This is a genomic window from Mesonia aquimarina (assembly GCF_003667275.1).
GTDB classification, from domain to species: domain Bacteria; phylum Bacteroidota; class Bacteroidia; order Flavobacteriales; family Flavobacteriaceae; genus Mesonia; species Mesonia aquimarina.
Map to the genome: position 1 here is coordinate 56,282 of NZ_RCNV01000012.1, position 51,975 is coordinate 108,256.

Here is a 51,975-nt window from a genome sequence, read left to right on the forward strand (position 1 = left end):
TATCAGCTAAGAGAACACGCCAAAAGTCTAACGAATCTCCTGTATTAATTTTATTGGCATGTGTTCTTCCTCTTCGTAAACCAACGCCTCCAAATAATTTGTCAAGAAAACCTCTGAATCTCCATAACGAATTTCCATAGTACCATCCATTTTCACCACCTATACTCCAAATTTTTTCAAGTGATTTTTCGGGATTTTCAGCCTTTTGCTGTTGATTATCTTTTATGCAACCATGGGAAGGTACTTTTACGTATTTATTGAGATCTTTTCTAAAACGTCCGCTTACTTTAGAATCTTTCCAGCTGGAAATAACCTGATTTTGTTCAATTTTATCAAAAGCTAGTTTAATGGCTTCTGTATATGAAATAGGCTGAATGTTCAGCATTTTTTGAAGTCGATTATCTTTAGAAACTACTTCTACCTTCATACTGTCAACCAAATTTGAAGCTAATTTATAAGAAGTAGAGGTTACAAAATATAGCCAATACGAAGATAATTTTGGGGATAAAAAAGGAACTCCTACAATGTGCAATTGTAAACCACGAATGTTAGAATACGAAAGCATCATTTTTTTGTAAGTTAAAATTTCGGGGCCGGCAATATCAAAATTTTCATCGTAACATTTTTCGTTGTCTAGAACTCCCATTAAAAACTGAAGTACATCTCTAATAGCAATGGGTTGTGTTTTGGTGTTTACCCAGCGAGGTGTAATCATAAAGGGAAGTTTTTCACAGAGATCCCGAATAATTTCAAAAGAAGAACTCCCTGAACCAACTATAATTCCGGCTTGTAAACAAGTAAGATGAAAGCTTCCTTTAGAAAGAATTTGACCAACTTTTTCTCGTGAACTTAGATGTTTAGAGCTTACTTTATCATTTGTCATTCCAGTTAAAAAGATGACTTGTTTTATTGATGTTTCAGCAACATATGTATTAAAATTTTTAGCTGCCTGTGCTTCTTTTTCATCAAAATCTGATGTAGATGAGGTCATAGAATGGATGAGGTAGTAGGCAGCATCAATATCTTTAGGTAAAATATCTTGCTCAACTTTTTTTAAAAAGTCAATTTCTACAATTTCTATCTTTTCTAAGGTTTCTTTATCAACAGAAAGTCTGTCGGCGCTTCTTACTGCGCAAACTACTTGATGATTCATCTCTAAAAGAAGAGGAAGTAAACGCATACCGATATAACCGTTTGCTCCCGTCAATAAAATTTTCATAGCATTATTTTACTTGAATTTACAGTAAAATATTTATATTTCCATAGAATAAAATTTATTGTTGCTTAGAAAATGAAAAACACATTAAAAGTTGTTTTGTTACTGGTGGGGAGCGGACTTATTTTGTATGGTTTGTACACGCTTTTTTTTCCACATATTTCTTTACAAAACGGAACCGATAAAGTTGCTGCAGATCAAGATAATATGCAATCTTTTGCTATGATTTGCCTTGGCGTTTTATCATTTATTGGTGGTGTTGCTTTTAAGAAAAGGTAATTTAAGCAAACGCAATTCCTAAAACCGTCATTATAGAAGAGCTGATATATTCTATCCCGATAGCGATAACAATAAAACCGATTATTCTAGATATGGCGTTAATCCCCGAGGCTCCCAAATATTTTACAATAAAATGAGCACTTTTTAGCATCAAAAAAGTAGCGGTACAAGTAAGTGCAATTGCTAATACAATAACAAGTCGGTCTAAAATTAAATGATGGTCTTCTTGTAAACCTATTAATAATGAAATTGCTCCCGGACCGGCAAGCATAGGGATGGCAAGAGGAGTGAGCGAAACACCGTCGCGTTCTTTTACATCGTTCTTTACTTTTTCACGATCCATTCCTTTGTGTTTATTGAACGATCCTGTTAATAAAGCAAATCCGGATGAAACAATAATTAATCCACCGGCAATTCGTAGAGATTCAATACTAATTCCGAAGAAATTTAAGATGTACTTTCCGGTAAAAAAAGCGATTGATAAAATTACAAAGGTATTAATTGCTGCTAATAATGAGGTTTTAGAACGTTCTGCTGAAGAGTCTTCTTTTGTTAATCCTACAAATACAGGAACCGTTCCTAAAGGGTTAATTACCGAGAATAAAGCGGCAAAAACATAAATAAATAAATCCATTAGTTTTTGCGGCAAATATGATCTGAAATCTATAGCTAAACGTAAGTTTTAATTTAAATGAATGTTACTCAATTATTAAAAAGAAACTATAAAAAAGCCCGAATGTTTATAAATTGTTTTTGGAAGATGTCCAATGATCTGCTTTGTAGTTGGTAAGCTTTTTCATAAAATTATGTATGCGTTTAGAATCGGCTTTAATTTTAATAAAATAATGGTCACGATAAATAGAATATTCTTCTGCTTTTCCTTTATAGAGTTTTAATTTATAAAAAGGAATTACAAGAGCATACGTTTCTAAAAGCGATCTAAACGTAACAATAATGCCGTCGGGGCGCATTTCTATTCCGCAAGTATTAATGTATTTGTCAAGAATAAGTAAGTTGTGAATTTCTATACTTGTAGTAGTAATAAATAATTTGCCACTACCAATTCCGCCTAATTTTATACGTTCCATTAGAGTAAAAGGCTTACCGACTTCAGCATTTATTTTTTCTTTTATTTCAGGCTTATTATAAGAAACGTTGAGTAGCATCGTAAATTTAAATTATTCTTGGGTAAAAATTTTACCTAAGTTAATAAACTCAATTGGACTTTTGAACCCAGAAATGCGGTTTAATATTCTCCCATTTCCACCATCCAAATAAAGTAAAGTTGGATAACTTTGGAGACCAATACTTTTTGCAATCTCAGCGCCTTCACCTTTTTCTCCATTAAGAGCTAAACTGATATATTCTTTATTATAGAAGTTGCCAACATTTTCGTTACGCAAGGTTTTTTTCTTTAATGATTTACAGACGCCACACCAATTGGCGTACAGGTAAATAAATACCAGTTTTTTCTCTTTTTTGGCTTTTTCTAAAGCTTCTTGATAAGTGCCATTATAAAAATCAATTCCTCTTTTTGTAGTTGAAGCGGAATTAGTAAAGCTGTAAAAAGTAAGCGATAAAACTAAGGTTGAAATAATTGTTTTTAGCGATAAATTCATTGTTCTATATTAGAAACTTTTTCAGTAATATATTGCATCAAAAAGCTAACCAAAAAAAGGTATATAAATTTACAAGTTAATTGGCTGATTAACAATTAAACAGTATTCTGTTAGGAATCAATTTTTTAAAGTTGATTTTTCCCTGATAAAAGATGGTAGTTTTTTAAAAAGGAAAGCCAAGCTAGAAGCTAGTCAACTCTAATTTTTAAATTATCTTTGTGCTTCAAATTTTTCATCCATGAATATTCAGGAAACACTTACACAGAAAGTAAACGAAGCAGTAGAGAAACTTCATTCAGCAAGTATAGACCACGTAGAGTTTCAAGCCACGCGCAAAGAATTTGCGGGCGATATTACGGTGGTTATTTTCCCGATGTTACGGCAAGTAAAAACGAATCCTGTAGTTTTAGGTGAAGCCATCGGAAACTATTTGAAAGAAAATGTAACGGAGGTTGCTGATTTTAATGTCGTAAAAGGTTTTCTAAATATTGTTTTAAGTGATAATTATTTTCTGAAAAGTTTTAACAACATTAAAGACGATACAAATTACGGAAGCATAAAAACCGATGAAAATTCACCAAAAATCATGGTAGAATATTCATCGCCAAATACTAATAAGCCGCTTCATTTAGGCCATATCAGAAATAATTTATTAGGCTATTCTGTAGCTGAAATTTTAAAAGCTGCCGGTAATACCGTTTACAAAACCCAAATTATTAATGACCGTGGAATACATATTTGCAAAAGTATGGTCGCATGGAGAGATTTATCTCCAAGAGATAAAAATGGAGAAAGAGAAACACCACAGTCTAGAAATATAAAAGGGGATAAATTTGTAGGTGAATATTATGTGAAATTTGATAAAGAATTTAAATATCAACTGAATGAAATTATTGGGGATGTAGTAAATAAAATTAATTCAGCTTTGAATAAAAGTATAGAGAATCAGGAATTTAATATTTATAAAGCAATTAAAAATTCTGAAATATCTGAAGAGTATTTTGATGCTATTGGTAAGTCTGTCAAAGAGTTTTATGGATTTGATAATTTAATCTCTGAAAAAGAAATAGAATCGTTGCCGTATTCAAATTTAGATTATATTTTCATTGAACAAGGTGAAAAAATTGAAAAGATAAAATCTTCAAGAGATAAATTTGTGGAAATATTTGGTGATTTATATCTAAATAAATCTGCAAAAGAAAAGTTTTCAGAAAAAGATATCAGAAAAGTAAAAGCCCTATTAGATAAAAACTTCACTAATGTTGTTCCAATTCTTTTAGAAGCCCAAAAAATGTTACAACTGTGGGAAGCCGGCGATGAAGACGTAGTGGCACTTTGGAAAAAAATGAACCAGTGGGTTTATGATGGTTTTAAAGAAACCTATCGAGAATTGGGCGTAGATTTCGATAAAAATTATTACGAAAGCGATACTTATTTATTAGGAAAAGAAGTGGTTAACGATGGACTTGAAAAAGGAGTTTTTTACCGAAAAGAAGATGGCAGCGTTTGGATAGATTTAACTGATGAAGGCTTAGATGAAAAAATTGTATTACGAGCCGACGGAACCGCGGTTTATATGACGCAAGATATCGGAACCGCAATTCAGCGGGTTAAAGATTTCGATATTAACGGAATGGTCTACACTGTTGGTAATGAACAAGATTATCATTTTAAAGTTTTATTCTTGATTCTGAAAAAATTAGGTTTTGAATGGGCAAATCATTTGTATCATTTAAGTTACGGAATGGTAGATTTACCAAGCGGAAAAATGAAGAGTAGAGAAGGAACTGTTGTAGATGCAGATGATTTGATAAAAGAAATGACTAAAACCGCTCAAGAAATTTCTGAAGAATTAGGAAAACTAGATGGTTATACCGAAGAAGAAAAAGAAAAGTTGTATAAAACCATCGGTCTCGGAGCATTAAAATATTATATTTTAAAAGTCGATCCCAAAAAACGAATTTTATTTAACCCGGAAGAGTCGGTAGATTTTCAAGGAAATACAGGTCCGTTTATTCAGTATACGTATGCTAGAATTCAATCCATTTTAAGAAAAGCAACTTTCAATTATCAAGAAGACATTCAATCATATAATTTACACGAGAAAGAGCGAGAATTAATTAAACAATTACAACTTTTTCCAGAACAAGTTCAGCAAGCTGCGGCACAACACAGTCCGGCTTTAATTGCAAATTACACCTATGATTTGGTAAAAGAATTTAATTCCTTCTATCAAAATGTAAGTATTCTGGGTGTAGATAATCAAGAAGAAAAAATTTTTAGAGTTCAATTAGCAAAAACTGTAGCTAATACCATAAAAAGTGCTTTTGAATTATTAGGAATAGATGTACCTGAACAGATGTAAGATAAAAGGTTTAATGTAAAGGGCGGCGTTTAATCATTCCGCCTTTTGTATCTTTTACCGGTGTCATTACCACAAACGCATTAGAATCTATTTTTAAGATTTCAGTATTTAATCGGTTAAGTTCTAGGCGAGTGATAACGGTATAAATAATATCTAATCGGTCGTCGCCTTGTGCGTGTTTTACACCGCGTTCACCTTTATAAACTGTTACGCCACGACGCATTTTATTGATGATCATTTCTCGAATTTCATCACTATGGACTGAAACTATATTTACAGCTATGTATTCTTCAATTCCTTCAACAACAAAATCGAGTGTTTTAGAGGCAGCGAAATAAGTAATCATAGAATATAAAGCGGCTTCAATAGAAAGTAACCACGCTGCAGTAGAGAAAATTATAACGTTTATAGCAATAATAATATCACCAATGGTAACGCCAAATTTTCTACTCAAATAAATTGCTAAAACCTCTGTACCATCAATTACAGCACCGCCTCTTACTGAAAAACCAATTCCTGCGCCTAAAAAAAATCCGCCAAAAACAGCTACCAATAATTTATCATCGGTAACTTCAGGAAAATGAACATTTGCAATAACTAAGGCCAATATACCAATAGCAATAGCGGTTTTTACGGCAAATTGTTTTCCTACAATATTAAAACCAAGTAAAACAAAAGGAATGTTGACAATTAAAATTAGCCAGTATAAAGGTAAATCTGTTAGTCCGGAAGAAAGTAAAGCAATTCCTGTAGCACCACCATCAATAAAATTATTGGGTAATAAAAAACTTTCTAAGCCAAAGGCAGCAGAAAAAATTCCGCAAAGAATAAATAAAATCTCTTTTACTAATTGTAATATAGATATTTTGAATTTTCTAAACGCTTTCGCAAACCTAAACTCAGAAACTGTTGCGCCAGGTTTAATATCATCTTCGGTTAAAATAAACCGATTTACAATTTTTCGCCAAAAGTTATTCATTACAGAGAAAATATTTCTTGCACCGAAGATAGATATTTAAAATGAAAGATAACACTTACAAAACTATTGTAAACTTAGAATTTTAATCGGAACACAAAATTTGGTGTTAAGCCTAATGCTTCTTGCTCTATAAGTTCAATGTCATTGTTATTTGGGCGCTCATAATAGGCATTTATAATATTTTTTCTGTCTAATAAATTCCAAATAGAAATACCTACGTAAGCATCCAGATTTTTGTTGAGGTTAAACTCTTTACTTGCAGAAACATCTACTCGTAAATAGTTTTTTAGGTTGCTACTGTTAGCTTCTTCATATTGAAAAATATTATTTTCAAGTCCATCTGCTGTTAGTGGTGTAAAGGGTTTTCCGGAACGCCAATTTATTCCTCCTGAAAATTTAAACTGATCTAAATTATAAGACGCTGCAACAGATAAGGAATTGATAATTTCTACATTATTCGGAAAACTAGTGTTTCCTAAATTATCGAAAATATAGTTATTGTTGGTAAGCGAATAGCTAATCCAGGCGCTCAGATTTTCAAAGCGTTTGTTAACTAAAAAATCAATTCCGTTAATCGTATAATCACCAATAATTTGTGCATACTGATACTGATTTTGAAATCCTTGACTTTGCGAGCTGATATTGTCTACTTTTTTGGTGTATGCTTCAGCGCTAAAAAGCCATTGATTTCTATAATATCGAAGTCCTAAAGAAAGCTGCTTACTCTTTAATATGGGAATGTCTTGTTGATTAGCTAATTGCCATCTTCTTTTTTCAATTCCTAAAAAATCAGTTTCAAAATCTATTATTTGTGTGGTGGTTTGGCTTTTTAACTCTCCTAAAACTTCTAGGGTGAAAAAATCTAAAAAACGCTGATTAAAAGTAATACGAGGTTCTGCTAATAATAAATTAAACTTGTTGAAGTAATTAAACCTTCCGCCAATTTCAGCTCGTGTTTGCTTATTGTCAGATCTGTATTTTATGGATGAAAATAGCGCGTGAGTGGTTAATGATTCTTCATCTTCTTGCATAAAAGAAGGGTTGCTAATTTTTTCGGTATCACGAATATTCGTTCCTATAAATTCATATCCATTTTGAAATTGGAAATACTTATTGAAATTTAGAAGCGTATTAATTTTTAGCCCAAATTCATTTACATTATTTTCTTGGTAAACCCGTTGATCTTCAAAAACGTCGGCATTAGTTCCGTTAACATTGTAATTTGAATAATAAAATTGAGTAGAGCTTTCAAAATTATTGCTCCATGTTCTGTTATGATGAATACCAAAACCTAAACTTTTTTGAGACAAACTACTTTCTCTCGAAACTAGATTGCCGCCGATTAGTGCATTTTCTGTAAAAGCTAAATCATTTCCGGTGTAAATGAAATTTACACGTAATTTATCTTGGTCAGAAAAATCATATAGCCAACGTACACTTGCATCAAAAAAATTAAAATCTTGGTCGCTATTGATACTTTGTGGAGTGCTGGAAGTTATTTCGGTATCTTGAAAAGCTCGATCGTAGTATTGATAATAAGTAGGGGTAATAAAAAAACCGTTTATTGAATTTCTTGCAGAAACTTGAATAGAAGATTTTTCACCTAGAGGGGTATCAACAAATCCATGAGTGCTTATAAAATTTACACCGACTTCTCCATAAAAATTTTTGTTGAGGTCTTTTTCGGTTTCCATGGAAATAACACTGGAAACGCTATTGCCAAAAGCCGGGTTTGTACCATTTTTTATAAGACTTACTTTTTTTGTTTGATATGGATTGAAGGAAGAAATTAAGCCAAAAAAGTGTCCATATTGATACATTCTAATGCCATCCCACAAAATTAAATTCTGATCGTTGGTGCCACCGCGGACATTAATATTAGAAACTGTTTCATTTACACTTTCTACACCGGGAAGTGCTTGTAATGTTTGTAAAGCATCGGGCTCTATTAGACCGGGAAGGATTCCGAAATTTTTATAGTTAATTTCAAAAACACCATTATTTTTTTTGTTGATTCCTTTTGCTAAGAAGTTAGTAAGCATAACTTCTTCTAGCTTTTCTACAGGTTTAAAATTTTCGTGATCTTTTTTTTTTTGAATCGCAATAATATTATTGCTTATAGCTTGAAATAAAAAGTTGGTTTGCTTATTTAGATAAGTCATCGTTTCGTTGAACGATAAGTTAGTATCAGGAGGAATAAGCTCAATTTTTTTTACATCACGATTTGCATAAGAAAATTTGATGTTAAAACGCTTTTCAATTTGAGTTAATATTTGTGTAAGTGGGAGTTTTTTTTCTTGGGTTTGTGCAGTGATACTTCCCAAAGAAAATAATATAATAAAAAATAAACAGTATATTTTTTTACTCACGTTCACTTAAGATTACAGTACTGTTGTTTTGCTCGTACGTTAGATTAAAAGGAACGGTAATAGATTGTAAGGCCGTTTTTAAATCGTTATGTACAAAGCTTCCGGTAAACAACTCGTCTGTATCAAAAGTAAGTTTTTTTAACGTAATCTCTATATTATATTGGCGTTCTAATTCTGAGATAACTTGTTCTAGCGGTACGCTGTTAAAGCTACTTACGCCATCTAGCCAACTTGGTTTACGCGCAGAGATACCTTTTTGATGGGTGATGTTTCCAATTAACTGAAAATTTTCTCCGGCAGCTAATTTAATTTCTTTTTGTGGTGTAGTTACTTTCACTAAACCTTCGTAGCAAGTTACTTCTAAATAATCTCCACGTTGCTTTACATTAAATTTAGTGCCTAAAACACTAATATTTCCAGCTGTGGTTTCTACCGTGAATTTTTTTCCTTTGGCAACTTCAAAATAAGCCTCTCCGTTAAGTTTTAACAGACGGTTTTTATTCCATTTAGATTTATAATAAGTCAATGAAGAACCATCATTTAGTTCTACAGAAGATTCATCGGGAAGAATTACATGTTCTGTTGTTCCAGCTAGTGCTTGTATTTCTGTAGCAGAATTGTAAGAAATAGCAAAATATACTGAAAACGCAATTGCTGCAACTGCTGCAACTTTAAGAAGCTGTTTAGTCCAAGAAGATTTTTGTTTAGATTCTTCTATAGCCGCATTTATTTTTTGAAAGCTTTTTGCTTTATTATATGCGGGAACTGTAAACTGCTCTGCGGTTTCAGCTATTTTTTTATAATCCTGATACTCTTCTAATTGGCGTAACTCGTTCAGCTCTTCTTGTGAGAGCTGATTGTCTAGCCATTTTTGTATGAGTTTTTCTTGCTTCATCTTTTTCATTTCTCTGCTTATAAAACAATTAGATAGCTTTTTTTCCTACCCCGTCATTAAATTTCTTTAATATCTTTTCTTAATTTTTTAAGCGCACTGTAAATTCTTTTTTCAACTGCTTTTCTAGAAATACCTAATTCTTCTGCAATTTGTTTATGTCTTTTTCCTTCTACACGATTCATTAAAAAAGCGGTTCGTTGCGCATCGGTTAAATTGGCAAGTGCTTTTTGATATTTTTTTAGGTATTCTTCTTCCTCTAGTAAAAATTGAGGATCTTGATTGTCTATATTGGCTCTTTTGCTTTTCTGATATTTTAAAACAACCTTTTTGTGCTTAGCTTCATTAAGCATTAAATTATTTGCGACAGTAAAAAGAAAACTTTTTGCTTTATCAGGAGGAACGGTTTTGCAATTTTTCCAAAGCTTTATAAAAGCTTCTTGCATTTTATCTTCGGGATTTAAATCTTCACCAAACTTAAAATAGAGAAAATTAAAAATATGGTCTGCATAAGTGTCATAAATCTTAGCGAAAATGGACTCTTTGCATACGTTATCATTTAACTTTTTTGTCATTTTTAATTTAATTTTCGCAGTAAATTTAGAAAAAAATTAATGTATTGGTAGGAATTTTTTATTTTGTGTTGTTCTATTTTTGTAAATTGACGGGTAAAATGAGAAAAATATGAAAACCAATTTATTAAACTCTCTTTTGCTTTATTGGTCTTTTGAAAACGCTGAGATTGTAAATGAGGGCCTTTCTAGTTTAAGCTCTGTTAATTTATCTGGTTTTGCTAAACAAGATAATACTAATATTGAAGAAGTTACATGTTTGGCGGTTTTATATCCTCTTTTTTTAGAGGTTTATAGTGAAAAAGAGATGATTGTTGTAAAGTTGAAAGAAGAACAAGATTTTGCAGCTTTTTTAGCTGAAATAGATGAAGATTTAATTGTTAGATTGAATTTTCCTTTAAAAATAATTATTAATGATAAAGAGGAGGTAATCGCTTCTGAAGAAAAGTTTTTAGCCACAATTAGTAATCAGCTAAATAATATGAATAAATCTTCACAAGCAGCTTTTTATAAAGAAAAAAATAGAGCCGTAAATTGTGTCTCTTCACCATATATTTTCAGATGAAACCATTTGGAAATTGTTAGTTGTTTTTAGTTAAACATTTTTTATTATTTGGGGTGAAAAAGTCGTTGTAATGACGGCTTTTTCTTTTTTTATAAAAAAAAACGCCCGTTAAAAAACAGGCGTTCTCATTTATAAAATTAAGATTTTACTCTCTAATATGTCCGTCTCCAAAAACATAATATTTATTAGTCACCAATTGTTTTAATCCTAACGGACCACGGTGGTGTAATTTATCTGTGCTTATTGCTAATTCTGCCCCAACACCCATTTGTCCGCCATCTGTAAATCTGGTAGAAGCATTGTGGTAAACAGCAGCACTATCAATTTGTTCCATAAATTTAGCCGCTTTCTCTTTATCTTCAGTTAATATGGAAGCAGAGTGACCACCTGAATATTTGTTGATCATTTCTATAGCTTGGTCAAGACCATCAACTTCAGCTAATAGAATTTTAAGCGCTAAAAACTCTTCATACCAAATATCTTCGTTTGGTATTTTATCTTCGTTGCTGAGTGTTTTTCCTACCTTGTTATCAACTAAAATATCAACATTCACTTTCTTCATTACTTCTTGAAGCTCTTTAAGTTTCGTTTCGTAATTAGGAATATTTTTGTCGATTAATACTTTATCTAGAGCATTGCAACCAGAAATTTTATCTGTTTTTGCATTTACAATGACTTTTACTGTTTTCTCCCAATCAGCATCTTCGGCAACATATAAAAAGTTGTTTCCTCTACCACTAATAAGTACAGCGCAAGTGGCGTGATCTTTAACAAATTTAATTAAACGTTCACTTCCGCGAGGAACGATAAGATCTAATTTTTCGGTAGGGTTTCTTAAGAACTCTTGGGTTTCTTCACGTTTTAAGTGAAGTAGTTTGATCCAATCTTTAGAGAGGTCGTTTTCTTCTAAAGCCTCATGCCAGCATTTTTCTAAAATTAAATTACTGTTGATAGCCTCTTTTCCACCTTTTAGTAAAATTTTATTATTGGCTTTAAAAGCGAGAACTGCAGCTTCAATTGTTACATCCGGACGAGATTCGTAAATAATCATAATTGTTCCGAAGGGAGCAGTTCTATTAGTTATTTTTAAACCGCTATCTAAAGTAATGTCAGAAATTTCTTTTCCGACAGGATCTTCTTGTTCTTTTACTTCTTTAATAGCTTGAATCATGCCGTCAACTTTAGCTTCGTTTACAACCAATCGGTCGTATAAAGCTTGATCGTCACGATTAAAAGCCTCAAGATCTTTTTGATTTTCTTTTATAATATTTGCTCGTTCTCGATCAATAATTTTCATCATTGATTCTAGAACTTTATCTTTTATTTTTGAACTTAAAAGTTTCATGTGTTGTTTTTAAAAATTAAACTTACTTTTTATGAAATAAATTTAGTACCTACTTCTTTATCGTCTATAATATCTACAATAACATTTTGACGTTTTCCGTTCGCGATGTAAGTAGGGATGTCTTTTCCAGCAGCACCTTTGGCAATTTTCAGTTTAGACTCCATTCCGCCACGGCCTTCTCCTTCTTTTTTACCGGAAGCTTTTACATACTTTTCAACATTTTGATTAACTTTTACTTCGGCTAATTTTGTTGAATTTTCATCATCTGGATGTCCGGTATAAAGTCCATCTGTATCCGTTAAAATTATTAGTCTATCCGCATCAATTAACTCGGCTACTAGACTTGCTAATTCATCATTGTCAGAAAACATAGACATAGTTAATGAAACAGCATCGTCTTCGTTGGCTATAGGGATAATTCCTTCAGAAAGAAGACCTTCATAACAGTTTATCATGTTTTCACGATATTTTCCCGGAGTAAAGTCCCTTTTTGTGGCTAGCACTTGTGCACAACGCATTCCGTAATCGTGAAAAATACTGTAATAGTGGCGCATCATTCTGGGTTGACCTACTGAAGAATATACTTGTCTTCTTGTAGATTTATCTTCGATTGAACATTCTCCTAAGACTTCTTTACCTGCAATAGCTGAACCAGAAGAAACTAAAACCACCATAATATCTCTTTCATACAAGACAGAAATTTGTCGTACAAGTTCTTTTAATACAGGGCCTAAAATTCGGTTATCTTTGTTGGTTAATACATTAGTACCAACTTTTACTACAATTCTTTTAATTGACATAATTTGGTTTTGTTGGTTATTTATTTATTGTTCGCCAAGCTCTACAGCTCGGTCAAATGCAGCATAAGCAGCATCTTGAATTAGTTGTTTTACATTATTGTCTTCCATAGAGTCTAACGCTGCTCTGGTGGTTCCGCCTTTTGATGCAACACGATCCATCCAAGATTTTGGTGAAAGATCAGATTGATTAAATAACTCTACAGCACCTTCAAAAGTGTTGCTCACTAAGACTTTTGAATCGTAATCTGAGAATCCCATTTTAAGTGCGGCCTCAAGCATAGATTGCATAAAATAAAATACATAGGCAGGCCCACTTCCTGAAATTCCTGTAGAGGCATCAATAAAGTTTTCGGTTTCCACATGAATAGATTCGCCTGTTGTATCAAGTAAGCTACGAACCATAATTAATTCTACCTTAGAAACTGCCTCAGATTCCGTATACGAGGTGACGCCTTTGCCAACCTGCGCCGGTAAATTGGGCATTGTTCTAATAACTTTTTTTGCACCTAATCGCTCTTTGATAGAATCTATAGTGACTCCGGCCATCAACGATACAAATATTTGTTGATCGTTTATCATCGGTTTAATTTGACTAAATAAGTCATCGCTATGATACGGTTTTACCGCAATAAAAACTACGTCGGCTTTAGGGAGACAATCTTCTAAATTGTCGTATACATCAAAGTGAGAAACTTTTTCTAAACTTGAAATTTTTTCTGGATCAGTGTCATATATTTTTAGATTATGCTTAGCCAGTAAAGGAGATTTTGCCATTCCTTCTGAATAAGTTAATCCCATATTTCCTGCTCCAATAACTAATACTTTCATTTTTTCAATTTATTGATTATCAGTATAATTTTTTCTATTCAATAAGGCACAAGTTTTATGCAGAAGTGCCTTATAAAATAATTGGTTTTATGTAATTCAACAATTTAACAAATATCAATTGGTTTAGCTGTGCCTTTTACATTATTTTAATAAAATAGCTGTGATATATGAATTGATTTGTTTTTATGTTGTATTGGCTTAGGTGACAAAGCGTCGTAAACTCGCAAGTATGTCAGTTAATGTTATCTTAAATCGAAATAAAAAAAAGCCTTAGCTTGTCGGCTAAGGCTTTTAAAAAATAAAATTATTTTATTTTTAATCTTTTTTATTGTTGTTCTCTTTTGAAGAACCTTTTTTATCTTCTCTTGGCGGTCTAGCAAGTAAAGCTTTTCTAGAAACTTTTTCTTTTCTAGTTTTTGGATCTACACCAAAATATTTCACATCAATAACGTCACCAAGATTCAATACATCGGTTACATTATTAGTACGCTCCCAAGCTAATTCAGAAATATGTAATAAGACTTCATTTCCTGGTGCTTCAGTATATTCAACGACTGCTCCAAAGTCTAAAAGCTTAATTACTTTTACTTCATAAACGCTTCCTTTTTCAGGTTTAAAGGTTACTGAATCAATCTTAGCTAAAACTTTGTCAATTCCTTCTTGCTGAGTCCCTAATATTTCAATAATACCTTCTTCGGTTACAGGATCTTCATTGATTACAATTTCAGTTCCAGTTTCTTTTTGAAGTTCTTGAATTACTTTTCCTCCAGGTCCGATCATTGCACCAATAAATTCATTTGGAATTCTTCGGGTAATAATTTTTGGAGCGTGTGCTTTTACCTCTTGATTTGGTGCAGAAATAGTATCGGTGATTTTACCTAAAATATGAAGTCTTCCTTCTCTTGCTTGTTTTAGTGCGTTGACTAAAATTTCGTAAGAAAGTCCTTTAATTTTGATATCCATTTGACAAGCCGTAATACCGTCTTCTGTACCGGTTACTTTAAAGTCCATATCTCCTAAAGCATCTTCATCTCCTAAAATATCAGAAAGAACTGCATAATTATCACCTTGAGAAATTAATCCCATAGCGATACCGGATACCGGCTTTTTTAAGTTAATACCAGCATCCATTAATCCCATAGTTCCTGCGCAAACAGTAGCCATTGAAGAAGAGCCGTTGGATTCTAATACTTCTGAAACTACACGAACCGTATAAGGACAATCTTCCGGAATCATTCCTTTTAATGCTCGTTGTGCTAAATTTCCGTGACCAATTTCTCTTCTAGAAGTTCCTCTAATTGGATATGCTTCTCCCGTTGAAAAAGGAGGGAAGTTGTAATGTAAATAAAATGTTTCTTCACCTTGATGGGTTGGTAAGTCTACTTGATTTGCTTCTCTTGAAGTTCCTAAAGTTACCGTAGCTAAAGCTTGTGTTTCCCCTCTTGTGAAAATTGAAGATCCGTGAGTTGAAGGTAGGTAATCTACTTCGCACCAAATTGGACGAACTTCGTCAGTTTTTCTTCCATCAAGACGAATACCTTCTTTTAAGGTTAAATCACGAATTGCTTCTTTTTGCGATTTTTTGAAGTATTTTTTAATTAAGTCACTATTTTCTTCTAATTCTTCTTCAGAAAATAAAGCTTGTACTTCTTCTTTTACATTTGCAAAAGCATCTGTACGGTCTTTCTTTCCGTGACCTCCTTTTGCAATATCATACACTTTTTGGTATGTAGCTTCGTGTACTTTTTGTTCAATAGCTTCGTCGTTACGCTCTTTTTCGTACTCACGTGTTTCTTTCTTTCCGAAAGCTTCTGCTAATTTACGTTGTGCTTCACATTGCTTTTTGATGGCTTCGTGAGCAAACTTGATAGCTTCTGCCATTTCTTCTTCAGAAATTTCATCCATTTCTCCTTCAACCATAGAAACACTGTCCTCTGATGCACCAACCATCATGTCGATATCGGCTTCATCTAATTGAGCGCGACTTGGATTAATTATAAATTCTCCGTTGATTCGCGCTACTCTTGCTTCTGAAATAGGATATTCAAAAGGGATGTCTGATAACTGTATAGCTGCTGAAGCGGCCAATCCTGCTAAAGCGTCTGGCATAACTTCTTCGTCATGCGACATTAGCTGAATCATTACTTGTGTTTCAAACTTGTAATCGCTTGGGAAAAGTGGACGTAGTACACGGTCTACCAAACGCATAGTTAAAATTTCTTCGTTACTTGGTCTAGCTTCTCTTTTAAAGAATCCGCCCGGGTATCTTCCTGCTGCAGCAAATTTTTCGCGATAATCTACAGTTAATGGAAAGAAATCCATCGTGCTTGGTTTGTAAGAAGATACAACCGTACAAAGTAACATAGCGTCACCCATTTGTACAACAACAGACCCGTGGGCTTGTTTTGCTAATTTTCCGGTTTCGAGAGAAATGGTTCTTCCATCTCCTAAATCGATAACCTCTTTAAATGTTTGTGGAATCATAGTTTTAAAATCTAATTAAACAATGGTCGTTGTGTTGTTGTGTAGTGGTGTGACCAATGAAAAACTACCCTTTTGCCAAGGGTGACATTTATATTTAAATAAAAAAAGGGGCATAAAAGCCCCTAATTTTTTTATTTTCTTAATCCTAATTCTTTTACAATCTCACGATATCTCATAATATCTTTTTTCATAAGATAATCAAGAAGGCTTCTTCTTTTACCTACTAAGGCTACAAGCGATCGCTCTGAGTTAAAATCTTTCTGATTGTTTTTTAAGTGCTTAGAAATGTGTGCAATTCGTTTTGTAAATAAAGCGATTTGCCCTTCTGTTGAACCGGTATCGTTTTTACCGCTACCGTGCTTTTCGAACAATTGTTCTTTTTCGTCTTTTGTTAAGTACATGCCAATATTTTTGTAAATGATTTTTATGTATGATAGTTTTTCTATCAAAGCGGCAAATATATGATTATTTTTTGTAATTTATTTCTTGAAAAGTCAATTTTTTCTTTTATAAGTGCTTCGTTTTTTTGTTTAAATTTTAATTAATTTTTTAGTCATTAATAAAAAATAGAGGTCTTATTTTGACTTGTGATTCTAGAGAAAGTTAAGTACATTACTAACTTACCTGTATTTAGCGGTGAAAGTTATGAGGATTTTTATTGTAATTTTAATTTTCAACTCTGTTTTAAGTCTTTCTGCTCAACAAAAAATTGTTGTAGTAAATAGGGAGACGCATGAAGTTGTATCTTTTCCTAAAATCACTTATTTGAAAAATGATAGTATAGTTTTGGGTGATTCTTCTGGTGTTTTTCAATATAAAAATAGTATGCGTGTTGAGGTTTCTTGTATAGGTTACGAACCTTTTAAAATTGAACGTAACTTAGATAAGGATACAATTAGTTTGAAAAAGAAAGTTACAACTTTAGAAGAAGTTATTATTACAGGGAAATCCGAACCTAAATATGAGGAATACGGATTTCATAATTGGCGAAAGAAAACATTTAGGATTTCTTCTGTTGAACAAAAGTTTTATCCAGGTGTTTATATTAAAAATCCTTTAAAAGAATCGAAAGCTTTAATAAAGAAGGTTTACTTGAAAATTAAAAGTAAGAAAAAAGGAAGTTATGTTAGGTTACATATTTATGCTTTTAATACTGAAACTCAAAAAATAGAGCGGGAGTTATTACAAGAAAACATAATCTTAAGCGTAAAAAACTCTAATAAATTGAAGGTGATAAATATTGAAGATTATAAAGTTGAATTCCCGAAAACAGGAGTGATTGTAGCTATTGAATTAATTAAAAATACAGACTCTATAAATATTGCTTTTGGAAAGAGTAAGTCTGAAAATATTAGTCAGACGTATTATGTAAGACCTAAATATGAAAAGCATAAACCTATCAAAATAGAAATGGGAGAAAAAGGTAATTTAAATTATATGTTCGGTGTTTTAGTAGCTTATTAGCAAATAAAAATCAATCTAATCTGTTGCACTTATCATTTGAACATGGTAAATAAAAAGTTTCAGGTTTAAACAATTCATTTTATTTTCTATTTTTGTGTCGTGAAAAATAATTTGGTACATACTATCTTAATGTCATTTTTGGCTGTTTGTGTTCTTGTATCAACAAGTTCGTTTACGGTTAATAAGCGCTTTTGTGGTGAATCTCTAATAGAAGCGAGTATTTTTACTGAATTACAAAATTGTAAACATTCGATCTGTAAAAATTTTCACGCAGAAAATAAGCATTCACAAAAAGTTGCTGAAAATTGCTGTAAAGAAACCAGTGATGTTATTTACGGACAAGAAAATTTAAGTCTTAAGAAACTTGAGTCTAAAAAAATTAAATTTCACAAGCAGCATTGGTTAATTGCAACCCAAGTTTTTAGTGGCTTTTTACAAAAAATTAAGGTAGAAAAAAAACTTGTCTTTTACGATCCGCCATTATTTCCTCAAAAGAATCTACTTCAGCATTACCAAGTCTTTATTATTTAATGTTTGCATTTACTTTTTGTAAATGATTAGTATAATTTAATTGAATTGTTTAAAAAAAAGACAATTCAGTTCAACAATATTTTGCAAACATTAATTATGAAATACCTATTTAATATATTATTTCTTAGTGTTTCTTTGCTTAGTTTTTCACAAGAAAAGATTCAAGGAACCATTTTAGAAAAAAATGATAAAAATAAATCTCTTCCTTTATTAGGTGCCAATGTTTATTGGTTAAATACCGACGTAGGAACGGTAACCGATTTTGATGGAAAGTTTTCTCTTTCTTATAAAAAAGAATATCAGAGACTTGTCATTAGTTATGTGGGGTTTAAAACCGATACCATTACCGTGAAAAATCCGTCTAAAAAAATAACGCATAAGTTAACACCGAAGAGTTCATTAGATGAGGTGAAAGTAGTTTCAAGAAAACAAGCTACTTCGCGTTCTTACCTTGATTCACAAAACACAATGAATGTCAGTAGCGATGAGTTATTAAAAGCAGCTTGCTGTAATTTATCTGAAAGTTTTGAAACCAATCCGTCTATCGATGTAAATTTTGCCGATGCTATTTCAGGAACGCGTCAAATAAAAATGTTGGGCTTAACCAGTCCGTATATTCTTATCGCAATGGAGAATATTCCAACAGTTCGTGGTGCCGCACAAGCTTACGGATTAACCTTTACGCCGGGAACTTGGGTAGAAAGTATACAAATTACCAAAGGAGCCGGAAGCGTAGTAAATGGTTACGAAAGTATTGCCGGACAAATTAATGCAGAACTTCAAAAACCCTTAAAAGATGATAAGCTTTTTGTTAACTTATACGGTGCTAGCAGTACAAGATTAGAAGGAAATGTACATTACAATACCAGTGTTAGTAAAAAGTGGAGTACGGGCGTATATGTGCATGGAAATATGCATCAAGAAAAACACGATGTAAATGATGATGGTTTTCTAGATATGCCTTTGTATGAACAAGTGAATGTAATGAATCGTTGGCAATATACCGATAATGAAAATGGACTGGTTGGTTTTATTAACCTTCGTTTTTTAGATGATTATAAACAAACAGGTGAATTAAATTTTGATCCTAAAACCGATAAATTAACCACCAATGCTTGGGGAAGCGAAATAGAAACCAGACGCTACGATATTTCCGGTAAATTAGGCTATGTAAATCCAGATTTACCCTGGCAAACTTTAGGTGTTCAATTTGCCGTAAGTAGTCATCAACAAGATTCTTATTTTGGGTTGAGACAATATAATATTGAACACAACAGCATCTATTCAAATATTATGTACAATTCTATCATTAGTGATTCTAGACATAAAATTAAAACCGGAATTAGTTTTACTTATGATGCGTATGATGAATTGGTAGAAACACAGAATTTTGAACGAATAGATAATTCTGTCGGTGGTTTTTTTGAATATCAATTTGATAATTTGGAAAAGCTAAATTTAACCGCAGGTGCACGAATTGATAATCATAATCGATTAGGTTTATTTGTTACGCCAAGATTTCACATGCGTTATACGCCTTGGGGAAAATCTGCTTTTCGAGCTTCTTTTGGTCGCGGAAAACGTTCTGCTAATATTTTTGCTGAAAATCAAAACTTATTTTCAACGGCAAGAAATATTAATATTATAGAATCGGAAGGTGGCGATATTTATGGTCTAGATCCTGAAATAGCGTGGAATTACGGTGTGTCTTATCTGCAAGGTTTTAATTTGTTCGGCCAAAAAGGAGATGTTGCTTTTGACTTTTACCGAACAGACTTTAAAAATCAAGTGGTGGTAGATTGGGAAAATCCACGAGCAATCAGCTTCTATAATTTAGAGAATGAAAGTTCTGCTAACAGTTTTCAAGCTGAATTAAACTATAATCTTTTAAAAGGATTCGATACGCGTTTTGCCTATAAATATTATAATGTAAAAACTAAATATCAAACAGGAGAAAAAATAAAACCCTTAACAGCGCAGCATCGTTTTTTTGCAAATGCTTCCTATGCAACACCTGTAAAAAACAATAGTCGCTGGAAATTTGATATAACCTATAATTGGCTAGGGAAACAACGCTTTGCTTCAACAGCAAGCAATCCGTCACAATATCAATTACCGGAATATTCACCTGAGGTGAATACAGTAAATGCTCAAATCACGAAAGTTTTTTCACCAAAATTTGAAATTTACGTCGGAGGAGAAAATATTACTAATGTTCGTCAACCCAACCCGATTTTAGGAACCGAAAACCCATTTGGGTCAAATTTTGATAGTACATTTGTATATGGTCCAATTTTTGGAAGCTTATATTATGCCGGTTTACGGTATCGAATTAAATAATTATAACTTATAAAACTGAAAAAAATGAAAAATATATTTTTATTCATATTTGTATTGACAACAACATTTTGTGTAGCTCAAAAACGCAATGCTAAAGCTACTCTACAAGTAGATGGCGTTTGCCAAATGTGTAAAGAGCGTATAGAAAAAGCCAGTATAAAAGCAAAAGGCGTAAAAATAGCCGATTGGAATGTGGAAACCCACGAATTAAAACTGATTTATAATCAGAAGAAAACCAGTTTAGAAGATATTAAAAAAAGTATCGCAGCTGTTGGTCATGATGTGGAAGAGATGAAAGCTACAGATGAAGCTTATAATAGTGTTCATCCTTGCTGTCGTTATCGTGATGAGGTTGTGCAAGATGATCATAAAACGGGAAAGACAGAATAAGTCTGTTTTATAGATTATGAGTAGAGGATTTGTTAAAGAAGATGATCAAGAAGAAAAACCGATTATTCCCCCAAGAGCTGCGCTACCGGAGGGCGTAACAAATTATGTTACCCCTAAAGGCTATAAAGCATTAGAGGGTGAAAAGTTAGCACTAGAAAATGAAAGAAAGAATTTACCCAAAGAAAATGAAACGGAAAGAAGACGTGCAGCAGCAGTAATTGATGGAAAATTAAGTCTCTTAAAAGAGCGAATAGCTTCGGCTAGAGTTTTAGAGGTAAAAGATCAACCCAAAGATGAAGTTAGGTTTGGAGCTGTAATTCAATTAAAAATAAATGAGAAACTTCAACAATTTCAAATTGTAGGGGTAGATGAAGCTGATATAAAGTCTGGAAAAATAGCCTTTGTAGCACCCTTAGCTAAAGCTTTAACGGGTAAAAAAGCTGGTGAAATAACCACTTTTGAATTGGGTTCAGAAAAAAGGAGTATCGAAATTATTTCCATCAATTATGAATATTAATAATTTAGAACAAGGTTTTTTTGGAATCGGAATACAGAATGGAAAAACACCTGAAAATTTAGGAGTTTTATGGCGTTCTGCGCAAAATATGGGCGCAAGTTTTATTTTTACCATTGGTCATCGATATGCAAAGCAAGCTTCAGATACCCATAAAGCGGTAGGGGCAATGCCTTATTTTCATTATAAAACCTTTCAAGATTTTTATACCCACCTTCCTAAAGGAGCAATGTTAATAGGGGTGGAGTTGGATAAAAATGCGGAAGCATTAGAAAAATTTGAACACCCAAGAAGAGCTGTTTATTTATTAGGCGCGGAAGATCATGGTTTAACTTTAGAAGCAATAAAACACACACATAAATTAGTTAAATTTTCAACTAGCTTAAGTGTAAATGTATCTGTTGCCGGAAGTATTGTAATGTACGATCGCGGATTAAAGGGAACCAAAATATATTAATTGTTCACACGATCTTTAATTTTTTGATAAGCTTCTAAAATGGATTTTTCCGGTTCTATTATATTGTTAGCTCCCCAAAAATCAGCATCAGAGAATCCACTAATATTATCGTTCATAATGATAGAAGGATTAATTAAATTACTTCTGTTTCGTTTACTTTTTTCGGTTAAATATTTGCGTTCTGTTACTAAAAGTTCACTTCTAAACTTATAACGGGAATTAAAAAGTCTTTTTTTCCAATTTACAACCATTTCAACAAACACGTTTGCATAGCTGTAGTACCATTTGCCATTTTGATTTAAGTAATCTATTTGATAGTGAGTTTCTACAGGGAATACTTTTGCTTTTCCAGGTTTTTTTAAAACAAACATTCGAATAGCCTCAGTTCTGTCTTCTACATTTAAATGATAATCTGCTTTTATGAGCGTTAACGATTCAGCATCTATAAATAGTTTGCCGTAATACCAAGGCTGGTGTTTTCGCTTTTGATCAAAATTGATTACATATACATAGTTGCCGTTTATTTGAGTAGGCTCATTAAATGTAAAGTTATATTCTCTTAATAGGCTTTCTTCGTATAGAAATTCCGGATATTTCATGATGTCTATATATAATGTGCTATATGGGCCGCCCCTTAATTTCAAGACTACTGTATCTAACCGAGTGTAATCTGTACTTTTTCTCGCCTTATCTACTAGTACTTTATCATGTTCTGCAGAGGTATAGGGTTGTTTATGGATTTTTATTAGTGCTTCAGACAGAGAGATATTTGTGTTTCTTTGCTGGATAGATTCCCTGTAAAATGCCGTCATTTCTAGAGGTTTATCAATATACTTTTTCCCTTTATTGCTCATTGTTTTTTGTACGATTTCCTCCGCATCGTTATGCGCATACAAAATAACATCTTCGAGCTTTTCAATTGTTGGGTTTAAAAATATTTGCATATCAGTAGTTGAAAAATAATCTAAATGAATTGTTTTAGATTGGAACCCGATAAGCGTTGTAGTTACCGTCGCATTTTTTATTTTCTTAGGAATTTTCATTGAGAAATAACCATTTTCATTGGTTAGTGTGGAGATATTATAATTATCCAGCGTTAAATGTGCAGAGGCTATGGGTTCACTATTGTCTTTATTATATACAATCCCTTTAAATTGAACATAATTTTTAGAAGAAGAAATTTCTTGAAAAGCAGAAACGTTAATGCCGCTGAAGATGAAGATCAATAAAATTATCTTTTTATAACTAATATGACTAAAATGTACCATGGCCAAAGTTTTAAAGATTAATACTATTAGAAGATACTGATATTAAGTCTATTAAAAAAGCTGTTTCTGTTTTTTAGCAATTTACATACGAATTAAAAGCAGTAAATTTTGTTTTCACCTAAACAATTGATGTTTTTGAGTGTATTTAAGATCTCATTTTTATTAAAAATCCTACTGATTTATTTCTTTTAACTATATTTTAACTATTGTAAACCCTTATTAATATTGGCTTAACATCTAGATGATTAAGGTTTTACACTTTTTTCTTGCTCTATTGAGATTCTGTTTGTAGTTTTATCGAATAAATAACACACTTAATCGATATTTTTAATTGAGTAATAATTACTACATATTTTTAATAATTGTATTACACGTTTTAAGCGCGAATGCTCAGCAAGAGTTATATAGAAATTCTTTTGAGTCGACACCTTTAAGCGTTCAGCAGTATACAGGCAATCCAACAGTACATGGTAATATCATTTCTTCTAAATGGACAAGTTTGAGTGGTAATACATTTTCGCAAGAGAATGGAAATACTGGAAATGCTTTAGGTCTAAGTCATAATGGGGATATGACTTATATATTAACCTTAACAGTAGCGCCCGGCGAGGAGATTAATTTAAGCGCTGTTAATTTTTGGAGAGAGAAAAGTAAAGCTAGTATGAATTGGTCGTTAAGTGTAAACCAAATAGAAGTAGCTATTGGAAGTACTCCACACAATGGTTCAATTATAGGAAACACAAGCTTTTCAACCCCTATAAATAATCTAACAGGAACAGTAGATATAGAAATTACAATAAATGGAACAGGAAACGGTACATTTAGTCTAGATGATTTTGTTCTTTACGGAACAACCACTGATCCTTGTCCTCAGCTAACCTTTTTACAACCAAATACCGTAACCTGCGAGTCTAGTGTAACATCATTAAGTGCTATTTTGTTGGGGGCAGGCGGTTCAGCTTATCCAATGATGTATCAATGGAAAATTTTGTCTGGAGGTAATTACGTGGCATTAACGAATAATGCAACCTATACTAGTGTTAACAGTAATACACTTTTAATTTTAAATACACCTCTAAGCTTTGATGCAAATCAATATACATGTGAAGTGACAACAGCTGATGGCTGTTCTTATATAATGGGGCCAATAACATTAAATGTTTATCCTACCCCGCAACCCATAACTATACAATTTAATAACTAAACTAATAACAATATTAATTATGAAAAAAATTACGTTAATTCAATTTTTTGCAGCAATAGTTTTCATGCTTAGTTCCGTAAACGTTTTTTCACAACAACAAATATGTGAGGGAGATGTAGAGCAATATGATGTAGCTAACACTACCGGTTCTACTTACGACTGGGAGGTGTTAGAAAGTTCATTTTCAGGAACAATTACCGGAGACGGTACTAATGTAATAGATATTGATTGGGGTGCTACACCACCAGGAACCTATACGCTTGAAGTTGTAGAGACAGGTTCTGGAGGCTGTGATGGTGATCCGGTTAGTATTACGGTTACCATAAATGAAGCTCCAAATGCTCCTGTAGTTTCTATTACACAACCTAGTTGTGGAGATACTTCTGGAAGTTTTAATGTAACATCACCGACAGGAAGTGGATTAGAATATTCAATTGATGGTGGAACTACATACCAGTCTGCTACGTTGTTTGATAATTTAGCTCCTGGAACTTATCAGGTAATAGCAAGAAACGCAGCAGGATGCGAATCTGATCCAACTAATGTGACTATAGATCCTTTAGTTGATGCACCTACGGCGCCAACAGTCGCTACTACTCAGCCTGATTGTGGAGATTTAGGAGGAACTATAGATATTACAGCGCCAACCGGAAGTGGATTAGAATATTCAATTGATGGAGGGCAGACCTATACTTCTACCACTACTTATACAGATTTACCGGCGGGTAATTATGATGTAATGGTAAAAAATGCTGATGGATGTGAATCTTCTGTAGTAAGTGTAACAATTGATCCTGTGCCGAGTGGGCCTAACGCTCCTACTTTAGCCGAATATCATCCTGATTGTAGTGAAACAAACGGTACTTTGGAAGTTACAGCTCCACTAGGGTCTAATTATGAATACAGTATAGATAATGGAGCTACCTATCAATCTAGTCCAATATTTCCAAATCTATCACCTGGTACTTACGATATTCAAGTGAGAGATACTTCTGGAGGATGTGTATCTAGTTCAGCATCAGGAACTATCAATAGTGCTCCGGCAGCACCACAGACATCACCAATTAACTTTAATTAATCTATAATTTGTTTTCTTAGCAATGAACAATCATAAAAAGCATACCATTTTAAATTTTCTGCCATCTTTAAATAATGTATGGTGGTTAAGTGGTGTGCTTTTATTTTTGTTCGCTAACTCAATGTTTGCACAAGGAACCCAAACGCAACAGTTAAATCCTTGTAACCAAAGAAGGGCTGTAGTCTATAGTGTAGATATAGGTGAAAATGAGGGAAATGGTTCTACAAATTCAATTTATGATTGGACAATTTTAGAGCAAGAATTCTCCGGACAAATATATGTACTGACCTCAAGTGGAAATAAAATTGAGGTTGCATGGCAAGACACTCCTTCAGGTACATATACTTTACAAGTAATTGAGACAAATCTAATAACAGGCTGTGAAGGAGATCCTCAACTTTTAGATGTTGAATTAGATATACCTCAAGAAATTTCTGAAATTGTGGGGCCCGATACACTTTGTGAAAATAGTACAGCAGTATATTCACATAATTTACCAGATGGGTTTTGGTCTATTGAAAATGATTCAGGACTTGCAACTGTAAATAACAATGGTGAAGTGACTGCAGAAAAAGAAGGTGAGGTTACTTTAATTTATACAGTTATTATAGGGATTTGTGAATATTCTACAGAAAAAACTATATATATAAATCCATTGCCAGAAGTTCTGTTGGAAGATGCTTATTTATGTATAAACTCAGAAACAGGTGAGGTAAATAATCCGGCACTTTTGGATGCGCAAGTAAATGGAGATAATTTAATTTTTACGTGGTATTATAATGATAAGGTTTTTGCTCGTACACAGGCATCACAATTAGAAGTTTTGAAAGTAGGGGAGTATAGCGTACAGGTGAAAAATACAGAAACAGGCTGTCTTTCAGAAAAAGTCTCGGCAACTGTTTCAAAGTCAGTTATGCCTAAAAACGCAAGTGTTTCTGTTACTAAAGATTTTGATGATCGACAATTAGTTGAAGTAACGATGCCTAATTCTGGTAACTATCAGTATAGTTTTAATGGAGGGCCATTTCAAACAAGCAATACGTTTAGTGTGGACGTTTTACCTGGAACTTATCCTATAGAAATTATAAATGAAGGCGCTTGTAATTCATTAACAATTGAGGTTACCATAATTAATTACCCAAAATTCTTTACACCAAACCAAGATGGACATAATGATTTATGGAATATCACAAGTCTTAGAGGAGATTATAGTGCTGTAATTTATGTTTTTGATCGTTATGGAAAACTTTTAACTTCATTTAAGCCAAAATCTAGAGGCTGGGATGGAACATATCATGGAAAACAGATGCCAGCAAACGATTATTGGTTTTTAGTAGAATATACTGATAAAAATAATAATGTTCCAAGAGAGTTTAGAGCTAATTTTACTTTAAAGCGATAATTTTTTGAAAAAATTAAATAAATATATGATAGCGTTATGTCAGTGAGAATGCCTTGTATAGGCATTTTTGCTATTTTGTAAAGTAATGTTATTCAGTGTTTTATTTTGTTTTCCTTAGAAAAACCGTACCTTTATACTACATAAGCAGCTGATTTTATGTTTTTAAATCATTTATTTTACCGATCTAATTCGGGTGCAAGATTGTAAGTGATTTAGTTTAATTAAAATCTACTTATTATGCGTATTTGTTTTTCTTACTTAAAGAGTGTTCTCTTTATTATTTTAACTTTTTTTTCTTCTGTTCTTTTCTCACAACAACAAATTTACCTTCAAGATTTTGAAACCAATACGGGTTACTCTACTAGCGTATCTGAGTTTATAGCTGGCAATGATAATGATTATTTTAAACGAACTAACGAATCTGCTATTAATGCTAGTTTTACAAATAAACAAGGAAACTATTTTTTTGCGGCACAAAATATAGACGGAAATGGAAACGCTTTACCACTAAGTCTTTCATTGAACAATATTAATATTTCAAGTTTTATAGGCTTAGAGGTTAGGGTTTATTTAGCAGAAGATGATGATGGAACTAATCAGGATTGGGATGCTACAGATTACGTTCATATACTTTATGATATTGATAATTCAGGAGCTTTTACAAACTTACTAAATGTAGAGTCTGATTTGATTTCTGGTAGTAATGGAGAACCGGGTATAGATGAGAATTTTAATGGCGTGGCAAACAATAAGCTTATTACCGATAATTTTGAACAATTTTCGGTGTCCATTCCTTCTACAGGAAATAATTTAGATATTAAAGTAGAATTCGATTTGAATTCTGGCGATGAAGATATTGCCATCGATCATATTGAGGTAATTGGTTTTTCATCAGGAACTAATCTTCCACCTAAAATTAGTAATATTCAACAAACACCTTCCGTAGTGAATTCTTCAAATACTGTGGCTATTTCTTCAGCAATAACAGATACTGATGGTATTAATACAGCGGTTTTAAAATGGGGGACAAATAGTTCTAATTTATTAAACTCCATACCACTTACAAATTCTTCCGGAGATGTTTATACAACTAACTCTTCAATCCCTGCACAACCTGATGGAACATTAATTTACTATCAAATTGAAGCAACAGATTCAAATTCTAATTCAAAAATAACTAGTTCAAATGTACAATCTTATACTGTAGAAAACCCTATGCCAACAAGTTTTATAGCAATACAAAGCTTTGATAATGAAGGGCCGGTTTGGGAGTATTCTACTAATACCAATTTTTTTAATAATGGAGATGATGGTTTTTATGATGTTATCGGGGCGAGGAAAATATCTGAGTTAGATAACCCGAACTTCAATCAGCAGATATTAGCCGAAAATGATCTTGATAACACTAACGGAAATGGTACTTCTGGTTTTGCAACAATAACTTTTAATACAATAGATATTTCAACAAATACTAATGTACAGCTGACTTTTGATTATCAATTAGATGGCTATAATGCAAATAATGATGATGCAAAATATGAACTTTTCTACGATGGAAATTCACAAGGAGAAGTTTTTATTTTAGACGGAAATGGAAGTATAGAAGATAAAGTGGGTGAAATAATTGAAAATATTCCAAACACAGTTAATCAAGTTAGTTTAAAAATAGCCATTCGTAATAATGGTAATACAGGGTTTTCTGGTTTTGATAATTTTAGTTTAGAGGAGATTACTAATTTTCCGCCTGAAATTTCTAGTGTTACTCAAAGCCCTTTAGCAGCGAACGTGACTTCAGCTGATGCGGTTACGGTTTCTGCAGATATTACGGATACCGATGGAATTAATTCAGTTGAAGTATTATGGGGAACCTCTAGTGGAAATTTAACCAACACTATTGTAATGAGCTCTGCTTCAGGTAATATTTATACAGCAAATACAGCTATTCCAGCACAACCCGATGGAATCAATATTTATTATCAAATAGAAACAACCGATAATTATAGCACGCCTGCTTCATCAACAAGTAACGAATTTAATTATGAAGTAAATGACCCTATTCCGCCGCCTGATTTAATTATTACCGAAGTGGCTGATCCAGTTGACTTTTCAACATCCACTAAAAATCGATTTGTCGAAATATATAATAATGGCACTGCAGCTATAGATTTAGATGCTCAAGAAATTTATTTAGCAAAATATAGTAATGCAAATAATTCTACAACTACCTCTATTGCGTTAACAGGAATAATTGAAGCGGACGATTATTTTATTATTGCAACTGATGAAACTAATTTTGAAGCTGCCTATGGTTTTAAACCTGATGAAACAGGTTCAATAACGGGCAATGGAGATGATCCTTACGCGCTTTATATTGGGGGAGATGCAGATGATGGCGATTTATTTGATGTTTATGGAGAAATAGGTGTTGATGGAACGGGAGAAGCTTGGGAGTATGAAAATTCAAGAGCTTTTAGAAACAGTGTTTCTACAAGTCCAACTACCATTTGGAATGCTAATGAATGGACTATTGTTTCGGGAACCTCTCCTTATGCAACTCCGGCAGCAGCAGAAGCAGACTATGTTTTTGATTCCGGATCTTGGTCGCCAATCACACCTATAGGAAATATTCAACCTGATGAAAATATTAAAATCATTTCTGGCGATGTGATTTTTGATCAGGTGATAGCCTTAAATTCATTGACGCTTAATAAAAATGCTAGCTTAGCAATTGAATCCCACTTGAAGCTTTATGGAAATCTATATGCTTATGGCGAGCTCTTATTTAAAAGTAATTCGATTACCGAAACAGGAACTTTAGGAGCAATGGATTCTTCTTCAGAAATAAATGGAAAGGTCCGTATAGAACGTTTTATACCTGCCAAGCGTGCGTTTCGGTTTTTGTCGTCTTCAGTTAATACAGACAATTCAATCAATCAAAATTGGCAAGAAGGAGTGCATAATACGGGAACAAATTTTCCGGCAGATAATATGAACCCGAATGATGGTTTTGGTACACATATTACGGGAGATATAAATGGAGCTAATGGGTTTGATGCCACACTTTCAGGAAATCCTTCTCTATTTTTCTTTAATAACATAAATCAATCTTGGGAAAATATTCCCAATACCGATACCGAAATTCTGCAAGCTGGAAAGCCTTACCGGATTTTGATAAGAGGAAGTAGAGCAATTAATGTTACTGATAACAATGCCACGCCTACCGATACTAAATTAAGAATGAATGGAGAGTTAATTTCTGGAACGCAAAATTTCACCAATTTAACAAGCAATGTGAATGAATTTAATTTTATCGGAAACCCCTATCAAGCGGTTGTTGATATGAATAGTGTCTTGTCGGCAAGTATAAATATTGATGCGAATGAATATTATGTGTGGGATCCAAATAAAAATACACAAGGCGGTTATGTCACTGTTACTTTACCTTCTGGAGTGAATTCTGATGGGTCTCCAGCAAATGAATATTTACAACCTCACCAAGCTTTTTTTGTTGCGCCTAGTGGCGGAAGTAATCCTGAAATTATTTTTGAAGAAAATCATAAAGTCAATTCGGCGCATACCACAGTTTTTAACGGAAATGAAGATCTAACAATGACGGTGCAATTACTTAAAGAAAATCAAGCTAACTGGATATTGAGTGATAGTTTTATGGTACTTTTTAATAGTAATTACTCAAACCAAATCAACCAAAAGGATGCAAGAAAACTAGGGAATATTGATGAAAATATTGCCTTAAAAAATACTGCCGACTTTTTGAGTGTAGAAAGGAGAGCAGAACCGATTGAAGGAGATTCACTAGTTTTTTTCAATAGTAATTACAGAACTACAAATTATAGATTAAAAATAACAAAACCTGATTTTGAAAACGTTAAGACTTATTTATATGATGATTTTCTTAATCAAGAAACAGAATTAGCAAATGGAGAAAATTCTATTGACTTTTTAGTAGATCAAGCAATAGAAGAAAGTATAAGTTCAGAGCGTTTTTCAATTTATTTTGAAGAAGAATTAAACATTAATGCCTATGAAAAAGCTGATGTTAAAATGTACCCTAACCCTTATGAGGACGGGAAATTAATCTTAGAAATTACAGAAATAGATGAACAAAAAATGGACCTGAAAATTTTCAATCTACTAGGTGCAGAAGTTTTTAAAGAACAAGACAAGTCTCTACTGAATAATAAATTAGTAATACAAAAGCTACGTTTAGCTCCCGGAATTTATACTGTTCAATTAATAGGAAATTCGTCAACAAGTGTTAAAAAGTTAGTTGTAAAATAATTGTCTATGAATTTACGAATAAAGAAAGCAATAATTTTTTTAGCCCTAGTTATTTGTTGTGCTAATTTTGTGGAAGCTCAAACTTTACCTGGTTTTCCTACCGATGTTGATGATGAAACACCCACAGCCCCAATAGACGGTTTTATAAGTATAGCAGCTGCTGTTGGAATTTATTTAGGACTGAAGGGAAAATCTAATTCTGAAAATTGAATGCTAATCATAGGTTAATTTTATTGCGTTTAGGATGAACAATTGTTAGTTTTGGAATCGATAAAAAAGTAAAGAATTTTAAAACAGTACGTTTTTGAAATTTATCATTCAAAATAAATAATTGATTATGACAGATCCTTACGTAAAACAACATATTGAAAACAATATAGCAACAATCGAATTTTTTCATCCGGCGCACAATTCCTTACCAGGAAATATATTGGCTCAATTAGCCGATACCATTACGGAAACGGGTAAAAATGATGAGGTTTTAGTAATAGTTTTAAAAAGTGGTGGAGATCGAACTTTCTGTGCAGGAGCAAGTTTTAAAGAATTAATTTCAATTGAAAACGAAAAAGAAGGCGAAAAATTCTTTAGCGGATTTGCTAATGTAATTAATGCTATGCGTAAATGCCCTAAATTTATCATCGGTCGCGTGCAAGGTAAAACTGTTGGTGGTGGCGTTGGTTTAGCTTCAGCAATGGATTATTGTATGGCAACTAAATTTTCGGCCATAAAATTAAGCGAGCTTAACTTGGGAATAGGACCATTTGTAGTAGGGCCAGCGGTAGAGCGTAAAATCGGCGTTAGCGGAATGTCTCAAATTGCTATTGATGCCAATTCATTTTATTCACCAGAATGGGCAAAAGATAAAGGATTGTTTACGAAAGTATTTGACTCTACAGAAGAATTAGACGATGAGGTGCAAACTTTGGCAGAGCAACTTTGTGGTTTTAATCCTGAAGCAGTTAAGGAAATGAAACAAATGTTTTGGAGAGGAACTGAAGATTGGGACGAACTTTTGCAAGAACGCGCAAAAATAAGCGGTCGTTTAGTACTTTCTTCTTTTACAAAGGAGAAGCTTAAGCGTTTTAAGTAAAAATAGTAAAATTGAAAACTGTAAAGCGATAAATTTAAACTCAATCGCTTTGCAGTTAAATTATATAATTATGATTTACGCTTTTAAAGGTCACATCCCCGTTGTTCACAAAAGTAGTTTTGTACATCCATTAGCCGCTGTTACCGGAAATGTAATAATTGGAAAAGATTGTTACATCGGTCCGGGAGCTGCAATACGCGGGGATTGGGGTGAGATTATATTGGAAGATGGTGTTAATGTACAAGAAAATTGTACTATCCATATGTTTCCAGGAAAAAGTATCACTCTAAAGAAAAGCGCTCATATCGGTCACGGAGCAATTATACACGGGGCTAATATTGGAGAAAATGTATTGGTTGGCATGAATACCGTCATTATGGATGATGCCGAAATTGGAGATGAATCTATTATAGGCGCTATGGCATTTGTAAAGGCAGAAACTAAAATTCCAAGTCGAAGCCTAGTAGTCGGCAATCCTGCGAAAGTTATCAAACAAGTTTCTGATGAGATGATTGCGTGGAAAAGTGCCGGAACTAAGTTATATCAGCGTTTACCAACTGACTGTCACGAAAGTTTAGAAGAAGTCGAGCCACTTCGTGAAATTCCAAAAAATCGTCCGAAGCAAGAAAATTTTTATCAAACATTAAATGAGTTTAAAAGTGATTCTTAAAATTAATTGTTGATTATATATAGATAAAAGAGACTGTCTAAAAAGGCAGTCTTTTTTCATGGTTAATAAGTTGATATTTTGTATTTTCATTGAATGAAATCAAATCCAGTTAGGAAGACCAATGTTCAGGGGCAACTAAGTCTTCTTCCTCCCAGTTATGATGATTTTGTTCCAGAGAATCATCCAATGGGTATTGTTATTGAAATTATAGATCAGATACTGCAATTACTACATTAGACTGGATATAGAGTTGAATGAATATTATTGCAAGTTGTTAACTTAGCAATTATGAGACGTAAAGCCAAACATTACAAATTAGAGTTTAAACAGAAAGCAGTAGAATTAAGTTATGCCAAAGGCAGTGTGAAACAGGTTTGTGAGGATCTGGATATCTTACCTGCTGTTCTTTACCGCTGGCGTAAAGAGCAAAAGAATTATGGTAAGAATAGTTTTCCCGGTCGGGGCAATCCTAAAATGACCGATGAACAAAAAGAGATGGCTCGCTTAAAGTAAGACCATAAAAGAAGCTGAATTAGAACATGATATCTTAAAAAAGGCGATTGGCATCTTTTCCGCAAGCGACAAGAAGAATACAGGTTCATAAAACAGCATCGTATGAAATTTCCTGTTGAAAAGATGTGCACTATGTTAGCCGTGAGTAAATGTGGTTATTATCAATGGTTGAAATCCGGTACCAGCAGCCTCTAGAAAGAAAATCAGAAGCTTTCTTCACTAATCAAAAATATATTTGAAGATAGTCACTAAAGCAATGGATCCACAAGAATAAAAGCTGAATTGAAAGCCCTAGGCTTTAAGGTGTCAAAGCCACGGGTATAGCCCGTATTTTGTATGTAAAGAGGAAGCGAAAGTTTAAGACAACCACTAATAGTAACCATAAATATCCCACAGCACCAAACTTTTTGAATCAATGCTTCAGTGTGGCCAAAGCTAATCAAGTATGGGTAAGCGATATCACTTATGTTCAGACCAAACAAGGTTGGAGTTACCTAAGAGTGATCATTGATCTATTTAAAAGAAAAGTTATAGGATGGGCTTTTAGTGATACCCTAAATACCGAGGATACTTTTATACAAGCTTGGCAGATGGCTATTAAAAATACCACACTCACGCAACCTTTGATATTTCATTCAGACCAAGGTATTCAATATGCCAGCCAAAGATTTACTAATCTACTTAAAAGTTATAATGGCCTGGTAAAGCCATCTACGAGTCGGTAAGGAAACTGCTGGGAAAATGCCGTAGTGGAATCCTTTTTAAAATCTCTAAAAGTAGAGTAGGTATATTGGCATAAGAACAAGCTTAGATCACAGGCAGAGTTATCTATCTTTCAGTGGATAGAAACCTGGTACAATACCAGAAGAAAACATTCTTATTTAGGTAACAGAGCCATTAAAGAGTTTGAAATAGATATGTGTAATCAAAAACTAGCAGCATAGTCACTTAAACTTAAAGTCCAGTTTTTTGTTGCAACTCCAATTTTCAAAAAATTTATAAATAGCATTAAGATAAAGCATTTTTTCATAATTAAAATATTGGTTTTATTTAGTTTTAATTTTTTGGATGAATCAAAAAAGCCTAGCGTATTTTAATTTTAATACACTAGGCTAAAAATTTTAAAAAATACTATTATTCAATAATAACTTTCTTAATTCCCATTTTTTTACCATTACTTAATAGGCTTACTAAATAAACTCCTGGGGCTTGATTACTTAAGTCAACAGGAATTGATTTTTTATTTAATGAGTTGTCAAGTTTTTTTATTGACCTTCCTAAATAATCATAGATGATAATATTGTTAATTTTTGTGTTTTCAGAATTCACATAAAATTTACCGGTAGAAGGGTTAGGGTATAGGCTTATATTATTCAATTTAGAAACGTTTTTTACGCTTAGTTCTTCCATGGGGGAGTTTCCAAATGAAATTAAATAAGAACTTACAATTAAATGTGGATTAAAGCCATCATCACAATTTGTACAAGTCGATCCAGAAATACAATCAGGATTGTTTGGGTGACAAAAGTCAACATAACTTTCATCAAAAACATATTTAAGCTCAACACTGTTTTGTTGAGAAAATGCATTCATATCATAGTCGAAAAATTGTGCGATGGTTCCAGGACACCAGCCAGCTCTATCGTGATACCAAGTTCCTGCTTGCGGACTACAATTATCTGGGTTGGGGTCACAATTATTCCAGTTATGTTGAGTAAATGTCTCTTCTCCATTTACCCAAATATGGTGGGTGTTTTCTAAAAATTCAGCTGCATTAGCAGTGTTGTTTTCCCCCCAACCGTGACCAGAAGAAACTAATTTTATTTTTGAAGTTTCAGTATTAGCAGGGTAGTTTGCTGTAATGTTTTCTGTAGGTTGTAAATTAGCCATATCTCCAAATTGATAGGTTTGATACCATAATTTTCGAATAGAACTATATGGATGATTTGGAATACCTGCCTGGTAATTCAACTCTAAAGTGTATAGGAAACCATTTCCTTGTGTGCCAAGATTTACTCTAAATTTTGTTTTACCTTGGAGTAAAGAGCTAAAGTCTGTTAAGTCGATTTCACTTTGACAACTAACACCATAAGGCGTTAAATAACGAATTATTTCATACCATTCTCCATCTTTTCCTTGTGCTTCTACAGAAGAGATTCTATCCCAAGGATCACAGCCTCCACTAGGACAATCAATATAAAGTGTTCCTATAATTTGATCAAATGCTCCAATGTAGCTAGGTAATTCAGCTTCAACAGTTTTAGTAGGGTAATCTGAATTTACCCAAACCTCATCTGTAGCAAGTTTAATTTGATTAGTAGTATTTTCTACCAGATTAAATGTTTGAGAAGTATTGTCGGAGGCGCCATAATTATTTGTTGCATTTAAAGTGATCTCGTGAGTTCCATATGCAGTAGGGGTCCACCAACCTGTATAATACCCGTTTTCATGATTGGTTAATGTTACTGTCTCTCCATTTATTTCAGCTGATATATCATCAACAGAAAAGAGTTCTGGATATTCTATTTCTGCTTTTACTGCTATTTTTAAAGGAATTAGATTAGGAGCATAGACATTTTCATTAAGCGGATGTAATATTTCTGTTTCTGCTAATACTGCTTGAGGGTCTAAGACTTGAAAACTTACAAAAACTTCTTCTGCAGGATCAAAATCTTCATTTCCAGCTTGGCTAGCTTTTATTGTAACCTCTCCTGGATTACCGTCTAAAGTAATCATGTTTTGATTTATTGATGCAGGGCCAGAGACAACTTCAAAGCTGATTGGGAGTCCAGAGTTTACATTTGCTTCTAATGCAAAAGGAGCATCCGTAGTTAATTTGTTAGAAATGGGGTTAAAATTGATAGCCTGAAAACCGGATTCTAACTCTCCATTAAAATTTGAGTTTTCTCCTGTTAATGAAAAATTATTTAACGTAGCATTTTTCTCTTGTGAATTTCCTTCAGCAAAGAGTTGAGAAATATTAGTATTGTTTCCTCCAGGTGTACCTTGATTAAATTTATAATAAACTTCTAATCCAGTTTCATTACCATCTAACTCATTTGCTATCATATCTTCGATTTCTGTAACCGAAAGAGCCTTGCTCCATAAAGATACTTCGTCTGCTCGTCCTTTATAAACAAAGTTGAAACCGGACTGAATACTTTTTCCTATAGAAAAGGGACGGTCGTTAGACTGAAAAGTTCCAGATGCAGAGCTAGTTCCTACCGAGACACCGTCTATAAAAAGTTCAAGTGTATCTTCATTAAAAACCCAAGCAATATGTTGCCAAACACCTGCTTGTATAATCCCATCGGGAGTTACTACTTGATGAAGGCCAGTTGAGGTTATTACTCGACATTCAAGTTTTCCATTATTCAATTGAATAATATACATTTCTCCATCACCAGTTCCTCCACCTCGAATACTCATCATTCCTTGACCATATATGAGCTCATCTGTATAAAACCAACCTGCCATAGTTATGGTGTTAAGATTATTTACATATTGTGCAGCGTTTGGAAGCTCTGTAAAATCGTCAACCCCATCAAAATGTAAATATTGATTGGTTTGAGCTATTCCGAAATAAGATGATATTAAAAATATGCAGGCAAAAGTAAGTTGCCTAAAAAAGTTGTTCTTATGTTTATACATTCTATTATTATTAAAGTTAATTATAATAGATGTATTATGATGTAGTGTGTAAGGGCAAATATAAAAAAATATTTTAAATAAATTATGATAATTGCAAAAATTATTATGGCTGTAAAATAAAAGAAGAATTAAAGCACACTTTCTTTTGTCTAGAACATTCTTTAACATATTTTTAAGCAATAGAGCCTATAAAGGATTTATAGATTATTATGATGAATTTGAAATATACCTTCTTTTTTATACTATGGTTTTGTTTACCTTTTATTTCTGTTTCGCAGAGTGTGAAGCATATAACTGTTGATGATGGTTTGCCTCAATCTTTTGTTTCTGGTGTTGTTCAAGGTGAAAATGACTTTATTTGGATTGCAACAAGAAATGGTTTGGTGCGCTTTGATGGTAATAATTATAAAGTTTTTCAGCACGAACCTAGAAATGAAAAATCGTTAGCTTCAAATTTAATAATGCATATAGAAAAAACTCAAGACAACACTCTTTTAATTAGATATGAGTCAGGAGAAATCGATGCTTTAAATATGTCTACTGAGAATGTGGACCATTATATAGACAAAGCATTTATTTTAAAACATAATATTTCAGACAATAATGAAACTTGGTTGATAACTGCTAAAAAGGAGCTATGGTTTTTCTCGAAAACTAATAAGCTTAAAAGAATTAGTTTAAATAGAAAGCAGAATGATAGTGAATTCGATTTTAAGAACGACACTATAAGGGCTTTATTTGAAGATAATAAAAAAAGGTTTTGGGTTCTTTCTCAAAATAATATTAGCTGGTATGATGAGGTTAATAATAGTTTTGTTAGTGAAAAGATTCCTTACCAAATGAACTATAATAATGATGCTTATTTTGGATATGATGTTCCATATGTTTATCAAATTAATGATGAAGAGATAGTTTGGTCTGATAAAGAGTTCCTTTATAAATATAGTCTACAAAAAAAATCTTTTAAAAGAGATGTTTTACCATTTAAATTAAAATATAGTATAAAAAACATGAGTGTTTATGATTGTGATGTAGCTTATTTTGTTCATAATCAAAAACTTTACTCGTATAAGGATAGTGTGTCTCATATTGCCGATCTACCTATGAAAACAAACAATTCAGTAAAAACCTTTTTACTGGATAAGTCAGGTTTATTATGGGTGGCATTAAACACCGATGGTGTTTATCAAATTGATTTTTCGCATCAATTTAAAAACTTCACCTATGAAGATAGTTTTTTAGTGGATATTCTGCAAAATTATTACGAAATAGATATTAATTCTGAAAAAGATATAATTTCTGAAGATAAATTCTTTTTGCCTTTATCTTATTATATGCGTTCTTATACAGCAAAGAATGAAATTTGGATTGCTCTTAATGAAACTGTTTATAATTACAATTTTGAAACAGGTGAAAGAAATAAGTTGCCAAAACTAAATTCTGTAAAGAAAAATCCAGATCCTATAGTAGGTTTGACTTTGATTGATAATTATAAGTTAACAGCTATATTAGAAAGCGGAAAGCTAATGTGTTATGATTCATTAGAAGTCAAATGGGAAGCCTTATCGGAAAAATTTAATGCAGCTATAGATGAGAACGGGAAAATTAAACCAAATGGATTATTATTTGCTGAAAATAAGTTGTGGATTATAACAAAGTCAAATGGTCTATATTTTTTTGATTTAGAAAATGAGTCTGTAGAAAAGATTAGTAATAAAGAGTTCCCAGTTTCAAATTTAATAGATATCATAAATGATCCAGAATTCGATCATATTTTATGGATTGCTTCTTATAGTGGATTAATAAAGTTTAATACTAAAAACTTGAAGAGTACAATATACTCTACTAAACAAGGTCTTCCTGATAACACGATTTATTCGATTTTAACAGATGATAACGGTTATCTTTGGTTAGGAACAAATGCAGGGCTTTGTAGGTTTAATACAAAAGATTTTTCACAGAAAACATTTACATCTGCTCATGGTATTTCTCTATTAGAATATAATAGACATCATAAATTAGTACTTCCAAACGGTTTTTTTGCATTTGGAGGTACAAAAAAGGGAGTTCGTTTTAATCCATTGAATTTAAAAACAGATCAGTTTAATCCTCTTACATCTATTACATCAATAGAAGTAAATAACCAAAGTATAGATACAATTAGTAATAGTAATTCTGTTGATGAATTAAATCTTTCTTATAAAGAAAATAGTTTGTCTATACAGTATTCAGCATTACAATTTAATCAACCTCAGGATATTAATTACAGGTATCGTTTAATAGGTTATGATAAAAATGGAGAATGGAAAGAAGTTGATAAAAGAAGACAGGCAATTTATACGAAAATTCCTCCAGGTGAGTATAGTTTTGAGGTAAATGCATCAAACACATCTGGAATTTGGAGTGATAAAATAAAAAAAATGACCATAAAAATATCTCCTCCATGGTGGAAAACTTGGTGGGCTATAGTTCTTTATATTTTAGTGTTTCTTTTTTTTATTTTTATTTATATAAGATATCAGGTTAATCAAAAAGTGATGGCTAATCAGGTAGCATTAAAAAACAAAGAAGCTATTCGTTTAAAAGAATTAGATGAAGTTAAAAGTAAATTTTTTTCAAATATTACACACGAGTTAAGAACTCCCTTATCTTTAATTTTAGGCCCTGCAGAACGTCTTAAAGCAAAGCTAGATAAAAAAGAGGATAAGAAATTGTTAAATATAATCCTTCAGAACGGAAAAAGTCTTTTAGGTCTAACAGATCAGCTGTTAGATTTTTCAAAAATTCAAGCAGGTGTGCTTAAGCCAACATATTCAAAGGGGGTTATAGGTGAAGTTATTTGGGATGTTGTTGATGCATTCAAGGAAGAATTGAGTAATAGACAAATAACGTTGTCTTTTAATAATTCCTCAAGTGGAGTTTTTTCTTTTTCAAAAGAATTTTTAGAACGAATTGTCTATAACTTGTTATCTAATGCTATTAAGTATAACAAGGAAAATGGTAAGATTTTTATCGGTTTAAGAGAACTTGATTATGGAATAGAGATTAAAATAGCAGACACAGGAATAGGTATTTCTGATATTCATTTAAAGAAAATTTTTAATCGGTATTATAGAGAGAACTCAATTGAGAGTAATACAACAGGCAGTGGTATAGGCCTGTCTTTGGTGGAGGAACTGGTTAATTTACAAAATGGAGAAATCACAGTGAAAAGTCAAATAGAAAACCCTTCAGGGACGACTTTTACTATTATTCTTCCGTATAAAAAAATAGAAGAAAATAAAGCTTCCTTAAAGAAAGGGGCTAGTTGTAAGCCAGATTTATACAAAGATATAGTTCTAATTGTTGAAGATAATATAGAATTGAGAGAGTTTATAAAGAATTGTTTAACAGCGTATTATCAAGTAGCTGTCGCAGGAAGCGGAGAGGAAGCTTTACAAGTTGCTCAAGAAACTCTCCCTGATGTTATTATTACAGATGTTATGATGGGAGGAATGAGCGGCATAGAATTATGTTCTAAACTAAAAAGAAATATAATAACTAATCATATTCCTATTATTTTATTGACAGCCAAAACAGATACTGAAAGTAAATTAAAAGGCTTGGCAGCAGGCGCGAATGAGTATTTATATAAGCCATTTAATTTAGTTGAGTTAGAGTTAAGGATAAAAAACTTGATTGACTTTAGGAAACAACAACGAGGTTTTCTTTATGAAAACTTACATAAGTTACCCGATAAAAATAAGCAAATACCTCAAGAGTTGAATACTTTTGAAGAGGATCCTTTTATAAAAGAAGTTCTAACAATTGTAAACTCAGAATTAAATGATGAACAATTTAATGTAGAGCGTTTAGCGGAGAAGTTAAATATGAGTAGAACAAGTTTGCATAGAAAAGTAAAAGCGATAACAAATACATCTGCGGGTCAAATAATAAAATTACAACGTCTAAAAAGAGCAATAGAATTATTTACTGAAGATTTTACAGTTTCAGAAGTTGCATATCAAACCGGTTTTGGAAGTCCATCTTATTTTTCTAAGTGTTTTAAAGATATTTATGGGGTTACTCCAAGTCAATTTATAGAAAAATAAAGCTTTTTTATCTGTTAAAATATAAGATTATTCTTAGTTTGAAGGCTTGTGTTTATTAGCTTGAAACATATTTTATATTTAATGAAACATTATTGATACTGCTTTAAGATGTTTTATGTTAATTTTATGAAAAATTTTGATTAAAAGCTTAGATGTATTTTGTTGTAGTGTAACGTGTCTAATGATTAATCATCAACCTAAAACTTAAATTTTATGAAAAAAATTACTTTTATAATTTTATTATGTTTCTGTTGGAGTGCTTACGCTCAAGTAGGTCCAATAGAAGTAACAGGATTTAATGAAGATGTTATTGCCAACGGAGTTGGTCCAATGTCAGAATCTACTTCAATACCAATTGATGCAGATTCATTTTGTTATTTATCTGAAGATTGGAAATTAAATGAAGGTGATGCTGATATAACAGTAGGTTTACCAGCAACAGGACTTATTTCTAGTCAAGCTACTACAGGTTTAACCTATCAGGTACCTACTGAAGATGAACCTTATGAAGGAAATAACTCATTAAGAATAGATCAAGCCGGAGTAGATAACGGAGGGACTTTCACTTTAACAACTCCTGAAAAATTTTCAATTTTATATTTTTTAGTAACATCGGGTAGTGGTTCGTCTACTATTAAGGCTACTGTTAATTTTGAAGATGGCACAACCCAAGAATTTACGGGGTTATCTATTCCTGATTGGTACCAAACAGGTTTGCCAGTAGAAATTTCGGGAATAGGTAGAGGAGATATTTCTAATAACAATGTAGAAACACCGTTTAATAACCCTAAACTTTTTCAGTTGACATTGGAAATTTCTGTAGCCAATCAAGCAAAAAATATAGAAACGATAGATTTTGAAAAAACTAATACCGGAGAAGCTGTGTTCAATGCTATAGCTGTAAGTGGAGAACAAGCAAATGATTGTTTAGCTCCTTATGATATTGCAGTTTCAGATGTAACTATGACAGAAGCTGAAATAAGTTGGGAAAGCATCCCGGAAATTGATGAATGGGAAATCGAATATGGAGAGATTGGTTTTGAGTTGGGTAATGGAACTATTGTAGAAGATACAGATGGTGCTATAGGTGAAACTTTAGAGTCACTCTCAGCCGCAACTCAATATGAAGTTTATGTAAGGTCTATCTGTGATGATGGAAGTGAGAGTGTTGATGTTGGTCCTGTTTCATTTAATACACCAATTTGTGATCCATTAGAGCAATGTAATTATACTTTTGTATTGTCAGATCAATATGGGTACGGATGGTACGGTAGTGTTATGGAGGTGAGACAAAATGGAATAACTGTAGCAACATTGCAATCGCCGGGAGGCGAAGGAATGAATGTGGAGGTTCCTATATGTGACGGGTATGATTTTGAATTATTTTGGTCAAATGCGGGTACTTGGTCTTCAATTGTTGAAATTGAAATTAAGGATTCGTTCGGCACTACGATTTATACTAAAAATGCGGGTGAAGGGACAGCAGGTACCACTCTTTTTTCTACAACAGCTTCATGTCCAGAATCTCCTGAAAATGATAATTTAGAGAGTGCTATAAGTTTAGATTTAAATGCGGAATGTACAGGAGATTTATATCATAATGTAAGCGCTACATCTCAAGAGGGAGAACCTATTCCGTCTTGCTATTTGCCAGAAGATACAATTGATAACACTATTTGGTTTTCTTTTGTAGCGCCTGAAGTTGGAGCGGTGGTAATAACTACGGATATTGATCCATCAGATTTTGACTCTCAATTAGCTGTTTATAATGCTCCTTCTAATGTCAATGATTTATCAACTCTTACTGAGGTAGTAGCTTGTAATCAAGATATTAGTGAAGAGAATACCACATCTCGATTGGAAATAACAGGATTAACAGCAGGAAACACTTATTATATCCAAGTAGATGGTAAACAAAATTCTCAAGGCAATTTTTGTATTGTTGTAAATGAAATTCCTTGTCCTGATCCTTCAGGCATTGAAATTACTAATATTATGGGGAATTCTGCTCAAATAAACTGGGAATCAAATGGAATTGAAACATCATGGGAAATTGAATACGGAATACCCGGATTTAGTTTAGGTAATGGCACCGTAATAGTTGATGAAGATGAACCTGAGTATTTACTTAATGAATTATCGATTGATACTGCTTATGAAGTTTATATTAGAGCAATTTGTGATGGTGAAGCAGGCAATCCTATAGGACCTGTATCTTTTACTACTCCTCCATGTCCTGAAAATATAGAGGTTTTGGTGGAAGAAGGTAATTGTAGTGCAATTGTAACCTATAATGCGCCTCAATCAGCAGATGGAGGTCCTTCTGAAAATTTAATCGTAAACCCTAGTGGAGAAGATGGTTTAGACGGTTGGACTATAGACGCAAATGGGGGTAGCGGATGGGCTGCGCAAAATGGAGGTTTTGTAACTTCTTATAGTAATTGCGAGAAATCACAAATTATAGATTTAGGAGAAGCAGGTTTTTCAAATGATCAAATGGATTCAGCTCCCACTATTACCATATCAGAAGATTATCAAGGGACAAGTTCTAATAAAGCAGATAAATATTTTTTGATTGTTGAACTTAGAGATTCAGAAGGGAATGTTGTTGTAAGTTTTGATAGCGGAGAAATCACTACAGATGCTACTTCGCAAACAATAACACATACTTTTTCTAATTATGGATCTGGAGTAAGGAGTATTTATTTTCTTCACGGAGGACGAGATGCTGAAGGATGGGGAGGAAATTTTGGTTCTAAAATGAAAAACGCACAAGTTTTAGTAAATCTTCCTGCAATAGAGGTTATCCAAACTGAAGGATTAGCAAACGGAGAAGAATTTCCAATTGGAATTACTACCAACGTATTTGAAATTACTCAAGGAGAAGAAGAACCACTTATTTGTTCTTTTGAGGTAAATGTATTAGATGTTGAAGAACCTAATGCAGTAGCCAATGATATTAGTATAGAAATGACAGAAGGACAAATGGTAAGTTTAACTCCGGAAGATATAGATGCGGGCTCAACAGATAATTGCGAGATATCATCTATGAGTTTGGATGTTGTGTCTTTAAATTGCGATAATTTAGGAGAAAATGAAGTGCTTCTAACTGTAATAGATGCTAGTGGAAATACATCAATAGCTACGGCTACGGTAACATTAACAGATCCTAATCAATTCTGTGAACTTAGTGTTGGGCAAGCAAAAGAGTTGTCATTTAATATATACCCAAATCCAACACAAGGAGATATTACTATTGAAACTAATGCCAATACAATTAACAAAGTAGAAATTTATGATGTTAATGGGCGCCTAATTAAACTTATCACCCCAAATAGTAATAAGGTTTTCAATAGTAATATCTCTAATTTTAATGCAGGAGTTTACTTCGTGAAAATTTACGGGGATAATAATACAAGTGTAGTTAAGCAATTGATTAAGGAATAAATGATTTAATTTTTTAAACCCCTCCTTGCATTTATAATTATAATTGCAAGGAGGTTAAATGTTTAAAAAAAATAAATTTGTTAAAAAGGAAAATATGATGAAAGAATGCTTAACAATAAAGTTAACAATTGCTTTTACATTTTTGTTTTTGTTAAATGTGGATATTCAAGCACAAAATGGAGATTGTGTAATAACTACTATAAACTATGATTTTGAGGAGCCACAAATTGATTCATCTTCTGGTTGGCCCTCTATGGAGGATCAAGATAATGTGCCGGGATGGCAAACAACCGCTTCAGACGGAGTCATAGAAGTTTGGCCAAGCTCTAATAATGGAGGTAGCGTTACAGCTTATTCAGGAAGTCAGTATATAGAATTAAACGCTAATGAAGTTTCTGGTGTTTATCAAGACTATCAGACACCTATAGAAGGTGCGGAGTTTAATTATAGTTTTGCCCATGCGGCTCGTAATTCAGCTCCAAGCGGTTCAGATATTGTAGGGGTGTATGCAGGTGCTCCGGGAGGTACACTTACGTTAATTGATCAATATTCAACAGAGGTAAATACAGGTTGGGATTTAAAAACAGGAACATATATAGTTCCAGCAAACCAAGGTGTAACTCGCTTTGAGTTTAGAGCTATTTCTACTGCTACGGGACAGCCTACTGTCGGAAATTTTTTAGATGCTATTGAGTTTACAGCTAATTTTGGTATTCTGTCTCAAAATCCACTTACTATATCCTGTACAAGCTCAATATCTGTGGAGGCTTTAGGGGATGGGCAATGGATTGCCGATGATAGTAGTAATCCCTCTCCTGCAGTTGTTACAGACCCAAATTCAGGTAGCACAACTATTACGGGCTTTGATAATGTAGGGACTTATACTTTTGCGTGGACTAATCAAGTTTGTTTTGATTTGTTGACTGTTGAAGTCGTTCAAGGGTCAATTCCTGTAAATACTATTGCAGCAAGTTTACCTTCGGTTTGTGATGAAGATAACGATGGTCTTGTGTTTTTTAACCTTACACAAGCTGAAGATTTATTTGTCGATAATCCGCAAGAATATCAGATTGAATATTACATGACACAATCTGCTGCAGACACAGAAGATTCATCTGGTCTTATTGATTCACCGGAAAATTATAGTATACAGACAGGAGAAATAACGAATGTTTTTTTAAGAATTAATCAAGGAGATTGTCATGAAGTCGTTGCTTTAAATCTATCATCATACTTTATACCAAAAATTCGAAATACAATAGACTTAAACACTTGTGATAATAGTACGGGGGTTTATGTTGTTGACTTAACATTAAACGATACTAATATTATAGGTAATCAAAATCCAAGTACTATTGATATAGGATATTATTTAAGTCAGGTTGATGCCGAAAATGATCAAAATGAAATTACAGACTCTGCAAATTTTGAGTTGAGCGCCATGGGGTGTGAGACAATTTTTGTAAAGGTGAAAAACAGTAACCAAGAACAATGTTATCAAATTAGCAGTTTTGAGGCATGTGCTATAGATGTGCTTATAAATAGCCCGCAAGATTTACAGTCTTGTACAATTTCAGATAACGGATTAGCATATTTTAACCTTACATCAAATAATACTACTATTCTAGATGGACAAGATCCTTCATTATTTGACATTAAATATTTTACATCCTTAGATGATGCAACGAATAATACAAATGAAATAAGTACTCCGCCAAATTATTTAGCTTCCAACCAAACGCAAACAATTTTTGTTCGATTAGAGAATAGTCAAAATTCAACATGTTTTGATGTAGATAGTTTTGTTATCGAATCAGAAAAGGTAGCTGTTGTTGAAGCTGAAGAACTAACTTCTTGTGTTAATGAGGACTCTTCGTCTTTTGATTTAACAGCAATAGAAAGCGATTTAAATTTATCTCAAGATAGGACATTAGTTGGGTATTATAGTTCATTAGAAGATGCAGTAGAAGATTCTAATAAAATTTCAAATCCACAGGATTTTGTAAATTCATCTAACGTAGAAACCGTGTATGCTTATGTGGCGACAAGTCAGCAAACTTGTTTTGAGGTTTATTCAATTCAACTTGTATCAGAAGTTTGCGAGCCTTTTATACCTGAAGGCTTCTCGCCAAACGGAGATGGGATAAATGATGTTTTTGAAATTAGCGGTGTTTTAGAGAATTTCCCCAACTTCAGGCTTGAAATTTTCTCTCGTTACGGTCAAAAAGTTTATCAAGGAAATACAAATAAAGACTATTGGAATGGTACTTCAGAGGCCGGTAATGATCTGCCCACAGGCACATATTACTATGTTTTAGATTTAAATGATTCAACATCAGAAGTAATTAAAGGTTGGGTTTATTTGAATAGGTAACATTTATTGAAAATATACAACAATGAGAAATAAGAAAAAATATAAAGATATATTGAAAGACAGAAGCAAAATTATTTGTTTACGATTTACAATTGTTTTTATGCTGTTATTTTTGAGTAATACTACTACTTTAGCTCAATCAACCTTAGTGGCAGAAATAACAGGAAACCCTCCGGATATTTCTGAGTGGACACCCGTAGGAGTTGATATAGAAGGGGAGGAACTAGTGCTAACAACTGCCAACACCTCGCAAACCGGATCTATTTTCTTTTCACAACCTTATAACTTGAATCAATGTGATAAATGGCGAGTAGAATTTGATTTTAGAATCTTTGACGGAGGAGGAGCAGACGGATTAGCATTTTGGTATTTAGAAAATCCCCCCACAGATTTTGTTTTAGGAGGAAGTTTAGGATTACCTAATAACTCTAATGGCTTAAAAGTTTGTTTTGATGTTTATGATAATGATAATAATAACCCCAATCATAACCCGAACCCTGAAGTTCAGGTATATTATGGAGAAGGATACGATGAAACCTTCCCTGATACAGATATGTTAAAAGCATATGTTCCGGAATTGAGGAGCCCTCAATATAAACATGCTGAAATTTCTTGGGATAACTTTCAAATTGAAGTCGTTATAGATGATGAAGTTGTTTTAACGGGAGTACCTACACCATTTGATGGTGTAGAAACAATACTTGAAGGGTATTTTGGATTTTCTGCTTCTACGGGAGCTATAACAGATCGTCATAGCCTAAAGAACGTTCAAGTTTTTATAGATGCTATTGAACTAGAAACAGATTATGTTCAGATTGAAAAATGTGATCAAGACGGAGATGGCTTTGAACAATTCGATTTACTTTCAGTTGAAAATCAATTTTCAACAAATGGTGAGTTTACATATCACACTAACGAGTTAGAAGCTGCTTTTGACCTTAATCCAATCCCTGATACTGAACTTACAAACTATACAAACCAAGAAGCGTTTTCTGGAGAGATTGTATATGTGAGAGTAGAAAATGATGCCGGTTGTTACGTACTAGGAGAAATAGAATTAGGCTTTTTATCTTCTCCAAATGTAAATACTGTTTTAGCTAATATAGACCCTACTTGTGATAGTGATCAGACAGGGGAAGAAAGTTATGACCTAACACAAACGGAAACTATTTTTATAGATAATCCTAATGATTTTCAAATTAATTATTTTGAGTCACAAGCAGATGCCAATCTTGGTAATTTAGCAAATGCAATTTCTTCTCCAACAAATTTTAGTGTTCAAGCCGGAACAACAGAGACCATATTTCTTCGTATAGACAATCAAGGGTGTTATGAAGTAGTAGCGCTAGTCTTATCAGCCTATACAGTTCCACAAATTAAATCACTAGAACAATTAAACACTTGTGATAATAGTACGGGGGTTTATGTTGTTGACTTAACATTAAACGATACTAATATTATAGGTAATCAGAATCCAAGTACTATTGATATCTCATATTATTTAAGTCAGGTTGATGCCGAAAATGATCAAAATGAAATTACAGACTCTGCAAATTTTGAGTTGAGCGCAATTGGGTGTGATACAATTTTTGTAAAGGTGAAAAACAGTAACCAAGAGCAATGTTACCAAATTAGCAGTTTTGAGGCATGTGCTATAGATGTGCTTATAAATAGCCCGCAAGATTTACAGTCTTGTACAATTTCAGATAACGGATTAGCATATTTTAACCTTACATCAAATAATACTACTATTCTAGATGGACAAGATCCTTCATTATTTGACATTAAATATTTTACATCCTTAGATGATGCAACGAATAATACAAATGAAATAAGTACTCCGCCAAATTATTTAGCTTCCAACCAAACGCAAACAATTTTTGTTCGATTAGAGAATAGTCAAAATTCAACATGTTTTGATGTAGATAGTTTTGTTATCGAATCAGAAAAGGTAGCTGTTGTTGAAGCTGAAGAACTAACTTCTTGTGTTAATGAGGACTCCTCGTCTTTTGATTTAACAGCAATAGAAAGCGATTTAAATTTATCTCAAGATAGGACATTAGTTGGGTATTATAGTTCATTAGAAGATGCAGTAGAAGATTCTAATAAAATTTCAAATCCACAGGATTTTGTAAATTCATCTAACGTAGAAACCGTGTATGCTTATGTGGCGACAAGTCAGCAAACTTGTTTTGAGGTTTATTCAATTCAGCTTGTATCAGAAGTTTGCGAGCCTTTTATACCTGAAGGCTTCTCGCCAAATGGAGATGGGATAAATGATGTTTTTGAAATTAGCGGTGTTTTAGAGAATTTCCCCAACTTTAGGCTTGAAATTTTCTCTCGTTACGGTCAAAAAGTTTATCAAGGAAATACAAATAAAGACTATTGGAATGGTACTTCAGAGGCTGGTAATGATCTGCCCACAGGTACGTATTACTATATCTTAGATTTAAATGATTCAACATCAGAAGTAATTAAAGGTTGGGTTTATTTAAATAGATAGGCGTCAAGTTGAAATTTAACAAGCTATAAGGTAGGATTTCTTATAGCTTGTTGTTTTATAAAAGCAACGAAAGCACAAAAGCTTAATGATTAAGAATAATATAATTTATGAAGAAAATACTCTCTATATTAATCTCAATATTTTTTTCCGTATGGGTGTACGCTCAAGAATATAATATGGGAGAGCAGGATATTATTAATACCTGTTCAGGAAATTTTTATGATTCCGGAGGACCCGACGGTACTTACTCTTCTTTCAATGAAGAATCTAGCCTTATGACGATATGTCCGGATGAGGATGATATGAGAATCCAAGTTGATTTTTCAACATTTCTTTTATTGGGTGATGATGCATTACACGTGTATGATGGGGATTCTACCGATGCGCCTTTAATTGATATTTATGAAGTTGGTAATATTCCCGACGTAATTTTAGCGGGAGACCAGAATACATCCGGTTGTTTAACTTTTGAACTCGTATTAGACGGTTCATTTTCTCCTGGGCCAGGATGGCAATCAGAAATTTCCTGTATAGAGCAATGTCAAACTATAGACGCTAATATAACAGAAGTGTCTCCTTCTACCTTCGACGATGACACCGGGAGTTACACCGTAAGTTTTTCTGATGAAGTGACTTTTACAGCAGATGTTATTTTTGAAGACAGTCCTGCAGGAGCACAATATAATTGGGATTTTGGAGATGGAGAAACGGCAAATGGAATAAATGTCTCTCACCTATATGATGGTCTAGGGACATTTACAGTAGAGTTAGAAGTTATTGACGAGAATGGCTGTAGTGTTACAGTTAGTATACAATTGGAGATTGTTTTTGCCGATCAGGAAGGAGACTGTATGATTACAACTGTTAATTATGATTTTGAGGAACCAACGATTATGCAATCCGGTTATCCCTCTTTTATCGACGATGTAGATGTTCCAGGCTGGTCAACCACCGCTTCAGATGGAGTAATTGAGTTCTGGCCTAATTCAACCGTTCTTGGAGGAATAAATGCTTATTCTGGAAATCAATATATTGAACTAAATGCAAATGAGGTTTCTGGTGTCTATCAAGATTATCAAACGCCTGTTGAGGGTACTGAGTTTTCTTTTATTTTTGCACATGCTGCTCGTAATTCAGCCGATTCAGGAGAAGATGTTGTAGGAGTTTATGCGGGATCTCCAGGAGGAACACTCACTTTAGTTTCTCAATACTCTTCTGAAATTGATGCTGGCTGGAGCTTAAAAGTAGGTTCTTATACTGTGCCTGCTGGACAACCCGTTACACGTTTTGAATTTAGGGCTATATCAACCGCTACGGGTAGTCCTACAACAGGAAATTATTTAGATGCGATACAGTTTACCGCCAATTTTGGAATTATATCAGAAAACCCTCTTTCTATTTCTTGTGTTAACACGATTAATGTTGAAGCTTTAGGAGTCGGCCAATGGGTAGCGGACAATGCAAATAACCCTTCTTCTACCGTAATTGACAATCCAAATTCCGGAACTACAACAATTTCAGGTCTGGATAATATAGGTACTTATACCTTTAATTGGGTCAATGAATTTTGCGAAGACACATTGACCGTTGAAGTAACAGAAGGCGATATAACGTTAAATACAGAATCAGTAGAGGTTTTAGGCGGATGTAACTCGAATACGGAACCTTCATTCAATTATGATTTATCTGAAACGCTTACTGAATTTATAGATAATCCTGAGGACTATGAAGTTTCTTACTATGAAAATAGTAATGATGCACAAGACGGTAATACTGCTAATTCTATAGATGATCCGGAAAGTTATAGCTTTCCGAATGATATTGAAGTTACCGTCTTTGTTCGAATTCAGGAACCCGAAGAGAATTGTTACAGAGTAGTAGATATCAATGGAGTTATCTATGCTCAGCCTTCAATCCAAAATATAGAGTCTTATGCTGAATGTTCGGTTGATGATGAAGAAATTTCAATTGATTTAACAGCTAATAATTCTGATATTTTAGGAGATCAAACGAATCCAAATTTTATAATAACTTATTATGAGTCAGAATCAGATGCACTGGCTGATGACAATGAAATAACAAATCTTGATAATTATGTTTTACAAGAGGGCTGTTCAACTTTATATGCAAAGATAAAGAACAGTTTAAATGAGGATTGTTTTGATGTATCGCCTTTTCAAGTTTGTTTATCAACTGTTTCAGTTATTTCTATATCTAACCTAGAAGAATGCGATTCGGACAGTAATGGGAGTGCAGTATTCGATTTAACTCAAAACGATTCGGTAGCATTAGGCGCAGACCAAGGGTCTTCCGATTACAGTGTAAGTTATTATGAGGATGAGGCTTCAGCTGAGGCGGGCACACCTGCAATAGGCA

General features: G+C 33.0%; 36 protein-coding genes and 1 pseudogene (1 of these 37 running past the window's edge). 22 read left to right on the forward strand and 15 right to left on the reverse strand.

Annotated elements, in window-relative coordinates; all coding sequences use genetic code 11:
* Positions 1-1,219, reverse strand: the 5' portion of a protein-coding gene (locus tag D9R05_RS13780; RefSeq protein WP_121667813.1) for an SDR family oxidoreductase. 209 nt of this gene lie to the left of the window's left edge; the window shows 1,219 of its 1,428 coding nt (coding positions 1-1,219); the start codon lies at positions 1,217-1,219; its stop codon lies beyond the left edge, outside the window.
* A gap of 72 nt (positions 1,220-1,291) precedes the next feature.
* Between D9R05_RS13780 and D9R05_RS13785 the strand changes: the two genes are divergently transcribed.
* Positions 1,292-1,495, forward strand: coding sequence for a hypothetical protein (locus D9R05_RS13785; RefSeq protein WP_121667814.1), 204 nt, complete (start codon positions 1,292-1,294; stop codon positions 1,493-1,495).
* A 1-nt stretch (position 1,496) separates the two neighbouring features.
* On the opposite strand, the gene D9R05_RS13790 is transcribed toward D9R05_RS13785, so the two are convergent.
* The 3 genes from D9R05_RS13790 to D9R05_RS13800 all read right to left on the reverse strand — a co-directional run bounded on the left by D9R05_RS13790 (position 1,497) and on the right by D9R05_RS13800 (position 3,114).
* Positions 1,497-2,129, reverse strand: coding sequence for a MarC family protein (locus D9R05_RS13790; RefSeq protein WP_121667815.1), 633 nt, complete (start codon positions 2,127-2,129; stop codon positions 1,497-1,499).
* A 106-nt stretch (positions 2,130-2,235) separates the two neighbouring features.
* On the reverse strand, positions 2,236-2,661 hold the full coding sequence (locus tag D9R05_RS13795) for a hypothetical protein (protein ID WP_121667816.1): 426 nt from the start codon (positions 2,659-2,661) through the stop codon (positions 2,236-2,238).
* Positions 2,662-2,673: 12 nt separating this feature from the next.
* A complete protein-coding gene (locus tag D9R05_RS13800; RefSeq protein WP_121667817.1) occupies positions 2,674-3,114 on the reverse strand; it encodes a thioredoxin family protein in 441 nt (146 codons plus the stop codon).
* A 238-nt stretch (positions 3,115-3,352) separates the two neighbouring features.
* On the opposite strand from D9R05_RS13800, the gene argS reads away from it, so the two are divergent.
* Complete coding sequence (gene argS / locus D9R05_RS13805; RefSeq protein WP_121667818.1) at positions 3,353-5,479, forward strand: arginine--tRNA ligase; 2,127 nt, start codon at positions 3,353-3,355, stop codon at positions 5,477-5,479.
* Positions 5,480-5,489: 10 nt separating this feature from the next.
* Here argS and D9R05_RS13810 read toward each other — a convergent pair whose 3' ends face one another.
* The 4 genes from D9R05_RS13810 to D9R05_RS13825 all read right to left on the reverse strand — a co-directional run bounded on the left by D9R05_RS13810 (position 5,490) and on the right by D9R05_RS13825 (position 10,294).
* Positions 5,490-6,458, reverse strand: a complete 969-nt coding sequence (locus tag D9R05_RS13810) for a YitT family protein (RefSeq protein WP_121667819.1) — start codon at positions 6,456-6,458, stop codon at positions 5,490-5,492.
* A 74-nt stretch (positions 6,459-6,532) separates the two neighbouring features.
* Positions 6,533-8,782 carry a TonB-dependent receptor plug domain-containing protein gene (locus D9R05_RS13815; protein ID WP_121667820.1) on the reverse strand — a complete coding sequence of 750 codons (2,250 nt, stop codon included), beginning with the start codon at positions 8,780-8,782 and terminating at the stop codon, positions 6,533-6,535.
* Positions 8,783-8,819: 37 nt separating this feature from the next.
* A complete protein-coding gene (locus tag D9R05_RS13820) occupies positions 8,820-9,722 on the reverse strand; it encodes a FecR family protein (protein WP_162984998.1) in 903 nt (300 codons plus the stop codon).
* 56 nt (positions 9,723-9,778) lie between these two features.
* Positions 9,779-10,294, reverse strand: coding sequence for an RNA polymerase sigma factor (locus D9R05_RS13825; RefSeq protein WP_121667822.1), 516 nt, complete (start codon positions 10,292-10,294; stop codon positions 9,779-9,781).
* Positions 10,295-10,403: 109 nt separating this feature from the next.
* Between D9R05_RS13825 and D9R05_RS13830 the strand changes: the two genes are divergently transcribed.
* Positions 10,404-10,856 carry a hypothetical protein gene (locus D9R05_RS13830; RefSeq protein WP_121667823.1) on the forward strand — a complete coding sequence of 151 codons (453 nt, stop codon included), beginning with the start codon at positions 10,404-10,406 and terminating at the stop codon, positions 10,854-10,856.
* 145 nt (positions 10,857-11,001) lie between these two features.
* On the opposite strand, the gene D9R05_RS13835 is transcribed toward D9R05_RS13830, so the two are convergent.
* The 5 genes from D9R05_RS13835 to rpsO form a co-directional block, all read right to left on the reverse strand.
* Positions 11,002-12,201, reverse strand: coding sequence for a glutamate-5-semialdehyde dehydrogenase (locus D9R05_RS13835; RefSeq protein ID WP_121667824.1), 1,200 nt, complete (start codon positions 12,199-12,201; stop codon positions 11,002-11,004).
* A gap of 29 nt (positions 12,202-12,230) precedes the next feature.
* Complete coding sequence (gene proB / locus D9R05_RS13840) at positions 12,231-13,001, reverse strand: glutamate 5-kinase (protein ID WP_121667825.1); 771 nt, start codon at positions 12,999-13,001, stop codon at positions 12,231-12,233.
* Between the two features lie 24 nt (positions 13,002-13,025).
* Complete coding sequence (proC, locus tag D9R05_RS13845) at positions 13,026-13,829, reverse strand: pyrroline-5-carboxylate reductase (protein WP_121667826.1); 804 nt, start codon at positions 13,827-13,829, stop codon at positions 13,026-13,028.
* Positions 13,830-14,144: 315 nt separating this feature from the next.
* Positions 14,145-16,313, reverse strand: a complete 2,169-nt coding sequence (locus D9R05_RS13850; protein WP_121667827.1) for a polyribonucleotide nucleotidyltransferase — start codon at positions 16,311-16,313, stop codon at positions 14,145-14,147.
* A 131-nt stretch (positions 16,314-16,444) separates the two neighbouring features.
* Positions 16,445-16,714: a 30S ribosomal protein S15 gene (rpsO, locus tag D9R05_RS13855; RefSeq protein ID WP_121667828.1), complete on the reverse strand. Its 270-nt coding sequence runs from the start codon at positions 16,712-16,714 to the stop codon at positions 16,445-16,447.
* Positions 16,715-16,958: 244 nt separating this feature from the next.
* On the opposite strand from rpsO, the gene D9R05_RS13860 reads away from it, so the two are divergent.
* From D9R05_RS13860 to D9R05_RS13885, 6 genes are all read left to right on the forward strand, one after another.
* Positions 16,959-17,777 (forward strand): hypothetical protein, encoded by an 819-nt coding sequence (locus D9R05_RS13860; protein ID WP_121667829.1) that lies wholly within the window; start codon positions 16,959-16,961, stop codon positions 17,775-17,777.
* A gap of 111 nt (positions 17,778-17,888) precedes the next feature.
* Positions 17,889-18,308, forward strand: coding sequence for an HYC_CC_PP family protein (locus tag D9R05_RS13865; RefSeq protein ID WP_162984999.1), 420 nt, complete (start codon positions 17,889-17,891; stop codon positions 18,306-18,308).
* Positions 18,309-18,404: 96 nt separating this feature from the next.
* Entirely contained in the window at positions 18,405-20,648 is a 2,244-nt protein-coding gene (locus tag D9R05_RS13870; RefSeq protein WP_121667831.1) for a TonB-dependent receptor, read from the forward strand.
* Positions 20,649-20,672: 24 nt separating this feature from the next.
* Positions 20,673-21,038: a heavy-metal-associated domain-containing protein gene (locus D9R05_RS13875; RefSeq protein ID WP_121667832.1), complete on the forward strand. Its 366-nt coding sequence runs from the start codon at positions 20,673-20,675 to the stop codon at positions 21,036-21,038.
* Between the two features lie 16 nt (positions 21,039-21,054).
* Positions 21,055-21,555, forward strand: a complete 501-nt coding sequence (locus tag D9R05_RS13880; RefSeq protein ID WP_121667833.1) for a GreA/GreB family elongation factor — start codon at positions 21,055-21,057, stop codon at positions 21,553-21,555.
* Positions 21,545-22,009 (forward strand): RNA methyltransferase, encoded by a 465-nt coding sequence (locus D9R05_RS13885; protein ID WP_121667834.1) that lies wholly within the window; start codon positions 21,545-21,547, stop codon positions 22,007-22,009. The genes D9R05_RS13880 and D9R05_RS13885 overlap by 11 nt, the downstream gene beginning before the upstream one ends.
* On the opposite strand, the gene D9R05_RS13890 is transcribed toward D9R05_RS13885, so the two are convergent.
* Positions 22,006-23,277 (reverse strand): carboxypeptidase-like regulatory domain-containing protein, encoded by a 1,272-nt coding sequence (locus D9R05_RS13890; protein WP_121667835.1) that lies wholly within the window; start codon positions 23,275-23,277, stop codon positions 22,006-22,008. The genes D9R05_RS13885 and D9R05_RS13890 overlap by 4 nt on opposite strands.
* Before the next feature lie 331 nt (positions 23,278-23,608).
* Between D9R05_RS13890 and D9R05_RS13895 the strand changes: the two genes are divergently transcribed.
* The 8 genes and pseudogenes from D9R05_RS13895 (at position 23,609) to D9R05_RS13930 (ending at position 34,477) form a co-directional block, all read left to right on the forward strand.
* Positions 23,609-24,481 carry a hypothetical protein gene (locus tag D9R05_RS13895; protein WP_121667836.1) on the forward strand — a complete coding sequence of 291 codons (873 nt, stop codon included), beginning with the start codon at positions 23,609-23,611 and terminating at the stop codon, positions 24,479-24,481.
* 19 nt (positions 24,482-24,500) lie between these two features.
* Entirely contained in the window at positions 24,501-25,559 is a 1,059-nt protein-coding gene (locus D9R05_RS13900) for a hypothetical protein (RefSeq protein WP_121667837.1), read from the forward strand.
* A gap of 22 nt (positions 25,560-25,581) precedes the next feature.
* The gene (locus tag D9R05_RS13905) at positions 25,582-26,961 is read left to right on the forward strand and encodes a T9SS type B sorting domain-containing protein (protein WP_121667838.1); all 1,380 of its coding nucleotides are present in this window, start codon (positions 25,582-25,584) and stop codon (positions 26,959-26,961) included.
* Between the two features lie 237 nt (positions 26,962-27,198).
* Positions 27,199-31,260, forward strand: a complete 4,062-nt coding sequence (locus D9R05_RS13910; RefSeq protein WP_121667839.1) for a T9SS type A sorting domain-containing protein — start codon at positions 27,199-27,201, stop codon at positions 31,258-31,260.
* A 6-nt stretch (positions 31,261-31,266) separates the two neighbouring features.
* Positions 31,267-31,470, forward strand: a complete 204-nt coding sequence (locus D9R05_RS13915; RefSeq protein WP_121667840.1) for a hypothetical protein — start codon at positions 31,267-31,269, stop codon at positions 31,468-31,470.
* Between the two features lie 127 nt (positions 31,471-31,597).
* Positions 31,598-32,350, forward strand: coding sequence for an enoyl-CoA hydratase/isomerase family protein (locus D9R05_RS13920; RefSeq protein ID WP_121667841.1), 753 nt, complete (start codon positions 31,598-31,600; stop codon positions 32,348-32,350).
* Positions 32,351-32,420: 70 nt separating this feature from the next.
* Entirely contained in the window at positions 32,421-33,020 is a 600-nt protein-coding gene (locus tag D9R05_RS13925) for an acyltransferase (RefSeq protein WP_121667842.1), read from the forward strand.
* 264 nt (positions 33,021-33,284) lie between these two features.
* Positions 33,285-34,477: pseudogene (locus tag D9R05_RS13930) on the forward strand (IS3 family transposase).
* Between the two features lie 190 nt (positions 34,478-34,667).
* Here the strand turns inward: D9R05_RS13930 and D9R05_RS13935 are convergent.
* Positions 34,668-37,184, reverse strand: a complete 2,517-nt coding sequence (locus tag D9R05_RS13935) for a LamG-like jellyroll fold domain-containing protein (RefSeq protein ID WP_162985000.1) — start codon at positions 37,182-37,184, stop codon at positions 34,668-34,670.
* A gap of 209 nt (positions 37,185-37,393) precedes the next feature.
* On the opposite strand from D9R05_RS13935, the gene D9R05_RS13940 reads away from it, so the two are divergent.
* The 5 genes from D9R05_RS13940 to D9R05_RS13960 form a co-directional block, all read left to right on the forward strand.
* A complete protein-coding gene (locus D9R05_RS13940) occupies positions 37,394-41,275 on the forward strand; it encodes a response regulator (RefSeq protein ID WP_121667844.1) in 3,882 nt (1,293 codons plus the stop codon).
* Positions 41,276-41,488: 213 nt separating this feature from the next.
* A complete protein-coding gene (locus tag D9R05_RS13945) occupies positions 41,489-44,722 on the forward strand; it encodes a T9SS type A sorting domain-containing protein (protein ID WP_121667845.1) in 3,234 nt (1,077 codons plus the stop codon).
* Between the two features lie 94 nt (positions 44,723-44,816).
* Positions 44,817-47,096, forward strand: a complete 2,280-nt coding sequence (locus tag D9R05_RS13950) for a gliding motility-associated C-terminal domain-containing protein (RefSeq protein WP_162985001.1) — start codon at positions 44,817-44,819, stop codon at positions 47,094-47,096.
* A gap of 22 nt (positions 47,097-47,118) precedes the next feature.
* Positions 47,119-49,599: a T9SS type B sorting domain-containing protein gene (locus D9R05_RS13955; RefSeq protein ID WP_121667847.1), complete on the forward strand. Its 2,481-nt coding sequence runs from the start codon at positions 47,119-47,121 to the stop codon at positions 49,597-49,599.
* 107 nt (positions 49,600-49,706) lie between these two features.
* On the forward strand, positions 49,707-51,975 hold a 2,269-nt coding region (locus tag D9R05_RS13960; protein WP_162985002.1), incomplete at its 3' end, for a PKD domain-containing protein.

Excerpts from the sequence above, each read along its gene's own strand:
- D9R05_RS13800 (WP_121667817.1), bottom strand. The coding sequence starts at position 3,114 with ATGAATTTATCGCTAAAAACAATTATTTCAACCTTAGTTTTATCGCTT.
- D9R05_RS13940 (WP_121667844.1), top strand. The coding sequence starts at position 37,394 with ATGATGAATTTGAAATATACCTTCTTTTTTATACTATGGTTTTGTTTA.
- D9R05_RS13810 (WP_121667819.1), bottom strand. The coding sequence starts at position 6,458 with ATGAATAACTTTTGGCGAAAAATTGTAAATCGGTTTATTTTAACCGAA.
- D9R05_RS13785 (WP_121667814.1), top strand. The coding sequence starts at position 1,292 with ATGAAAAACACATTAAAAGTTGTTTTGTTACTGGTGGGGAGCGGACTT.
- D9R05_RS13945 (WP_121667845.1), top strand. The coding sequence starts at position 41,489 with ATGAAAAAAATTACTTTTATAATTTTATTATGTTTCTGTTGGAGTGCT.
- D9R05_RS13835 (WP_121667824.1), bottom strand. The coding sequence starts at position 12,201 with ATGAAACTTTTAAGTTCAAAAATAAAAGATAAAGTTCTAGAATCAATG.
- D9R05_RS13935 (WP_162985000.1), bottom strand. The coding sequence starts at position 37,184 with ATGTATAAACATAAGAACAACTTTTTTAGGCAACTTACTTTTGCCTGC.
- D9R05_RS13880 (WP_121667833.1), top strand. The coding sequence starts at position 21,055 with ATGAGTAGAGGATTTGTTAAAGAAGATGATCAAGAAGAAAAACCGATT.
- D9R05_RS13910 (WP_121667839.1), top strand. The coding sequence starts at position 27,199 with ATGCGTATTTGTTTTTCTTACTTAAAGAGTGTTCTCTTTATTATTTTA.
- D9R05_RS13890 (WP_121667835.1), bottom strand. The coding sequence starts at position 23,277 with ATGGTACATTTTAGTCATATTAGTTATAAAAAGATAATTTTATTGATC.
- D9R05_RS13795 (WP_121667816.1), bottom strand. The coding sequence starts at position 2,661 with ATGCTACTCAACGTTTCTTATAATAAGCCTGAAATAAAAGAAAAAATA.
- proC (WP_121667826.1), bottom strand. The coding sequence starts at position 13,829 with ATGAAAGTATTAGTTATTGGAGCAGGAAATATGGGATTAACTTATTCA.
- D9R05_RS13825 (WP_121667822.1), bottom strand. The coding sequence starts at position 10,294 with ATGACAAAAAAGTTAAATGATAACGTATGCAAAGAGTCCATTTTCGCT.
- D9R05_RS13950 (WP_162985001.1), top strand. The coding sequence starts at position 44,817 with ATGATGAAAGAATGCTTAACAATAAAGTTAACAATTGCTTTTACATTT.
- D9R05_RS13900 (WP_121667837.1), top strand. The coding sequence starts at position 24,501 with ATGAAAAAAATTACGTTAATTCAATTTTTTGCAGCAATAGTTTTCATG.
- D9R05_RS13860 (WP_121667829.1), top strand. The coding sequence starts at position 16,959 with ATGAGGATTTTTATTGTAATTTTAATTTTCAACTCTGTTTTAAGTCTT.
- proB (WP_121667825.1), bottom strand. The coding sequence starts at position 13,001 with ATGTCAATTAAAAGAATTGTAGTAAAAGTTGGTACTAATGTATTAACC.
- D9R05_RS13955 (WP_121667847.1), top strand. The coding sequence starts at position 47,119 with ATGAGAAATAAGAAAAAATATAAAGATATATTGAAAGACAGAAGCAAA.
- D9R05_RS13925 (WP_121667842.1), top strand. The coding sequence starts at position 32,421 with ATGATTTACGCTTTTAAAGGTCACATCCCCGTTGTTCACAAAAGTAGT.
- D9R05_RS13875 (WP_121667832.1), top strand. The coding sequence starts at position 20,673 with ATGAAAAATATATTTTTATTCATATTTGTATTGACAACAACATTTTGT.
- D9R05_RS13830 (WP_121667823.1), top strand. The coding sequence starts at position 10,404 with ATGAAAACCAATTTATTAAACTCTCTTTTGCTTTATTGGTCTTTTGAA.
- rpsO (WP_121667828.1), bottom strand. The coding sequence starts at position 16,714 with ATGTACTTAACAAAAGACGAAAAAGAACAATTGTTCGAAAAGCACGGT.
- D9R05_RS13905 (WP_121667838.1), top strand. The coding sequence starts at position 25,582 with ATGAACAATCATAAAAAGCATACCATTTTAAATTTTCTGCCATCTTTA.
- D9R05_RS13790 (WP_121667815.1), bottom strand. The coding sequence starts at position 2,129 with ATGGATTTATTTATTTATGTTTTTGCCGCTTTATTCTCGGTAATTAAC.
- argS (WP_121667818.1), top strand. The coding sequence starts at position 3,353 with ATGAATATTCAGGAAACACTTACACAGAAAGTAAACGAAGCAGTAGAG.
- D9R05_RS13820 (WP_162984998.1), bottom strand. The coding sequence starts at position 9,722 with ATGAAGCAAGAAAAACTCATACAAAAATGGCTAGACAATCAGCTCTCA.
- D9R05_RS13915 (WP_121667840.1), top strand. The coding sequence starts at position 31,267 with ATGAATTTACGAATAAAGAAAGCAATAATTTTTTTAGCCCTAGTTATT.
- D9R05_RS13870 (WP_121667831.1), top strand. The coding sequence starts at position 18,405 with ATGAAATACCTATTTAATATATTATTTCTTAGTGTTTCTTTGCTTAGT.
- D9R05_RS13850 (WP_121667827.1), bottom strand. The coding sequence starts at position 16,313 with ATGATTCCACAAACATTTAAAGAGGTTATCGATTTAGGAGATGGAAGA.
- D9R05_RS13920 (WP_121667841.1), top strand. The coding sequence starts at position 31,598 with ATGACAGATCCTTACGTAAAACAACATATTGAAAACAATATAGCAACA.
- D9R05_RS13885 (WP_121667834.1), top strand. The coding sequence starts at position 21,545 with ATGAATATTAATAATTTAGAACAAGGTTTTTTTGGAATCGGAATACAG.